Raw genomic sequence first — 57,671 nt, forward strand, 5'->3', positions numbered from 1 at the left:
GACCGCGCACCGGGCGACCACGCGCATCCAACAACCCCGTCTGACGAGCCAGCGACTCACCACCGTGATCAACACGCACGATATAACGACCGCCGCGACGTAAACCTCCGCCGGTGACCGCAGTAATCTCAGAATCATGCCCGTACAAATCAGCAATATTGTGCTGAAGGCGCAAAGCAGTTGCCTCTAAATCGACCTCAGCCTCAATCACAATGCGACCAGAAACCAAGTGAAGGCTGCTGGTAAAACGCAAAATAGTTGAAACCTCCGCCTTTCTGACAGAAGATTTCGTAGCGTCATACCGTGCCAGTTCTTCTTTAACCGATGCCGTCAGGGCCATACGGTGTGTCCTCCAACTTATATTGTGTGCATTGCTAACTTCTTAGGCGCTCATCTCAGCCCCGTAAAAACACAATTCACTATTTTATATGTTTTTACATCAAGCTGTGAATTTAACTTATTCCGCGAATAAATCGCGATAAGTAGCACCCAACTTAAGGGAGTCGTGCACAAAAGGATTATTTCTCTCGTGCACGGCAGCCCACCGAACTGTTGCGCCAAAGCTTGAAGCGGTCTTTTCAAAACTTTCACGGTCAGCTACCGCAATGGGATCAGCAATAATGGCATCCAGTTGCAAATCGGGAGCATACTTTTTGAGAACCATCAAATGATCTCTGGCGTCCAAACCGGTGGTCTCATCGCTGGCGAGCTCAAGGTTCATCACCACGCAGGTGCGGGCTGAGCTACGCTCAATAGCACGACGCGTTTGAGGTAGCAACAGATGCGGCAAAACCGAGGTGTACCAAGAGCCGGGACCTAGAATAACCCAGTCAGCAGTATCAATCGCTTCAATAGCTTCATCGCAAGCATCAGCATCGGCAGGTTCTAAACGAACGGTTTCAATATTGCCGGCCTTCGCCAACTTAGCTTGACCGGTGACAGTGGTCAGTCCCTTCCCCGGATGCTCACCCTCTCTTACTTCACCGCTAATCACCAACGGTGTGAGCGACATCGGCAAAACGCGTCCGCGAGCACCCAAAAGTGACCCGGCCCAGTCAAGACCGGCAATGGGATCACCCAACAACTCCCACAGCGACACAATGAGCAAATTGCCCAGGGCATGGTTTTCCAGAGAAAAAGTTTCTGGCGAGGTCGGATGTTTAAAACGATGTTGCATGACGCTAGCCCAGGTACGCCCCCATTCCGAATCGTCGCACAGAGCAGAAAGCGCCATGCGCAAATCACCGGGAGGAAGCACTCCCATTTCTTCACGCAATTTACCCGACGACCCGCCGTCATCAGCTACAGTGACCACAGCCGTGAGTTCGCTGGTGACGTGTTTGAGAGCAGCCAAAGACGCATACAGTCCGTGGCCGCCGCCCAAGGCGACCACTCTCAAAGGGGACGATGCGGATAGCGGAGAAACAGCGAGACGCTCACCGTGTTCAGTGATGGTCTTATCCATCATTGCTGCCTCCTTATTCACGCCTCATATCGCGATGCTGAACATTGACGCTCACCGTGCCAAGGGTACGCAGACGCTTAGCGAGCTCCTCGGTCACCGCCACGCTACGGTGTTTACCACCGGTGCAACCGATGGCAATGGTGGCGTAATGCTTGCCTTCACGGCGGTAGCCATCGAGCACAGGTTTGAGAGTTTTCACAAAGTGAGTGACAAACTCTTCAGTCCCGGGATTATCAAAAACATAATCACGGACAGCCTGATCCTGACCGGTTTGCGTGCGGAGCTCCGGCACCCAGTGAGGGTTAGGGATAAAACGCATATCAATCATCATGTTGGCATCAACCGGGGAACCGTACTTGAAACCAAAACTCGTGAGTGTAAGGTTCAGCAGCTTAGTTGCACCGAACTCGTTAAACATCTCACGCATAGCATGGGCAAGCTGATGTACGTTCTTGCCCGTAGTATCAATGACGGTATCGGCATTAGCTTTCAGATCTGAGAAAAGTTCGCGCTCCTTGGTAATACCATCGAGGATGCGTCCCTCCCCTTGAAGCGGGTGTGGGCGGCGCTGAGCCTCGTAGCGAGCAATGATGTCTTTATCAGAGGCATCCACGAACAACAACGTCAAGTCAATCTGAGGGGTGCGCAAATCTTCGATAGCGCCGGTGATGTCCTCGTACATGGCCATAGAGCGAACATCGATACCCAGCGCCAAACGCGGAATTGATTCGGGGGCGCGGGTCACCAAATCAACCAGCGGCTGCAACATCTGCGGTGGAATATTATCCACCACATACCAGCCCTCATCTTCTAAAGTGTTCGCTGCTGTGCTACGACCCGCACCAGAAATACCGGTAATCACCAGAATTTGAGGTTTGATAATTTCTTTTTGTTGCTCCATGACTGCCCTTTCGAGAGTGTTCGCCGGTGTCTTAGTCTGAATGCGCGTCTCTTATTTTACGCTCTCTTACTCAAGGACTTCTCCGGTTGTCAGGTTAATTCCTTGGGAAGGGATAGCGCGCTCAGCTGAATTTTCTTGCTCGAAATGCGCAATGATTTTTTGAGCCATTGAAGGTCCGATTCCGCTGACTTCTAAGAGCTCATCTTCGGTAGCGGCAGTGAGTTTTTTGTAGGAGCCGAAGTGCTCAATCAAAGCCTCACGTTTTGCCGGGCCGAGACCTGCTACTCCGTCTAAAGCAGACGACAGCATTGCTTTGCCGCGTTTAGAGCGGTGGAAGGTGATAGCAAAGCGGTGCGCCTCATCGCGTACTCGCTGAATCAGGTACAAGGCAGGCGAAGTACGAGGAAGGATGACGGGAAAATCCTCGTTAGGTAGCCACAGCTCTTCTAAACGCTTAGCAATACCGACCACATAAACATCGGTGATGCCAAGATCAGCAAGTGCAGCCGATGCCGCATTCACCTGAGGCTGACCGCCGTCAACCACCACGAGGTTAGGCGGGTAGGCGAACTTGGCGGGCTCTTTCTCATGTGCTCGTTCCGCGCTGACTTCGCCGCTGGTTCGCGGAGTCTGCTCACGCTCAGCCTGATCGTGCAGGTAGCGTTTAAAACGTCGGTGAATAACGTCGTACATGCTGGCAGTATCATCGCGGGCTGAGCTACCGGTAATCGAGAATTTTCTGTAATCGCTCTTTTTCGGCAGTCCGTCTTCAAAGACGACCATGGACGCCACCACGTGGGTACCCTGAACGTGCGAGATATCGTAGCACTCAATACGCATCAGCGGATCGGGCAACTCCAGGTTCTCCTGTAACTCCACCAAGGATGCGCTACGTGTAGTGAGATCCCCTGCGCGACGGCTCTTGTGCAACGTGAGCGCGTGCTTAGCGTTTTCCTCCACAGTTTGCATCAGCGCCGCTTTGTCACCGCGTTGCGAAACAGCAATAGAGACTTTGGACCCGCGGATGCCGCTGAGCCAGTCCTCGAGTTGCTCATGGTTTTGCGGTAACGCGGGAACAATAATCTGCTTAGGAATTTCATGACGCTGGTGAGCTAGTTCTTCTTCAGAATCCCCCACCGCAATGGACGCCGCCACCTCGCCGTAGACCTGTTGAATCAGCTGTTCAATCAGCGCAGCATCGTCGGTGTCATCCATTTTTTCAACGATCCAACCGCGCTGACCACGAATCCTGCCGCCGCGCACAAAGAAGACCTGTACTGCCGCCTCTAGATCATCTTGATCAAAAGCAAACAAATCAGCATCCACGGAATCGGCAAGGACAACTGCATTGCGTTCAAATGCTTTTTCGAGCGCGGCAATGTCATCGCGCAAGCGTGCTGCCTTTTCAAAATCAAACTCGGCAGCAGCGTCCTTCATTTGCACGGTCAGCTCGGCAATAAATTTGTCGGCTCCGCCCGCCATGAACTTCGCTAGATCTTGCGCCAACTTCTGGTGGTCTTCCACCGAAATATTGCCCACGCAGGGAGCGGCGCATTTGTCGATATAGCCCAGCAGGCACGGGCGGTCACTTTTTTGAGCGCGGTTAAAAACACCCGTTGTACAGGTACGCACCGGGAAGACGCGCAAAAGTGCATCCAGCGTCTCGCGAATAGCCCACGCCTGAGAATACGGGCCGAAATAGCGCACGCCTTTCTTCTTCTCACCGCGCATCACCTGAGCACGAGGAAATTTATCCTTAAGCGTCACCGCTAAATAGGGGTAGGATTTGTCATCGCGAAAAGCAATGTTAAATCGAGGCTTATACTCTTTGATCCAGGTATACTCCAGCTGCAGAGATTCGAGCTCGCTCCCCACTACCGTCCACTCCACAGACGCAGCGGTATGAACCATTGCATAAGTCTTGGGGCTCAACCCGCTGACGTGGGCGAAATATGAGTTCAGTCTGTTGCGAAGGTTCTTCGCTTTGCCAACATAAATGATGCGTCCGAACTCGTCGCGAAAACGATAAACACCCGGGTTTGTAGGAATCTCGCCGGATGCTGGGCGGTAGTCAGCGGGGTTTGCCACAAACGCTCCTTAGCTTGAATTTAGGAAGTTGCTCCACCGTCGCGCGAAGCTGAGGGGGAAACGTTATAGACGTCTTTACGGCCCTGACCTGAAAGAGCGGCGATTTCGTCCATGATTTTTGCGGTCGTTTCTTTGCGTTGTTTACCTGTCATGGTCTCCCCCGTCTTTTCAAAATAAAGGGGCTTGCCAACGCGCACTGTAAACCGCTTGGGATACACCATATTGGAATCTGGTTTTTGGAGCTTATCAGTGCCGATAAGACCTATGGGAACAACCGGTGCTCCCGTCATATGAGCCAACCAGGCCATGCCAATTTTTCCGCGGTACAGGTAACCATCGCGCGAGCGAGTGCCTTCAGGGTAGATTCCGAAGACCCTTCCATCATTCAGCACCTCAAGAGCCTTACCGAGCGCTTTCATCGACTCTTTACGATCGCTACGGTTCACCGGAATAATATCGATGGCCTCAAACATCAACTTCATCATTTTGCCGCGCACCCCAGGAGTGTTGACGTACTCGCTTTTAGCAAGAAACGCCACTCGACGGGGCATCAGCGCCGAGATAATGATGGAGTCAAGAAATGCAAGGTGATTTGAGGCTACGATGACCGGCCCATCCTCGGGAAAATTTTCTAGACCGGTGACGCGAGCACGAAAACCAGTACGCAAAATGCCGCTGACTGATTTCTGAATCATCTTGTAATATTCCACGGTGATTCCTTGAAAACTAAGAAACAAGAAAAAAAGTGGATGGCTTGTTCTATCAGATGCTGACCATCGACTTACGACTACTTACGGTTATACCTAAAAAGCACGCCTAATGCCTAGCTGGCAAAAAGCTCAGCTACACGAACCTGAAGTTGCTTCGGAGTATCGACAACATTATCAAAGTGCTCCAAGCGCTCTGCCTCATCGCCGAATCCCCAGCTCACTCCAATAGAAGGAATACCGTGCGTAGCTGCTCCTACCGCGTCGTACTGGCGATCACCAATCATCACGGCAGATACGTCTTGACCGTATTTTTCGGTCAAGGTGTTGAGAACGTACCCGATAATCCCCGGCTTATCGCTAGGCATCTCAAGGTTCTTCTGGCCGTGTTCATCGCGAGCGCCACCAACAACCTCAAAGAACTGCGCGATGTCGAACATCTCAACCACTTCCTCAGCTAAATGCAGAGGCTTCTGGGTTGCAACACCCTGGATGTAGCCCAGGGAGGCGAACTTTTCTAAAGTCTCGCGCATCCCCGGGTAAAGCTTTGACTGAGGTAATCCTTTGGTTTTATAGGCGGCGCGATAGGTTGCCACGATATCTGAAAACTTTTCGCGCGGAACATCAGTGAAATGTTCCAAGCTATAGTTCACCGGAGGGCCAACAAAGGCGTCCAGAGTTTTCTCATCAGGACGCTCGAAACCGTTTTTCACCAGAGCTTCGGCAATACCTTCGGTGATTGAACCAGCAGGGTCTAGAAGGGTTCCGTCAACGTCCCACAACACGATATTCACCATGAAACTACCCCAGAATTTCGTTGAGGAACTCACCGGTATGCGAACCAGCTACCTTTGCAACGTCTTCGGGTGTTCCCTCGGCGATAACCGTACCACCACCGGCCCCGCCTTCAGGACCCATATCAACAATCCAGTCTGCACTCTTGATAACGTCCAAGTTGTGTTCGATGGTGATGACGCTGTTGCCTTTATCGACAAGACCATGAATCACCATGAGTAGCTTGCGGATATCTTCAAAGTGCAGACCGGTAGTTGGCTCATCCAAAACGTAGATGGAACGGCCGTTACTGCGCTTTTGCAGTTCGGATGCGAGTTTGACACGCTGCGCTTCGCCACCGGATAAGGTGGTGGCGGGCTGCCCCAGGCGAATATAGCCCAGACCAACGTCCACCAGGGTGTTGAGGTGACGGGCGATGGGAGTGAAGGCGGCAAAGAACTCTGCCGCTTCTGCAACGGGCATCTCCAAAACATCGGCGATGTTCTTGCCCTTGTATTTCACTTCCAAGGTCTCACGGTTGTAACGCTTGCCGTGGCAGGTTTCGCACGGGACGTAGACATCGGGCAAGAAGTTCATCTCAATCTTAAGGGTACCGTCGCCGGCGCACGCCTCGCAGCGTCCGCCCTTCACGTTGAAAGAGAAGCGTCCAGGCTGGTAGCCGCGCACCTTAGCGTCATTGGTTTCTGCAAAGAGCTTACGCACATGGTCAAACACGCCGGTGTAAGTAGCCGGGTTTGAACGAGGGGTTCGGCCAATTGGTGACTGGTCAACGTGAATAATTTTATCCAGGTGTTCCAAGCCCTCAATAGACTTATGGCGACCGGGAACTTGCTTAGCGCCGTTCAGTTTATTAGCCAAAGCGGTGTACAAAATATCGTTCACCAGAGTTGACTTACCCGAGCCAGAAACACCGGTAACAGCTGTCAGTACACCAAGCGGGAACTTGACATCAACATTTTTCAGGTTGTTCTCGCGGGCACCAACAACCTTGACTATACGCTTCTTGTCGATATCACGACGGGTCTGAGGTATATCGATGGTGCGACGCCCCGCCATGTAATCACCGGTAATGGAACGCTCGTTATGAAGAAGATCCTTGAAAGTACCAGAGTGCACAATTTCGCCACCGTGCTCGCCAGCGCCGGGGCCAACGTCCACAATCCAATCGGCTTCTTTCATGGTGTCTTCATCGTGCTCGACAACGATGAGAGTATTGCCCATATCGCGCAGCTTGGTCAAGGTATCAATCAAGCGGCGGTTATCGCGCTGATGCAAACCGATAGACGGCTCGTCAAGAACATAAAGAACACCCACCAGACCGGAGCCAATCTGGGTAGCAAGACGAATACGCTGCGCTTCACCACCCGAAAGGGTACCTGCGGCACGAGCGAGATTCAGATAGTCCAGACCGACATCCAGCAAGAATTGCAAACGCGCATCAATTTCGCGTAACACCTGCTCAGCAATCTTCTTCTCGCGATCACTCAAATGAACCTGACGCATGAAGTCCAGAGCATCTCGCATCGGCATCTCGGTGACATCCGCAATGGACTTACCATCAATTTTGACCGCCAGGATGACGGGGTTCAGACGGGCACCGTTACACGCGGGGCATGCTACCTCACGCATGTACTGTTCGTAACGATCCTTCGACCAGTCAGATTCAGTTTCTTCATGCTTGCGCTTGATGTAGGCAAAAACGCCTTCGAAACCTGAGGTGTAGCGACGCTCGCGTCCAAAACGGTTCTTGTAGGCAACGGTGACCTTGAAATCTTTACCGTGCAGAACAGCCTTCTTCGCTTTCTTAGACAAATCCTTCCACGGGGTATTGAGGTCAAAACCAACTTCTTTGCTCAAGCCTGAGAGCAGACGAAGCCAATACTCGGTACGAGATTTACCCTGTGACCACGGTGCGATTGCGCCTTCAGCCAGTGACAAATCAGGGTTAGGGATGATCAGTTCTTCATCAACTTCAAGACGTGAGCCAATACCGTCACACTGCGAGCAGGCACCAAAAGGTGAGTTGAAGGAGAAAGCACGCGGCTCAATTTCTTCAAGCTGAATGGCGTGACCGTTGGGGCATGCCAAATTTTCACTAAAAATCTGCGTGCGGTCGTCGCTGCCTTCTTCGCGGTCCACGAAGTCCATAACGACGCGTCCGCCCGCTAAGTTAAGGGCGGTTTCTACGGAGTCTGTGAGGCGCTGCTGAATACCGTCTTTCACCACGATGCGGTCAATCACAACATCGATGGTGTGCTTGTACTGCTTTTCAAGCTTGGGAGGATCTGAAAGCTGAATCTGTTCGCCGTCGACGATGGCGCGCGAGTAACCTTCAGCGGAAAGCTCTTTGAAAAGATCAACAAACTCGCCTTTGCGAGCGCTCACGACAGGAGCCAGCACCTGCAGGCGGGTGCGTTCGGGGTACGACAGGATTTGATCGACGATTTGCTGAGGGGTCTGTTTTGAAATCTCAGCTCCACATTCGGGACAGTGTGGGTGACCGATGCGTGCCCACAGCAGACGCATGTAGTCATAAATTTCGGTAATTGTGCCTACCGTTGAGCGAGGGTTTTTAGAGGTGGATTTCTGGTCGATTGAAACCGCAGGTGAAAGACCTTCGATGAAATCCACATCGGGTTTGTCAACCTGGCCCAAGAACATACGGGCGTACGATGAGAGAGACTCTACGTAGCGTCGTTGGCCTTCAGCAAAGATGGTGTCAAAGGCGAGCGAAGATTTGCCGGACCCTGACAGCCCGGTGAAGACAACCATAGCGTCGCGGGGAATCTCAAGGTTGACGTTTTTGAGATTGTTTTCGCGAGCCCCCTGCACCAGGATTCTGGTGAGATCGTTAGGCTTATGCGCTGTTTGTGACATGGGCGTCCTACTCATCTTGTCGTGTGTTTCGAACATATATTCTATACGCCTACTTGTCTTAGTGCGAGGATTGTCAACTAATAATTGCTATGGGCTTATCTGCAAGATTTATAGATCGTGTTCTTACCTTTTGGTCTGTGTTTAGCCTAAGATTGTGGTTATGACAACAGCTCCTGCCGCAGACCTCATGATTGATAACGACGAGCTCACCATTCGAGTGGTTGCAGTCTCTGAGATGGAAAATAACGTCTACCTTATTACCTCAAAATCCAGCGGTGAGCAGGTTTTGATTGACGCCGCAGATAATTTTGATCGTATTAGAGAGTTTGTAGAATCCGCCGCTGATGAGGATTTAGACGGTGCCTCAGCACGCCTTTCGACGGTGATAACCACCCATTCACACTGGGATCATATTCGCGCTCTGCCCGCAACCGTTCAGCATTTTGAACCGCACACCGTTGCGGGCCACGATGATGTTGAGGCTATCGACGAGCAAGAGGGCGTCAGCATCGCACAGGCAGTGGTAGGCGGTGAAACTCTACGCTTTGAGGGCTTTGAACTTGAAGTCATCAGCCTGGTGGGACACACCCCTGGATCAATTACCCTAGTCTTGCGCGGTGACAGTGAGGAGGCGACTCCCACTATCCTCTTTACAGGGGACTCTCTCTTTCCTGGCGGCGTAGGTAAAACCAATTCCCCTGAGGACTTTAAGCAGCTTTTACACGATGTTCGCACCAAGATTTTTGATGCGTTTGATGACAACACCATCGTTCTTCCCGGACACGGCCAGCACACCACGCTAGGCGCTGACCGCGATAACCTCGATGAGTGGGAAGCTCGCGGCTGGTAAATAGATTTTCTGAAACATTTCAGGCGTCTTTGCACCTCGGTGCAGGACGCCTGTTTTTGGTTAACACACGCTGATGCCGAGTTCTTGGGCGAAAGTTGGTGCTAATTGTTGCAGTTGAAACTCGCTGATTTCGGCACCGCGTAGCGATGAAGCCCCGAGAACCTTGTGCATTAGTGCTCCGCTGAGATTGGCCCGGTGAAGATGTGATTGCGATACGGTGAGAGTTTCTACACTGGTATCTGCGAACTCGACGTGGCTGATTGTAGCTCCAGTGGCGTCCAACTCCCCTATCGCGCATCCTTCAATCATCAGGTGAGTGCACCGTGCTGCTCGAAGATTGAGGACATCTATTTTGCAGTCGCGAATAACCACATGTTTGATACGGGAATCTCTTAGTTCTAGGACGCCAAGGCGACTACCTTCGATGACCGCGCGCTCCCAGGATGACTCTGGTGCTTGAAGGTGGGCAACAGAGAGGTTGTGAAGCTCGCTATTTACCACCCGCGCTTTATCCCAGGAGCATCCGTCAAGCCCCACCGCAGTGAGAGAACAGCTATCGAAAGTTGCCGCGCTCTGGTCAACGCCGGACCAGTCTGCACCGGTGAATCGGGAGTGCTCGACATAGTCTTCATCGAGAGGCGTCTGCGCCAAGACTCGCGCGTTCGTTGTATCGGGAAGCCACATATCCATACACTCCACCCTAAAGCACACCGCCGGTACTTTCTGGTAAGACAGAAAGTACCGGCAGTGCTAACGCTAGGCTTCTAAAGTTCAACGCCAGGTATTACGAATAGCTCCTTAGAACAGTCCCACCATGCGACCGTCTTCATCAAAACCGATGCGCTCTGCCGCCGGTGACTTTGATAGTCCAGGCATGGTGCGCATGGTGCCGCAGATGGCATAAACGTACCCTGCACCTGCTGCAAGACGAACCTCACGCACCGGCAACGTCCAACCAGTCGGAGCGCCCTTCAGCGACGCATCCGAAGAAATGGAGAGATGAGTTTTTGCGATCACAACGGGGAGTTCACCATACCCAAGCTCTTCGTACAGCTTGAGCTGCTTGCGTGCGGCAGGCGTGACCTCAATGCCGTCTGCGCCGTAGACGTCGGTCGCTACCTTCTCGAGCTTAGTTTCCAAAGAGTCAGTGAGCTCGTAGGTAAAGTTCAGCTCGCTCACGTCATCGCAAGCCTCAGCCACAGCGTCCGCCAGCTCCATAGTGCCCTTACCGCCTTGTGCGACACCGCGGTGCACAGCGACGCGAGCGCCTGCTTCTTCAGCAATCCGGCGGATCTCTTCATGCTCTGAATTAAAATCAGTGGGGAACGCATTAATTGCAACAACCGGCTGCACGCCGAAAGAACGAACGATGTCGATGTGCTTTTGCAGGTTGGATGCGCCAGCGCGGACGTCCTCGGGGCTTTCCTTGAGCATGTCTTCGGGTAGCGGCTTGCCGGGAACAATCTTGTACAGGCCAGAGTGAGATTTGAGCGAACGAACCGTGACGACCAGAACCGCAGCATCGGGCTTGAGACCGGAGACGCGGCACTTGACGTTAAAGAAACGCTCAGCGCCCATATCAGCACCGAAACCTGCCTCGGTAATCACGTAGTCTGAGTGCTCAAGACCCACGTAATCCGCTACCACCGATGAGTTTCCGGTTGCAATATTGCCGAAGGGGCCTGCATGGATCAGAGCCGGGGTGGTTTCAAGGGTCTGAAGCAGGTTGGGATTAATGGCATCCTGCAAAATAACGGAGAGTGCGCCATCAGCTTTCAGATCGGCGGCGGTCACCGGCTGACCATCGTAGTTGAAACCAATGACGATTTTTGCCAGGCGCTCACGTAGGTTTTCAAAGCTCGTGGAAAGCGAGAGAATGACCATGATTTCTGAGGCGCTGGTGATATCAAAACCGCTCTCGCGAACAACGCCATCCACACGTTCGCCCAGGCCAATAACAATGTTGCGCAGCGAGCGATCATTGACGTCCAGAACCCGTCGCCAGGTGATAGCGCGCGGATCAATATTAAGCTCATTGCCCTGGTGCAGGTGGTTATCGATCATTGCTGCCAGCAGGTTGTGCGCTGCGGTCACGGCATGGAAATCACCGGTCAGGTGCAGGTTCAACTTTTCCATGGGGATAATCTGCGAGTAGCCACCGCCTGCTGCACCACCTTTGATGCCGAAGGTCGGCCCCATCGAGGGCTGGCGTAGAGTGAGCATAGCGTTGCGGCCGGTTGCAGCCATTCCCTGTGCCAACGAAACCGATGTTGCTGTCTTACCCTCGCCCAAGGGCGTGGGAGTTACAGCGGTGACAACAACGTACTTAGCGCCTCGCTTGCGAGCGTTTTCAGCGGTCGTGGTTTCATCGAGAACCACTTTAGCGACGTATTTGCCGTAGGGTTCCAGGCGGTCCTCATCGATGCCTGATTTTTCAGCAACCTCAACAATCGGGTGCAGGGTCGCTGCCTGAGCGATTTCAAGGTCGGAGGGAAAAGGTGCGCTCATAGCGGGCTCTTTCTCATGTGGTTATATATACAACCATCATCTTAGTAACAGCCATCACAATTGTCACCATTGCTGGCGCATCATTTCAGCGGACGCAATAGCCCAGACGTTAAGACAACGCGAACATTTGCGCCGGCGTGCCTTCTGCCTCGATTCGACCGCCTTTCAACAGCACCGCACGAGATGCCATCGAAGCGATCCTGGCATCGTGACTGATGATAATTACTGCACGATCCTTCAAAATTGCGTGCAGCGATGCACGCGCGTCCGCTGTTTCAAGCTGCGTCGTAGATTCATCGAGAATAACAGCGTGCGGGTTAGCCACAACGATGCGTGCCAGCGACAGCTGCTGAATCTGGTCTCGCGTGAGCTGGGTTGCTGAAGTTCCGAGTTCGGTGTCAAGACCGTCAGGCAAATCGTCCACCCAATCGGCGCCGACGGCATGAAGAGCCGCAAGCTGTTCTGCTTCGGTTGCGTTTTCAGCGGCTACTGTCATGTTGTCAGACAACGTACCTAAGAAAAGATGTGCTTCTTGTGTACAAATCAGCAATGCAGGACGCCCGTCTTGGGCTACCTGAGTGGGATAGAGTCCATTACCCACGGGAGAACCAGCAACAGAAACCGTACCTGAATCAGCAGTCAAAGACCCAGCGATCAGGCGTGCCAAAGTGGTTTTACCTGAGCCTGAGCGTCCAACCAGTGCGATGCTCTCCCCCGCCCGAACGTCAAGGTTAACGCCCTTGATAACTGAAGATTCCGGGGTGTAACCATACGTGAGACTCTCACAACGGATGACCACATCGTCAGTAACAGGTTCAGTGTTGACCTTGCTACTAGCAGCCTGCTCACGACGCGTTTTTTGTTGATGCGATAAATCAATCACGCCGAATACTCGTCCCATCGTCACCGACATTTCTCGCAGGCGGTCAAGCCAGTAGGTAAAAATATCGGCGTTCACGCGCATGCCAAAGAGCATGATTGATGCTGTCGCTGCATCGCCCCAGCTAGCCCAGCCCCGTTCGACGCAGATCGCACCCCAGATAATCGAAAGCAAGAGAGGCATGTACGAGTTGAATCCGTCAATCGCCCAATAGGTAGCACGAAGCGACACCAGCTTGCGGGCAATGGAATATATGGAATCAACGCGGTTTTCTTGAACCTGCAAGCGGGCGCCCTCAATACCTAGCTCACGCATGGTGCTTCCACCGCGAATATTCTCGTTTGCAACAACGGTAAAGTCAGACATTGCCTCAGCACGATAAAGGGTGAGTTTTCCAATGCGCGGCAGAAAAATAGACAGAAGAATCGCCATCAGCACAAACGTTGGAACAGCCACAAGCCCAATGAAGGGATTGACAAAGAACAAGGTTGTAGCCGTCAGAATCATATAGACCGTGATATACAAGAATTCTGGGAGTCCCTGCGCAAGAACTTGTCTAATGGAGTCGACATCGTCGGTCAGCCGCGACAACAAGTCCCCAGAACCAGCGTCCTCTACGGTTTGAGCGTCAAGTTCGAGGGCAGCCCCCACCATGTCGATACCGAGGTCTCGATTCAGGCGAACGCCCAGGCGTTGCCCTTGAAAAGTCCACGCACGGGTGAGGAGTGCGCCTACCACCACCGCCAGAGCAATCAGAAGAATAAAACCCCACGGAAAGCCGGTCAAAGTACGGGACGACGCGGCATCTACCAGCCTGCCAATTGCGATGGGAATCGCCAACGAGGTCAGTGAGCTCAACACGAAGAGCACTATCAACCAGAAAAACTGACCGGGAGTTCGCATGACGCTTGCCAGCAGCATCCGCCAGGTTTTACCGGTGGACGCGACAGGAAGAAGGTTAGCCACGGTGGTGCTCCTGTTCTATTTCGCGCTGGCTGGTCATCGGCGTCTGCTCAATTTTCTGCAAAGAACTCGTGATGGCTTCTTCGTACTGTTCAACAACGTGGTGCACGGAGTGAGCGGCAACGTTGTGATGATCCGAGCGATGCTGGGTCGCGATCCGTCGTTCAGCTTCCATGGTGGTGCTGACAACATAGATTTTCCGAATGTTCTCTAGCGGATAATCGCGTGCACATTTTTGCTCTAAATGATCAAAAATATACTTTTGGCTAGGTTCATCGACAGAGTTCAACGGCTCCGTGAGCACCAATGTTGTAGCGTCCTGCGCGAGCGCACGAGCCAGCGCCAGACGCTGACGCTGCCCGCCGGAGAGGTTTGCTCCTTCAGCGCTGATTGAAGCTTGCAGGTATTGAGCGGGGTCTTTTCCGCCAAGTCGGTAGGCGATCTCTAGTGAGTCGGTCAGCCGTAGCAGCTCGATAATATGCTGATCGTCCAACACATCGGTGCCAAGTTGTACGTGTTCTTGAAGAGTGCCGGCGAAGATCATCGGGTTGGGTTCTGAGAGCAGGACGCGTTCCCTGTCTTTTCCACCGCTACTTTGGCTTCGAAGCTGGTGGACGAGTGCCTCTGCACATTCTTGCGCCGTGAGATTCATATCGCGCGGGTTCATAAACACCACGGTCTGCGTTGAATCAGGAATTTTTACCGATGCAACTGGGGAAGCTGCGCGGTGTGTGTCTACGGGTGCGGATTCGTTATCGTGAACCAGCTGATCTACGCGTTTGAAAGCAACACGCGCGTTACGCCAGGCGAACAGTAGCATTTCAACCGACCAAATGGGGCCAGTCATGACATTAATCAGACCGGCTATAGATACTAGCTGCCCTGCTGGGATGTCGGCGAGCCATGTGCCTTCAGCAAGGGTGCCGCGAAGTGCAAAGGCAATGGCCAGGAGAGTAACGGTTCCGACGAGAAAGTTGCGGGCCGCAAAAGACCAGGTCTGCACGCGTTCTAACCTCAGCTGAGATTCGTACAGGTCTTCAGCGCTGTGGGTGTAGCGCCGCATCATGCGCGGCCCCGCGCCCAACCCCAAAATGGTACGTATAGCCGAAGCAATATCACTTGCTTTAGAGGTATTGTCTCCGACTTTGTCACGGAAAATTTCTGAGTGCTTTTCGATGACTTTTGAGATGCGGGTGAGGGCAAAAAGAGTCACGATGAGGCCCACTAGCACAATGACAGCAACCACAGGGCTGATTTTCCAGAGCTGATAGGTACCCATTGCGGCGGCACCGACTGCAGAAGATGCGAGAATCATCGGTTGCCACAGAGCGGCCATAGTGCGGCTGTCTTTATTCATGAGTGCGATGAGGTTACCGATCTCTTGCCCCGATGATTTGAAGACGAGTCGGCCAACGTACGTGCGCCAGGCTCTTTCGAGGGCAGCAACCACCGTGAAAGTAATGCCCCAGGTGAATATTTCATTGAAACAGAAGTAGAGCACAATCAGCACTGCCCATTTCATCTGAGACCAAGCGCGCTGGGTTTCGCCAGCCGTGTGAAGGTCAATGATAGTGCCAATCAGCACCGGCAGATAAGCAACCAAGAGCACTGAAATGAGATCCGTGAAAAACGGGATAATGTGAATCGCTCGCCAGCGCCACCCGGGCGGTGCAAGACGAAATTTAACCGGCGCGTCATCGGGTGCCGGTTTCTTCTTCATCATTGCCATGTGCTCTCCTGCCGCGGCATGTGCCCTATGTGGTTTACGTGAATATGTGCTGTGTGAATTTATTCTAAGCGCAGTGAGCAGTGCATGCACCAGTTGATGCACAATTCATACTCACCGAGTTCCGATGTTAGGCAGCAGATCGGTCACGCTGGATGCGTCGAGAAACTTCATCTGTTTCACTGACGATAAAAATTTTGCTCTTCTGAGCAAGCACCGGATGCTTTTTAACTCGCTTTTCAAGCTGCGTAAAGATGATTGACTGTGTTTGTGGATCAACAGCTTGCAAGGGTTCAACCAAGATTAGTACATCGGTGTGTTGTGCGTAAGCGTATGCAAGCTGAAGTTGTTCAGACAGAGCCCGCGAATCCGCATCAGGCTCAAGCCCTTGCTCAGCAAGACCAACAAGGCTGGGAAACTCGGCAGCGGCGTCCTCATCGAGGTTCCAGTTCTTACTCATCTCTGCAAGTTGCCGGTGGATATCAGCCACATTGTTGCACTTGATACCGTTGCTCTCAACGATTTTAATGTTCAGCTGCGGATGCTGGCTGACCAGATAAGCGGCAAGGCCTCGCGCATAGTCCTGAGCGTTGACTGACTCTTCGCGAGGATCTTGATATACCACCCGGTGATGGGTTTCAAACGGTACATACAGTGAGGGCTGGGGTGACTCAGTCAAAAGGGAGTTCTCTTTTCACTACGGATAACGGCTGAAAAAGGAATGTCGCAACAGAAAGTGCACGTTGTTGGGGATCTTATGATAAACCTCAAGAAACAGTGTATTACCTCCCTTCCCTTCAGCTTAATCTTGCAGGCACGCATCTAGCGACCGGTAGAATTTGAAGCATCATGAATATTCTTGAGCATCTTTCACCCAAACTCGCACAGCCGGAAAATCACTATTTCCGCGGTGATTTCGCGTCTAATCCGCTGAGTCCCGACGAAATGTATGAGGGCTTCTTAGCGTGGATTTCATCGCGCGGTATGGAACTCTACCCCGCACAGGATGAAGCTGTACTTGAACTAGCTCAGGGCAACAACGTTATTTTGGCGACCCCCACGGGCTCGGGTAAATCTACCGTGGCAGTTGCAGCGCATTACGTGGGATTAGCCACGGGTCAGCGTTCTTATTACACGGCACCTATCAAGGCGCTGGTCTCCGAAAAGTTCTTTGACCTCGTTGCAATTTTTGGCGCTGAGAATGTTGGCATGATTACCGGCGATTCATCGATCAACGCCGATGCTCCTATCATCTGTTGCACCGCCGAAATTCTAGCGAACGTGGTTCTACGCGAGGGCGAAAACGCTGATTTGTGCCAGGTGATCATGGACGAGTTTCATTTCTACTCAGACCCGCAACGCGGCTGGGCGTGGCAGGTGCCGCTCCTTGATCTGCCCCAGGCACAGTTCTTGCTCATGAGCGCAACTCTGGGTGATACCACCCGTTTTGAGCGGGAGATGACGGAGCTCACCGGCCGCACATCAACGTTGGTCACCAATGCCGAGCGTCCTATCCCCCTGCATTTTTACTATTCCAACAACACCGTACAAGAAACCGTTGAAGAGCTGGTATCTACCCGTCAAACTCCGGTGTATATTGTGCACTTTAGCCAGTTGCAAGCCATCGATGCTGCCCAGGCGCTGATGAGCGTCAACATCGCGTCCAAAGAAGATAAAGAACGCATCAACGAACTTCTGGCGGACTTCCGTTTTATGCCCGGTTTCGGCAAGACTCTCCAGCGGCTGGTGAAAAACGGCATCGGCGTCCACCACGCAGGTATGCTACCGAAATACCGCCGCCTCGTTGAGCAGTTAGCTCAAGCAGGACTGCTGAAAGTCATTTGCGGTACAGATACCTTGGGTGTGGGCATCAATGTGCCCATTCGCACCGTTCTCATTACTGCTTTATCTAAGTTCGATGGTGAACGCACCCGCCGCCTCAAGGCCCGTGAATTCCACCAAATCGCCGGACGCGCCGGTCGAGCAGGTTTTGATACCGCAGGTACCGTAGTGGTTCAGGCACCGGAGCACGACATTGAAAACGCTCGTTTAGAAGCAAAGGCTCGCGAGAAGTTTGCCGGTGATGAAAAGAAGATGGCGCAGTCCCTTCGCGGTAAGAAAAAGAAGCCGCCGCAGGGGTTTGTGGCGTGGAGCGAAAAGACTTTCGATCAGCTGGTTGAAGCATCACCAGAGCCATTGACCAGCTCTTTCGGTGTATCGCACTCCATGCTACTCAACATTTTGCAGCGCGAAGGCGACCCTTTTACCGCAGCCCGTAAGTTCTTGGAAAACAACCACGAACCGCGCATCAAGCAACGTCAACTAATGCGCAAGGCACTGGGCATCTACCGCGAACTATTAGCTGGTGGCGTGGTTGAGCGTCTAGATGAGCCAGATGAATACGGCGCTCGCGTGCGCCTCACTGTAGATCTACAAGAGAATTTCGCGCTCAACCAGCCGCTTTCACCTTTCGCGCTCGCGTCCTTCTCGTTGCTCGATACAGAGTCTGAGACCTACGCACTCGATGCGGTATCGATTATCGAAGCCACACTCGAAAAACCGCGTCAAGTTTTGATGATGCAGGAGAAGAAAGCGAAGTCTGAGGCGCTCGCCGAGTTCAAAGCTGAGGGCATGGACTACAACGAGCGCATGAACGAGCTCGATAAGATTACCTACCCTAAACCGCTTGAAGACTTGCTGGAACAGGCTTTCGAAACCTACTCGTCTTCGGCAGCGTGGGTACGCGAATTCGAGCTTTCGCCCAAGTCAGTGGTGCGCGATATGTACGAACGCGCTATGGGATTTGGTGAGTACGTGCAGTATTATTCCTTGGATCGCTCCGAAGGCATTTTGTTGCGCTACCTATCCGATGCCTATAAGGCGCTGCGTCAGACCGTTCCGGTCTCTGCTCTCAACGATGATCTAACCGACATCATCGAATGGTTGGGCGAAGTTATTAGACAGACTGACTCCTCACTGGTGGATGAGTGGGAGAAACTAGCTGCCGGTGAAGACTACCAGCCCAAGGAAGAAACCCTTGAAGAGTTGGTTGCAGAAAAAGCACCGTCAGTTACCGATAATCCTCGTGCTTTCAAGGTAATGGTGCGCAATGCTATGTTCCGTCGCGTGGAGCTTTTTGCCGATGAGCGTGACAAGATTTTGGGCAGCATGGATGAGGAATACGGTTGGGACGCTGACCGTTGGGCAGATGCCATGGACGATTATTTTGATGAGTACGATGACATCTACACCGACGCGGACGCTCGTGGCCCTCAACTACTGAGCATCGATGACGATGTGACCGAGCATCCTGGCATCTGGAAGGTTCGTCAGATTCTCTCTGACCCCGACGATAACCATGATTGGGCGTTTACCGCCGAGATTGATTTGGTTGCTTCTGATGCGGCCGGTACTCCCGTTGTTCGCATGCTCAGCGTTGGCAACTAACCGCGTCTTGATGAGTACGTGCAATTCTGAAGAATGAATGTGTCAAAAGGCTTCAGAATTGCGCGTTTTCATGGTCTACCGAAAGTTTTCACGATATGACTGAACACCAGGAGCTCAGCGCACGTAACCTGAATAATTCTGCCCGGCGCATTGTTGGGCTTGTCGCGCTCTTAAACGGTGCAGCTGCAGTTGTTGAGGCAACTATTGCAGCTTTCATCGGTTCTGTTTCGCTCTTTGCCGACTCAGCAGATTTTCTCGAAGACTTCTTGATCAATGGCCTGGTCTTTTGCGCCTTGAGCTGGTCGGTTACCAGCCGCCGGAAAGCGTCGTTCGGGTTGGCAGCACTTATTCTGATCCCGGCTATCGCAGCATTTGGTACAGCTCTTTATAAGGTGTTTTCAGCTTCAGTTCCGGAACCTACGGCTCTCACGGCAACATCCGTTGCAGCCCTTGCGGTAAATCTTCTCTGCGCGATGCTATTGTTGCGCCTTCGCTCAGGTAATACTGCCCTCACTCGTGGCGCGTGGCTTGCAGCCCGTAATGATGCCGTGGCCAACGTTCTGATGATTCTCGCGGGAATCAGCACCTTCTTCTGGTACTCCATGTGGCCCGATGTGATAACCGGGGTGCTGATGGGCATCATCAACTGCTTCGCGGCTAAAGAAGTTTATGAGCAGGCACGAGCAGAAGATCCTGAACTTGAATTCGACTAACCCACCCAAGCATCAACCAACAGACCGGCTGCACAATACACAGGAGTAGCAATGACCGCCCCGCACCTCATTAACGTTTCACTTCCGCAGCCTTCCCACAAGGTAGGCGCGTGTCACCGCATCGGAAATTTTGATCTCATCGATCACTGGTTCACGGTGCCTCTAACACACGGTCTGATTTTTGGGCACTCAGCTGAAGTTGCTCAAGACCACCCGTTAGCACAAGAAACCATCACAGTCTTTGCCCGCGAAGTCATCGATACATCACCCCAGCCCACCACCGCAGTAGAGGCACGGCCCTTCATGGTCTATCTGCAGGGCGGCCCCGGCGGCGCATCCCCGCGTCCTGCATCCGATGCCGGCTGGGTAGCAAAGCTTGCTCAAACCCACCGCGTCATTCTGCTCGATCAACGAGGCACCGGCAATTCGACACCGCTGACTGCTCAGACTCTCACCGCTCTTGGCTCTGTTGAGAGCCAAGTACAGTACGCAGAACTCTTCCGGGCAGATTCAATCATTGCCGATGCCGAAGTTGTGCGCGACTTTCTGACCGTAGACAGGGCAGATCTCCGGTGGTCCACAATGGGTCAGAGCTTTGGCGGATTCCTCACGCTGAGCTACCTCAGTTTTGCGCCGGGTTCCCTAAAAGACAGCCGTATGACGGCAGGCCTTGCACCAATTCGCGCGCACATCGATGGCGTTTACCGCTCAACTTATGCCCGTACACAGGCTCGTAACCAGGAATTCTTTGGCTGGTATCCAGAGGATGCTGCGCTAGCCAATCGCATTGCAGAGCACCTAGCGAGTAAAACCGAGAAGCTTCCCACGGGTGAACGACTCACCCCTGAACGTTTTCAGATGCTCGGTTCATATTTGGGCGGTAACGCGCGCATCCACCAACTGCACTACATTCTGCAATCTGCTTTTGCCGAAGGCCACTCGCATCTTTCAGAGCAGTTTATTCGTGATGTCGCAAGTTGCGTCAGCTTTATAGGTTCGCCGATCTACGCGCTACTTCACGAGGCGATTTACGCGGATGGTCCCGCTGTACCGGTTGGTGCGAACAAGCTTTCTCCCTCGCCCGCCCCCACTCGCTGGTCAGCGCAACGTATTTCTGCCGAACTGCCGCAGTTCGCGCCAGACGCCCATCAGCTCCTGTTCACCGGCGAGCACACTTTTGACTGGTACTTCGACCAAGATCCATCGTTGAGTCCTCTCGCAGAAGCCGCACATGCACTAGCAGAAAAGGACGACTGGGGTCGGCTCTACGATCACGAGCAGCTGGCTCGCAATGAGGTTCCGCTGGTTGCCGCCGCTTACGTTCCCGATATCTATGTCGATTTCGAGCACTCCATGAACACCGCAAACTTTGTGACCAATACCCGCGTGTGGACCTCTGCTACTCACCATCACGACGGCTTAGGCGCGGATGGTGCCATGATTTTAGGTCATCTCAAAAACTTATTGGCCGATATGCACTAACCCGCCCCCAGACGCCACTGACCAAGTAGGGTAAACTCAACAGAGTCTATTGACGGTCCGGTAACTTTTGGGGAGTTACCGGCACCGCTTTGGCGCATTCTTGCGCAACAACAATTGAGGGGAAGATTTTTGGTAACTCGCGCACAATTTTTAGGCGGTGGAGCGCTCGCTGTTCTTGCAGCGTCCATGGGCAGTACCACAGCACAGGCCGCTGACGGTTCACGCTTGCTCATTGCCACCGACGAGGGCATTTCAAACGACGGCTCCACCCCCGTCAACGGCAAAATTAATCAGCTCTCAAAGTCTTTGGCTGATAACGGTGGCGGAGCGATTGTCTTCCCTCCCGGTATTTACGCGGTTGACGATGAAGGCGTTGAAGTTCGCAACCAGGTCAGCTTTATCGGTTTGGGCGAGGCAACCCAGTTCATGCCCACCGGTACGTGGGGCGAGCTTGCCGGAGTTTTTCGCATCGGCACCGATAAAGAAAACAACTCTGACCCGGTCTACCGTTCTGGCCTGCATGATTTGAGCATCAAACCGGGCAAGGACGCCATCAAGCACGCTGAATCTATTGAAAACGTGGTTGGCGTTTTGTACAACACCAAGAACGGTGATTCGCCAGCTGACCCGGATGCCGCGCATCGAATTTCGGGGCTAACCCTGTGGGATTTGGATATGGGCATCAAGATCAAGGGCGCCGATGATCAAGGTATGACGGTGGAGCGCATCCGCGGACGTAAGTTCTTGCGGTCTGCTCTTGTGGTCGGTGAAGCTTTTAAATCAGGTGGCGCCGACAACATGTTCTCAATGATTGATTTATCATCTGCTAACCGCGCCAAGGTGGACGCTGCAACAGTTGAGCTCTACACCTCCAATACCAGCTGGTCACAGGTAAAAACCTGGTACTCCAAGCGTTCTGTAGCGTTAGACGGAGATAGCAAGGCAGGTGCTGGCTTCTACATCAAGGGCACCCGCAATACTTTCAGCCAGTGCGATGCGCAGGATAACGGCGGTCATGGCTTCCTCATTAAGTACGGCAACAATTCTTTTGTTAACTGTGTGGCTGACTCTAACGGTCACGCTGATAATTTGGAGGGCTCGGCAAAGTTGGGTGAGGCTCACGGCTTCCACGTGTCGGTTGATGCGCCGGGCACTCAGCTGATTGGTTGCCAGGCCTTCAACCGCGATGTACCGAACCCCGGTCAGGGTGTTGGATTCTGGGTTGCTGAGGGCAATAAGAACATTATTCTTTCGGGCAACGCATTCGGCAATACTAGCGAGAACAGTGTCACCAAGGGACTGGATGCGCAGAAGAACCAGGTGATTGACGGCGGCGCCAAGTAACCTCAGTTCTCCAGCGATGCGAAGATAAAACGACCCCGCTGAACAGGTGTCCGGCGTGGGTCGCTTTTTGTTAAAAATTTAAGCGCTATAACTCGTTGTGAGCACGTTGTGCTGCGCGTTTGACACTGGTAAAAGTGGCGATTAGAACAGGTAGGACGCCCGCGAGCAGGGCTAGTATGCCAGCAAGTGACGCCATATCGTCCCCATATAGATGGTAGGTGAGCAATACCGCCACGGTACCCACGATAAAAATCATCAGACCGAGACTGAGCGCGGGAACTGCCGCGCGATGACCTGCCTGCCAGGCCGCATCCGACTCCATGGTCGCCGAAGTTCTCACGCCAACCAGCCCGTTGCGCGTGAGGTTACCGGCCTTAATCATGGCAAGTAAAACTGCAAAGGTAATGGCAACTATTACAAGGGCTATAAGACTAATCATGGGTGGCTCCTGAAATAAGGATTTGAAAGACTGCTTGATGGTGTGGCTAATAGTCCTGGTTCGCTCTTCCAAGCCGTCAAGGGCCCGCTTCCCTCAAACGCCAAACCCGAGCCAGCGGTCCCTCGACGCCCTGTAAGAGCAGAAATGGATCATTGTTCTTCATCATATCGCCCCCCTACCTACACAAGAGAACAAAAATTCCCCCGCCGAAAACCCGGCGGGGGAATTTTTAGGTTATGAAACTAGTTCATATACGCCTGATGCGCGCCACGAGCGCGATCTACGAGATCCTGGTACTCTGCTTCAGACTCAATGAGTTCATCGCGGTATTTCTGCGGAACATTGCGTGACTTAGCGGTTGCCGCATCCAATTTGTCCTGAATCTTCTGACGTTCCTCAGTGGAGGCATTGTCGGGTAGGTTCAGGTACTGCTCTGAGAGTCTCTGAGTCTTCTGAATGGCTGCCAGCGCTTTGCCCTTGGGGGAAAGCAACGAGGCCAGAACGGTAATAATCAGTACGCCAACGATAACTGCCAGTGAGACACCGATTGTCACTTCAACAACGTGGACGGGCTGACCGTCGTTGATGAAAGGCAAGGTGTTCTCATGCAATGCGTGCAGAATCAGCTTGACGCCAATGAAGGCGAGGATGATTGCAAGACCCCATGAAAGGTAGATGAGGCGATCCAGCAGACCGTCAATCAAGAAGTAGAGCTGGCGCAGACCCATCAGTGAGAACGCGGTTGCGGTGAAGACAATGTATGGTTCCTGGGTCAAACCGAAGATTGCGGGGATTGAGTCCAGTGCGAAGAGGATATCGGTACCGCCGATAGCTACCATTACCAGCAGCATCGGGGTCATTACCTTTTTACCGTTTTCTACGGTGAAGAGTTTATCCCCATCGTAGTAATCGGTGGTGTGCATGAACTTCGTCGCCAGGCGAATGATGAAGTTATTAGCTTCATCCTCTTCTTCTTTATCGGTGACCTCACCTTTGAGCAGGTTACCTGCGGTGAGCAGAAGAATGATGCCGAAGATGTAGAAAACACCGCTCCAACGGTCGATAGCTGCTGCACCCAAAAGAATGAACACGGTACGCGCAATCAAAGCAAACACGATACCGAAAAGTAGAACCTTTTGCTGATCCTCACGCGGCACCTTGAAAGATGCCATGATAATCAAGAAGACAAAGAGGTTATCGACACTCAACGCCTTTTCGGTAATATAGCCGCCATAGTATTCAGCAGCGAACTGGCCGCCGTCCCACCAGAGGATAACGAGACCGAACAGGAGTGCGATACCCACGTAGATAGCAGACCAAATCGCTGCTTCTTTGATGGTGGGTTCGTGCGGTTTACGCACGTGAAAAAAGAAATCGTATGCCAACAACGCGAGAATAAACACGATGGTGACAGTCCACTGAAGCCCAGTAATATGCATGGGAGCCTTTCTTGTGGGATTGATACTACAATGACCACAAGTCTCTCCCACCACTATGTCTCAGTGGTTTGCCCCCCGGTTAGACGCCTTCGGCTAACGTGCTGACGAGAAAACAATTAGCGGGATACTCCCTTGCTCGTCACACAACTCTACAGCATTGGGTGTAAATCTAGGTTTCAGGTGGGTAAATACTACCCGTGAACCTGCGCACGTGCGTCGTAAATTTCGCCGCGTTAAGAGAATTCGGTGGATTTTCCTTCCGCCACAAGCGGTTGAAAAATCCACCGAAAAATATTTTATTCAGCTTTTATTTGCCGGATGCGGCCTGTTCATCAACGCTTGCGGCGGTAAAGCGCTTGTTGATGTGTTTGGGCTTTACGGTTTCATCCACGAGGGCGATTGCGAAGTCCTGCGTTGAGATGAAGTTGCCTGCGGGGCGGTCAAGGTCAAGCTTGATGTCACCGGTGCGGACGCCGGGGGCAATGACGGGAGCCGGTGACACCATGGTCCACTGCAGAGATGCCGGAGCTTCTTTGTACATAGCGTAGATTTCTCCGAAGAGATCTGCCTCGCTCTTGTAGATAGCGGGGAAATCGGGGGCGTTACGTAGCTCGTTGCCGTTCTCATCCAAAAGTGAGCCTGCGCCTCCCACAAAGATGAAGCGCCCTGAAGGAGCTGCTGAAATCAGCGCGCGGTGCGCTGCCTGGATTTCGCGGTTAGCCTGCTCGCTTTCGCGGGCTACAACAGAGATGATGGTTGCATCGTGTTCATCGATAACTTCTACAACGTCGTCCACGTTGGTGAAGTCGATAACCTGAGCCTGAACTCCTTCAACGGGGTTGCCCGAGCGGTTGTAGGCATCAACCTCAAGATTGCGGCTGAGAGCTTCTGCTACAGCTTCTTTACCAACGTTACCGGTTGCACCAATAATTGCGATTTTCACTGTTTTTCCTTTCGTGGTCGCATCGTCACTTCCAGAATTTATTTTACACGGAAATCTTTTGGGCGGGTGGATTTTCCGAAGAATTTACCCGCCCACAATCTTTAGGCGTGACCTACCGCCTGCATCTGTCGCAGCTCCTTTTTGAGATCTGCGATTTCGTCGCGCAGGCGTCCTGCAATCTCAAACTTCAGCTCTTCAGCCGCCTGCATCATCTGCGCGTGCATCTCTTCGATAAGATCCAGCAGTTCCTCAGCGCCTTCAGCCGCCAAACCGTCGGCGCGAACACGCTCACCGCGTGCCAACAATGCATCGGCCTCGGGTGAGGACGCTGCGGGCTCGGCGGAACCCTTCTTCTCAGATGAAACCGGTGCGGTTTTCTTACCGGCCGCCTTGCGCGTTTGAAGCAACTCGTGGGTGTCTTCAGATTCACGCGCCAGCTGATCGGTGATATCCGCAATCTTCTTGCGCAGAGGTTGCGGGTCAATTCCGTGGTCCTTGTTGTACTTCTGCTGAATCTCGCGACGACGGTTCGTCTCGTCGATAGCGGTTTGCATGGAGTCCGTGATCTTATCGGCGTACATATGCACCTGACCGGAGACGTTTCGAGCCGCACGGCCGATAGTCTGAATCAACGAGGTGGTTGAGCGCAAGAAGCCCTGCTTATCAGCGTCCAAAATTGCCACCAGTGAGACCTCAGGCAAATCAAGACCCTCACGCAAAAGGTTGATGCCGACCAGCACGTCAAAAACACCCATGCGCAACTCACGTAGGAGCTCCACGCGTCGCAGGGTATCAACGTCCGAGTGCAGGTACTGAACCTTCACGCCGTGTTCGGTGAGATACTCCGTGAGGTCCTCAGCCATACGCTTAGTCAGCGTTGTGACGAGAACACGCTCATCTCGATTAGTACGCACGCGAATCTCGTCCAGCAAATCATCAATCTGGCCTTGAGTGGGCTTGACGATAATCTCGGGATCAATCAAACCGGTGGGGCGAATAATCTGCTCAACTACCCCATCGGCCTGCGATAGCTCGTATTTGCCCGGAGTTGCCGAAAGATAGACGGTCTGACCAATACGCTCTAAAAACTCGCCCCATTTTAACGGGCGGTTGTCCATGGCAGAAGGCAGACGGAAGCCGTGCTCCACCAGGGTGCGCTTACGGCTCATATCGCCCTCATACATCGCGCCAATCTGCGGAATCGTTACGTGGGACTCATCGACGATTAGCATGAAGTCATCCGGAAAGTAGTCCAGCAAACAGTGCGGGGCACTACCGGCAGGGCGACCGTCGATGTGCCGCGAATAGTTCTCAATACCGTTGCAGTAGCCCATCTGCTCCATCATCTCGAGGTCGTACTGCGTGCGCATACGAAGACGCTGAGCTTCTAGTAGCTTATTCTGCGACTCGAGTTCCTGCAGACGTTCCTGAGTTTCTTGCTCGATGGATGCGATAGCTCGCTTCATGCGGTCAGCACCGGCAACGTAGTGCGAGGCAGGAAAAACGTACATCTCGTTTTCTTCACGAATCACGTTACCTGTCAGCGGATTCAGCGTATAAATGGCATCAATTTCATCGCCAAAGAATTCAATGCGAATCGCATGCTCTTCGTACATGGGAATAATCTCGACAGTATCGCCGCGCACACGAAAGGTACCGCGGTGAAAGTCCATATCATTGCGCACGTACTGCATCTGCACGAACTGCTTGAGCAACTCGTCGCGGTCCATCTCTTGCCCGCGTTCAAGCGTCACCATCTGGTCAACGTATTCTTCAGGAGTACCCAGACCGTAAATACATGAGACGGTAGAAACCACCACAACATCGCGTCTTGTCAGCAAAGCATTCGTTGCGGAGTGACGCAGTCGCTCAACTTCCTCGTTAATCGAAGAATCCTTCTCGATAAACGTATCGGTTTGAGGAACATAGGCTTCGGGCTGATAGTAGTCGTAGTAAGAGACAAAGTATTCAACAGCGTTGTTGGGTAACAGCTCTCGAAGTTCATTAGCCAGCTGCGCTGCCAACGTCTTGTTCTGCACCATCACCAAGGTGGGACGCTGCAGCTTTTCAATAAGCCACGCGGAGGTAGCCGACTTACCGGTACCCGTTGCGCCCATAAGCACAACATCTTTTTCACCGTTTTGGATGCGTTCAGTCAGCTCAGCAATTGCCTGCGGCTGGTCGCCTGCCGGTTTATATTCAGAAACAACTTCAAAGGGAGCAACTACACGCTTAATTTCCTTGGCAAGACTCATACGCTCCAGCTTAGTCGTGCAACCTAGCAGACTGAACCACGTATGCTGAGAGCGTTCAAGACTGAACTTTAAAAGAACTATGCCCCGCCCAAAATCTTGGGCGGGGCATAGTTCAGCTATAAAGCTCTATCCTTTAATCGATTTTCCGGTATTGGGATCAATTTTTTCTGACGGAGCTGCGTGATCACCTGACAACTCATGAGTTGCGAACTTTTCACCGGGAGCACCGGCGATAGACTTCTCTTTCGCATCATCAGCAATTTCTTCAGCAGTGACGGTGCGAATCTGACCGGTATTAGGTACCAGGCCTTCAAACTCAGGCTCGGTACCAACCTCATATTCAGGACGCATCACAACGTCATCCACCGATGAGAAGTCCTCGCGAGCGCGACGACGGTACTCCTCGATGGGCAGCACCTGCTTCCACTGACGGGTACGCATCGGAGGTAGCTCACCGGCATCCTCACGGAGCGCGCGCACAATCATCCACATTTGCAAATAGCCCAGTGCAAAGACAGGAAGACCAATCACAATAATGACGTTCTGCAAAGCCTTAAGACCGTTGTCTCCTGAAGCCAGCAGGATGATGGTACACACCAGACCGATTGCAATCGCCCAGAAAACACGCTGACGCTTAGGAGCTTCGTCTTCGTGACCATTAGCCATCGCATCCATCACCAAAGCGGCAGAGTCGATAGAGGTAACGAAGAAAAGAGTAATAACAATCAGAGCTACCGCAGCTACCAGCTGGTACGCCGGGAAGTGAGCGAGAAACTCAAAGAGAGCAGCTGGAATGTCGCCCTCATCAACCACAGTCTCAATCAGATGGCCGCCTTCTTGCTCCTGAATATGGAACGCAGACAGACCAAAGACGCCGATCCACACCATGGTGAACGCAGAAGGACCTGAAATAGCTGCAACGATAAACTGGCGAATAGTGCGGCCCTGTGAAATCTTGGCCACGAACAATCCAACAAAGGGTGCCCAGGTTACGGTCCACGCCCAGTAGAAGACAGTCCAGGTACCAATCCAACCGGTGTCGTTCAACGCATCGTTGAAGAACATCATGGCAGGAAGCTTCTGGAAGAAATAACCAGCAGATTCAATGGTGCCGGTAATGATGTAGCGCGAAGCACCTGTCATCAAGATGAAAAGCATGAGAGCGATTGCCATCAGAATATTGACGTAAGAAATCATCTTGACGCCCTTATCCATGCCGGCAACCACCGAGGTGACGCCCGCTGCAGTAATCACAGCGATGATGCCTGCCTGAATCCAACCGCCGATAGGCACACCGTACATGATGTTGATACCGGAGTTAATCTGTAGCGCACCTAAGCCGACGGAGACCGCGATACCAAAAACAGTTGAAATAATCGCGATGGAGTCAATTGCTTTGCCGATAGGTCCGTGGATGCCTTCGCCCAGCAGTGGCTGGAACACTGACGAAACTCGCGGAGGCAACTTGCGCTTGTAGGTGAAATACCCGAATGCAAGACCGGGAACAATAAGAATAATCCAGACGCCCAACCCAATATGCCAGTTAGCGATTGAGAGAGCTTCCATCATTGCCTGATGAGACTGGGGTTCCACACCCTCGTACGGCGGGTTAGCGTAGTGAGTGATGGGTTCGGCTGCGCCCCAGAACAACAGCACAGCGCCAACGCCAGCGGCAAACATCATGCCAAACCAGGCTAGACCGGAGTATTCGGGCTCGGCATCATCATCACCAATTTTGATGCGGCCAAAGCGGCTAGCCGCCATGTACAGCAAGAAAATTGCAAAGATAGCTACGCCCAGTACATAAAACCAGCCGAGATATTTAATAATGAAGTCGGACATGACGCCAAAGGCATTTCCTACAGGTGTGGGGAAAATCGCCATGGCAACCGTAAACAGAATGACAAAACCAGCCGAAATAAAGAAAATTGACGGGCTGGTTCTGAGACCTAATTTATCGTGTATCTTGTAGAGCACGTTCAGACCTGGTGGTTACTTGTTTACTCAGCAACGGCACCTAACCACCGCCGTTGCGAATCCACCCAAAAAGGGCGACGTGCCATAATAAGCAAACTTTAGCTTCTATATCCACCCTTTAGCCCTGCTCTAACGCATTAGACCTGTGGTTTTGCACTCTTTGAAGCTAGCTTTTGTATATCTGCCCAGATTTTTTCAATCTGCTCTTCTGTTTCACTGCGGCTACCGGAGTTATCGACTACCCAGGTGGCAATAGCGCGGCGTTCTGCATCTGTGACCTGCGCGCGGATGCGAGCTTGAGCGTCGGTTTCTTGCATACCTCGTTGATGCACCAAACGATGCAGTCGGACCTCTTCAGCAGTTTCCACAACGATAACGCCGTCAAAGGTTGAGGCTTGCCCGGTTTCGGTCAAAAGCGGAATGTCTTCAACAATAATTCCCGAAAAATTGTGGTCTGCGGCTGCACGCTCTGCGATTTCTTGAGAACGAGCCCTCACCGCAGGATGCACGATAGCATTGAGTTGCTGACGGGCAGCAGCATCATTGAAAACAATAGAAGCCAATGCTGCACGATTAAGCTCACCATCTTCGGTGAGCAGTTGAGGTCCAAAAGTTGAGATAACGTCTGCCAGAGTTTGCTCCCCCGGCTTCATGAGGTCGCGGGAAATCGCATCAGCGTCGATAAGAAGGGCGCCGCGATCTTTAAGAAGTTGTGCCACGAAAGACTTTCCAGAGCCTATTCCTCCCGTTAGTCCCAAACGAACCATAGCTTTTCCTTTCAATAACTACCCCGTGATTTCCATTCCATCATTGCATACGCGATTCAAACACTAGAATAGATATCGATGACTGAAGAAACGCGCGCTCATAAATACACTGTACTTTCCCACTACAGCCCTGTTGAATCTCTACTTGAGATTAAAAGAAGTGAGTTCATTGGGCACGTCAAACGCGTTGAATCTGAGGCTGAAGCTCGAGAATTTATTGAGTCTTTGCGCAAGACATATCACGATGCCCGCCACGTTTGCTCCGCATTTGTCATCGGTGCCGACCGCGACATTCAACGCTCCTCTGACGATGGAGAACCTGCTGGTACCGCGGGCATTCCCATGTTACAAGCTCTTCTTGCTAGACGAGTAGAAACCGCCAACGGTGGTGAGTCAACTGATTTATCTGATATTTGCGCTGTCGTCGTTCGATACTTTGGCGGCATTAAGTTAGGTGCCGGCGGCCTCGTCAGGGCGTACACGGATGCTGTTGTTCAGGTGCTGGATGAGGCTGAACTTGTCCCCCGCCGCCGCCTTCGTCTGGGCGAGATCGCGGTGAGTCACGCAGATGCTGGACGCTTTGAAAATGACCTGCGCGCACAGGGGTTTACGGTGCTGAACACCGACTATTTGCCGGATCAAGCTGTGGTACGTATTGGCGTCATAGATGAGGACGATGCTAAACAGTACACCACAGAACAGGTGGCAGCTTTAACCGCTGGATCAGCATCCATTCAGTGGACAACCACTCAGTGGGTCTAAGTTTCTCAACTAAAATTTCGGTCGATGACTAGCACCCGGGCAAAACTTGCAGCATCCACCTACCGAAAAAGCCCCGCTCTCGTAAATGAGAGCGGGGCTTTTTAGCTAAAAGCCAGAGCTACTAACCGTTATGGATTAGTTGCCGGTCAGCTTCTTGCGCAGTTCAGCAAGTGCCTCGTCTGATGCGAGGGTACCTGACTCAGCAGCGTTATCGTCTGATGAGTATGAGGTGGGTGCTGCTTCTGCAGGAGCTGATGATGTTGCAGGTGCTGAAGCTGCTGCTTCTGCGTCTGCTTCGATTGCCTTTGCAACCTGTACCTTGTGAGCTTCCCAGCGTGCCTGAGCGTCTGCGTACTGCTGCTCCCAAGTTGCGCGCTGTGCTTCGTAGCCTTCGAGCCATTCGTTGGTTTCGGGGTCGAAGCCCTCGGGGTACTTGTAGTTGCCTTCTTCGTCGTACTCTGCTGCCATGCCGTACAGAGCGGGATCGAATTCGGTTGACTCGGGGTCAACGCCTTCGTTTGCCTGCTTGAGTGACAGTGAGATGCGGCGGCGGTCAAGATCGATGTCGATAACCTTCACGAAGAGCTCGTCGCCTACTGAGACAACCTGCTCTGCGAGATCCACGTGGCGAACTGCGAGTTCTGAGATGTGGACGAGACCTTCGATGCCGTCTTCTACGCGTACGAACGCACCAAAGGGAACCAGCTTGGTAACCTTACCGGGTACAACCTGACCCAGTGCGTGGGTGCGTGCGAATGCCTGCCAAGGATCTTCCTGAGTTGCCTTGAGTGACAGTGATACGCGCTCACGGCCCAGGTCAACTTCGAGAACCTCTACGGTTACTTCCTGGCCAACTTCAACAACCTCTGAAGGGTGGTCGATGTGCTTCCAGGACAGTTCTGATACGTGTACCAGACCGTCTACGCCGCCAAGGTCCACAAATGCACCGAAGTTGACGATTGAGGATACAACGCCTGAGCGAACCTGGCCCTTTTCGAGCTGGTTGAGGAAGGTTGAGCGAACCTCTGACTGGGTCTGCTCAAGCCATGCACGGCGTGAAAGAACAACGTTGTTGCGGTTCTTGTCGAGCTCGATGATCTTAGCTTCGATTTCCTGGCCGATGTAGGGTGCGAGATCGCGTACACGGCGCATTTCAACGAGTGATGCGGGAAGGAAGCCGCGAAGACCGATGTCGAGGATGAGGCCGCCCTTGACAACCTCGATGACGGTACCGGTAACAACACCGTCGTTTTCCTTGATTTGCTCGATGTCGCCCCATGCGCGCTCGTACTGTGCGCGCTTCTTGGAGAGAATCAGGCGACCTTCTTTGTCTTCCTTGGTCAAGACAAGAGCCTCAACTTCGTCACCAACGGAAACAACTTCGTCGGGGTCGACGTCGTGCTTGATGGAGAGTTCACGTGAGGGAATAACGCCTTCGGTCTTGTAACCGATGTCGAGCAGAACCTCGTCGTGGTCTACCTTGACAACTTCACCTGAGACGAGGTCGCCGTCGTTGAAGTACTTGATGGTTGCGTCGACTGCTGCGAGGAACTCTTCTTCAGTTCCGATGTCGTTGATTGCAACCTGAGGAGTGTTGGTGCTCATTGAGTAAAGGGCTCCAATATGGATAGTTAATGGTTAGTCGATACAGCCGGTTCGTTCCCCCGTATTTTCTGGCGCACGCTTGTGAAGCGTTTGCAGTCCATAACGGGTTTGTTCGCCGAGTGGTTCACTCTGTACCGAGATTTATTCGGACAATGTGCGGGCAAAATACACGCACCTCTTAATACTAGGGGCGGGCTTTGCATCAGGTCAACGGTCTGTACGGGTGTTTTTGCCGTGTTGTAGCGCGGATGCGTGATTTGTGGCTCTTTAACCTGCACTCGGGTGTGTCTCATCACTTAAATTGGAGTGAGGAGCAGTCGCAAACATCGCCTGCCAGGATCCCAAAGACTCAGCGGGTAGGCACACGTTTTCAGTTGACGAACCATAGCTGGTAAGCCCGCGGGCTTCGTAGTTGGCAAGAGCGTAAGGTCCATCCAGCGTGCAGGTATGAACCCACACGCGTCCTATGCTTGGCAGAGGGTGACGTTCAGCCAATGTCCACGCATTAACAATCATCTGCTGCAAAAAGATCTTTCCCAGCCCCTTGCCCTGAGCAAATTCCATGAGCCCAAAGTAAAGAATTTCGGTTTCAGCTGAAATTCGGCCGCTGCTTGACTCAATATGCGCGGCAAGCTGGCAGTAACCGGCGGGAGTCCCATCTACAGTGAGTAGCCATATTTCGCTCCCCACTTCATCAAGTTCCTCTTGCCATTTCTCGCGGTCCCACCCTAGACGTTCATACCAATACCAAGGCCCGCCTACTGTCGCATAGAGCCATCGGGCAAGTTCGGGTGATGCGTGAGCAGCGCGTTCAATCTTTACCCCTGCTGGCAGTGAAGAAGGAACTTGAGCTTCATCTCGCTCCAGCATCTGCAGATAGGTAATAGTGACTTCGGTTGCCTGCATTCTCTCACAATCTTTCGCTCTCAAGACAACTAAGACGAAAGCGCCGCCTCATGGTGTAATCCGTGAGGCGACGCTTGCAGCAAAGATTAGTGGCCAGCTGCGTGCCACGAATTACCGGTACCGGCCTGAACATCCATGGGCACGAGAAGCTCAACTGCGCCACTCATCTCCTGCTCAAGAATTTCGCGAGCGCGTTCCTCTTCGCCGGGAGCTACTTCGAGAATCAGTTCGTCATGAATCTGAAGAAGTATGCGGGTTTTGAGTTTTTCGCTTTCCAGCCGTTCATGAACATTGATCATTGCAATTTTCATGATGTCTGCTGCGGTGCCCTGAATAGGTGCGTTGAGTGCGGCACGTTCGGCAGCCTCACGGCGCTGACGGTTTGAGCTTCCCAAATCTGCAAGGACGCGTCGGCGTCCAAACATGGTTTCGGTATAGCCGGCCTTGTTGGCGTGTTTGACGGTATTGCGTAAGAATCGCCCGACTTTACCGAAGCGCTGGAAGTAGTTGACGGTCAGCTTAGATGCTTCTTCAACGCTGACGCCAAGTTGCTTGGAAAGACCAAATTTAGTCAGACCGTACGCAAGACCGTACGACATTGCTTTGACCTTGGCACGCATCTCGCTCGTGACGTCTTCTGGCTCAACGCCGAAGACCTGCGAACCCACAAATCGGTGAAGATCTTCACCGTCGCGGTAGGCCTGAATCAGTTTTTCATCCTGCGACAGGTGCACCATGATGCGCATTTCAATCTGCGAGTAATCAGCAGTCAGTAGCGAAACATACTCGGTGCCGTCCACAGGTTTGGGATCGACCACGAAGGCCGCGCGAATTTTTCGACCTTCTTCGGTACGAATCGGAATGTTCTGCAGGTTGGGTTCAATAGACGAAAGGCGACCAGTTGACGTTGCGTTTTGCTGGAAGGTGGTGTGCACGCGTCCGTCTGCTGCTGTGGCCTTGCCCAGGCCTTCAACGGTTTGTTTGAGCTTGGTGTAATCGCGGTAAGTGCCCAGCGCCTGCAAGAATTGTGCGCCGTCAGAATCAGGGTTGATTCGGGTAAGCAAATCAGCCATTGATTCAGCGTCTGTTGAGTAGCCGCTCTTGAGCTTACGGGTGGTTGGCAACTCCAGTTCTTCAAAGAGAACGGCCTGCAACTGCTTGGGTGATCCCAAATTAACTTCGTGACCAATGATGGAGTAGGCAGTTTCGGTTGCCTGTTTGATATGCGAATCGTAGTGAGACTTCAGGTCAGCCAACGCATCGGCATCCAGTGCAATACCGGCCAGTTCCATCTGCGCAAGGACGCGCGCTACGGGTAGCTCCATCGTTTCCAGGAGGGCTAGCTGCTCTTGATTCTCAAGCTCTTGGTGAAGAGCGTAAGAGAGCTCTTGAATATAACGTGTCACAAGTGCGGTGTATTCAAGGTTAATGACCGGTTCTGTAGCGAATAGGTCACCTTGCACTGCTGTCTCTGCAGAAGGTTCTGCGGGGAAAGCATCGCGCAAATACTGCTCGCTCAAATCTTCCATCATGGCGGTAAAGGTGCGACGGCGGGCAGTGGGAATATAGCCCAAGACGTACGAAGACAGCATCGGGTCTTCTAGAACCCCGGCAAGCTCAAATCCTCGCGCATGAAAGTTTTTGTACTGCTGCTTGACATCAAAGACGGTCTTGGCTGATGAGGGATCCGACAACCATTCCCCCACCACCTTTTCAGTGTCAGGCTGAATATCAACAAGGTCAATCCATGCTGAACCGCTACCGGCACCGAGCATCATACCCAGCAGCTGCTTCTCCCGCGCGTTACCGGCCTCTGGAGCGTCTGTATCAGCAACAGGGAAAACGGTAATGGCATCTTCTAATCGGGTGGGCACAGCGGTGGCACGCTCAACACTTTCAATAGCTGAGGATGCTACCTCCAACCACGCGGTGAATTCGGCAGCAGTTTCGATGCTCTGCGTTTGGCCCATTGTCATATCAACTTGGGCAGCCGCCTCAGCCTCGCGATCAGCGAACGTTTCAGATACACGTTTACGAATAGTATTGAATTCAAGCTCGTCGAAGAGTGCGTTGAGTTCATCATGATTAGGACCGTAATCGTCCATATCGTCCAGAGTTATCGGCAACTCGAGGTCATCGACCAGGCGGTTAAGCTTGCGGTTACGCAATACGGCATCGACGTTTTCACGCAGAGCCTCGCCCTTTTTGCCCTTGATTTTGTCTTGGTTTTCAAGGACGCCCGCCAGATCGCCGTACTCGTTTAACCACTTAGCGGCAAAGCCGGGACCAACACCGGGAACGCCAGGCAAGTTATCAGCTTGCTCGCCAGTAAGTGCAGCTAAATCGGGATACAGGTGCGGCGGTACCTTATACTTCTCTTCAATCTCAGCCGGACCCATCCGTCTAATACCCTTGGACGGGCCAGAAGTTACGGGATACAGCAAAGTTACGCCATCCCCCACCAGCTGGAAGGAATCGCGGTCGCCAGAAATAATCAAAACTTCAAAACCGGCGTCCTTACCGCGGGCGGTCATCGTTGCAACAATATCGTCCGCCTCATACGACTCCACCGTTACCCACGGAATGTTAAGAGCGTGCAACAAACGCTTAATCAGATCAATTTGACCGGCAAATTCTGCGGGGGTTTCAGCGCGGCCGCCTTTGTATTCTTGATACTGTTCGGTGCGGAAGGTGGGACCGGACAAATCGAACGCCACCACGATATGAGTAGGTTTCTCCGCACGAATCTGCCCCAGCAAAGTATTCGTAAAACTGTAAACAGCGTTGGTGTGTTGGCCGGATGCGGTTACAAAGTTCTCCGGTGGCACACCGTAAAACGAGCGGAACGCAAGTGAATGCCCGTCAATCAGAAGCAGGCGTCCAGCAGGATCTTGAGTCTTAGAGTCAGCAGTTGTCATCACTCCTCCATCCTACCGGGCATTGCTAGCACGGTCATCCTTCATGCATTAGGCGGTCACCGCTTCACTGCGCCGGGGTGTTACTGCCCCAGGAGCTTACTTAATCGTCTTAGAATAGGCTCAGATTTTTCGAGAGGACACAACAATGAACGCACTACCTAACTCCCCTGCATCTGACGCTACAAACTTCACCTACGGCGGGCTGATTGAAAAATTAGGTATCGAGTTTTCAGAAATTTCAGCTGAACGCGCAGTGGCAACGATGCCGGTGGTCGGCAATACTCAGCCCTATGGCTTACTGCACGGTGGGGCGTCAGCCGCTCTCGCAGAATCTCTGGGCTCTATGGCTGCTAATGCCTATGCACCGGAAGGTCAGGCGGCGTCCGGCGTTGATTTAAATATCACCCACCTGCGCCCCACCTTCAGCGGAATAGTTACCGGCATCTGCACAGCTGTCAGGTTGGGTAAAACGATGTGCGTGCACACCGTTGAAATTTTCGATGCCAACAAAAAAATGGTGGCAACTGCCCGCATTACGAACGCGATTGTGAACGTTCCAAGCCGGCCCTAGCCACCTTTTATGGTGCGTTTTTTCACATAATGACAGGTGAGTGCTCCCTCAGCCCCGTATCACTACTAGGATTGATTCTTCACATATTCCATTTTTAAAAAACCAGTGAGGTAATCCCTGTGAAGAAAATCCCATTGCTAGTGTGGATTATCCTAGCAATCATCACCGGTGTCCTCTTGGGCTCTTTCACTCCCGGAGCCATTGAGACACTCAACAGCGTGACAGGATGGTCGCTCCCCACCGATCTCGTTGTTCAGCTTTTCGTCTCGTTCTCTACGATATTCAGCGCTTTCCTCAGCTTTGCGATTCCGCTGATTATTATTGGATTTATCGTCCCGGGCATTGGTTCTCTCGCAAAAGGCGCGGGAAAACTCTTGGGAACCACCGTCGGTCTTGCGTATTTCTCCAGCGTCTGCGCAGGCTTTTTGGCTCTGCTCACCGCGTTGCTGGTGTACCCAGTTATCCTCAAGGGACAGCGCTTGACAGCTTTTGAAAACCCCGAAGAATCCCTCTCCGCAGGCTACTTGGAGTTCACGTTAGACCCGATTATGCCTGTGATGAGCGCGCTCATTCTTTCCTTCATCCTCGGTTTAGGTCTGACTGCTCTGCCCACCAAAAACTTGCTGGGCATCTTTCAGGACTTTCAAATTATTGTTGAGAAGCTCCTCAAAACAGTAATCATTCCCCTTCTGCCCATTCATATCATCGGCATTTTCGCCAATATGACGCTGGCAGGAGAGGTCGCTATGATTCTCTCCGTTTTCGGCAAGGTCTTCATCATGGTGCTCCTGTTGCATTGGGCTACCCTGTTGATTCAGTACACCGTTTCGGGTGTGGCATCTGGCCGCAATCCTTTTACCATGCTCAAGACCATGCTTCCTGCCTACTTCACCGCATTGGGCACTCAGTCATCTGCCGCAACCATTCCGGTCACAGTACAGTCCGCTAAAAAGGTCGGCATTAAAAATCGCATCGTAGATTTTGCGGTCCCCTTGTGCGCAAACATTCACCTCTCGGGCTCCATGATCACCATTACTTCCTGTGCAGTCGCCGTTATCTTTATGACAAACGGTGATCTCTCGTTCGGCAAGATGGTGCCTGTCATCCTCCTGTTGGGCGTCATGATGGTGGCAGCTCCCGGCGTTCCCGGCGGTGGCGTGATGAGTGCTATTGGTCTACTTCAGTCCATGCTGGGATTCGATGAATCTATGGTTGCTCTGATGATTGCGCTGTACCTTGCTCAAGATTCTTTCGGCACCGCCACTAACGTCACCGGCGATGCGACGATTGCTGCACTCATCGAACGCGTTAGTAAAATTCTCAAAATTGATGTTGATGAGCCAGCTCCTCAACACAGAGACTCAGCATCTACAGCCGTCTCTGCATAAGGCAAGGTAAGCGGCGTCCTGACTACACTAGAAGATAGTTAGGACGCTGGTTGTTGTAGTACTACGTGTAAAGGCAACTCGAAGCCCACCAGCGAAGTCACTAATAGAGAAAGACGTCATGAATAAAGTTTTGATAGGGCGCATTGCCCTGGTACTTACTATATTGTTCGCTGTTACCGCGCTTTCTCAGGGCGGCTGGTGGTGGGCGTGCGTGGCTGTAGCCACCGCTGTAACACTATGGGCGACAGCTAAACCCCAAGACAACGGGTAAGGCTCCCGTCCTCTGGCTGCTTTTACAGCTATAAGCCCAGCCCGGGCGACCTCGAAAAAATATCGCCCGCATCCTGAATCTTGGATGCGGGCGATAATTTTTAACTCTTATGAAACCTGAGCGACGATGGTCTCTGCGACCTCTCGCATGGACAGTCGACGGTCCATTGACGTTTTTTGAATCCACCGGAAAGCTTCAGGCTCTGTGAGTCCCATCTTGGTAATCAGTAGTGACTTTGCGCGGTCAACAACCTTGCGCGTCTCAAACTGTTCCTTAATCGAAGAAACTTCGCTCTGCAGGGCTTTAATCTGCTCGTAGCGGCTGATAGCTACCTCGATAGCCGGGATAAGATCATTCGGTGTAAACGGCTTCACCACGTACGCCATAGCGCCAGCTTCTGTCGCACGATCAACCAGCTCTTTCTGGCTGAAAGCAGTGAGCAAAACGACGGGAGCGAGTTGCTCCTTGGAAATCAGCTCAGCTGCTGAAATACCGTCCATCACCGGCATTTTAACGTCCATCAGCACAAGATCTGGGCGGTGTTCACGCGCCAGCTCAACTGCGCGTTCGCCGTTATCAGCTTCTGCAACGACAGTAAATCCCTGGTCTTTAAGGATTTCCACAATGTCCAGTCGAATCAGCGCTTCATCTTCTGCTACGACTACGGTGCGCTGTTGCGGCTCAGCTTCCAGGTTCTCTTGAGTTGTCTTCTCTGACATCACTCACACTCCTGACAAGTAAAAGTCTTATTTGGTTTTATACCAACACTATTTTATTTTGACACGCTAACCCGCTCATCAGGGGGAATTTCAGCTGTTTGTTCAGGGTAAGTTCAGACACCGTCTCAGGCTTTTTCGTCTCGATTTCACTTTTGAGAAAAACGTGTGTACAGTAGTGGATGCACGTTGTGTAGGAGCCCAAGTGGCGGAATTGGCAGACGCGCTGCACTCAAAATGCAGTATGGAAACATGTGTGGGTTCGAGTCCCACCTTGGGCACAACTAACCCGGTCAGATTGAAGAATCTGACCGGGTTTTTCTTTATCCTCATCCCGGTGATGACGTACTTTCTCCTCGCTCTCCGTTGAGAGTTATTGGCGAGAGAAAATACGCAATCCCGGTAGATGCATCGACTAGCAGTTCTACTAGCTGGTGAGCTTAATGGGTTGTTCAGGAATTTCAACCAGAGGATGCGGCGCAAACTTTTCGCGGAGCTTACGCAAGGTCAAAGCGTGCTCTGAGAGTTTCTTGTCTTCTGCTGTCACCGGAACAAACTGGCGCGCGTTCAGGGGAACACCGTCCAGATCAACAGCGATGTAGGTGAAGGACGCGTGAATCGCCAGCGGCAACTTTTCTTGGGGTTTGCGGGGATCGCCCGCGCGTAAATGCACCATGCCGCTCATCGAACGCGCATCCGTACGAACCAGACGGGTGTTTACCTCAACCAAATCGCCAATATGAATGGGCTGGTAAAAACGGATGCCTCCGATGTAAACAGCGACCGTTCGCTCGCTGGAGAACGACATAGTCACGTTTGTTGCCGCCTCGTCGATCCACTCCATAGCGGTGCCGCTGTGAACGTTACCGCCCCAATTGACATCGGTGGGTTTAGCGAGAAAACGGTGGGTGATTTCTGGAGCTGTGGAATCCCTGGTGTAGGTTTGTCGAAGCATCTCCGCTTCAATTTCTTTGCGAAGCTCAATACGAGAGAGTGCCGCCTGCTCCACGCGCTTTTCTTCAGCGGTCTCAGGTTCAAACGGGGTAACGGGCGTTGGCTTGTGATCCTCCCCCTATCGCCGCAAAAATAACCGGACAATCACACGCCAGCGTGAAGATGCCTTCGCGGGGGTCTGCTGAGTACACCTCGTTGACAATATGCATGGTAGAACGTCCGGTGTAAACGATGCGAGAACGCACCTCTACGATATGGCCGGACGGGATAGGACCCGTGAAATGGATGTGGCCAACGTAGGCAGTCACGCAGTAAGTTTTAGCCCAGCCAGCCGCACAAGCGTATGCGTCCTTGTCAATCCACTCCAGCACGCGTCCGCCGTGCACGCCCATGGCACCTGCCATCAGAACATCGGTGGGTGCAGCTAAAAATCTCAGGGTTACCGAGGGTTGCGGCTCAATAGTCTCTGTGCTCATGGCGCTCTTTCAGCTCAGGGTCTTTAGAGTGGTCCGCTTTCAAGTAGCATACCCTCACAGCGAGCCTTAAAATTTCACACAGCGTTTCAGAGTCCTTCAAAGACATATAAAAAGCCCGCCGCTTCCCCACGATGAGAGGGAAAGCGGCGGGCGATCTATCACGAGTTTCTCAAGTTTTACTCGTGGAAAGGACCAACCTTATCGCGCTGCTGGGGCAATACCGCACCAGCATCGTCAAGGTCACCCACACGGTGAACCTTAACCAAGTTGGTTGAGCCTGAGTGTCCGGGAGGTGATCCGGCAGTGATAACTACCAGATCGTTGACCTCAGCACGGTTGGTATCAAGCAGGTGACGATCCACAAACGCGGTGACTTCGTCGGTGTTCTTAGCGCCCGGTGCGTCAGCTGCCTGTACACCCCACAGTAGGCTCATGAATGCACGAACCTCGGGATTAGGCGAGTAAGCAACCACAGGCTTCGACGGACGCAGACGAGCCAAACGGCGAGCGGTATCGCCTGATTCGGTGAAAGCAACAATGTGATCAACGTTGAGCTGATCTGCAATGTTGACAGCTGCGCGGGTGATTGCACCACCACGGGTCTTAGGTGAGGTGCCCAGCTCAGGAACGCGCAAGAGACCGCCCTCTTCGGTGGAGCGGATGATGCGTGCCATGGTCTGAATGGTGATGATGGGGTACTTACCCACTGAGGTTTCACCGGAGAGCATGACAGCGTCTGCACCATCGAGAATTGCGTTTGCGCAGTCAGATGCTTCTGCACGGGTAGGAGTCGGGTTCTGAATCATGGTCTCAAGAACCTGGGTAGCCACGATGACAGGCTTAGCCCAGCGACGAGCCATCTCGATAGCGCGCTTCTGCACCAGCGGAACTTCTTCAAGCGGGAACTCAACACCGAGGTCGCCACGAGCGACCATGATGCCATCGAACTTATCAACGATATCCTGCAGGTTATCAACTGCCTGAGGCTTCTCTATCTTAGCGATAACGGGACGGCGAACGCCTTCTTCGTCCATAATCTCATGGACGCGGGTGATGTCGTCACCAGAGCGAACGAAGGAAAGAGCAATCAGGTCAACACCAAGACGCAGTGCGAAGCGAAGGTCGTTTTCATCCTTTTCAGAAAGCGCGGGAATTGAAACTGCAACACCGGGCAGGTTGAGGCCCTTATTGTTGGAGACAGGGCCACCAACAATAACCTTGGTGGTTACGGTGCGGTCGTCAACAGAAACAGCTTCAAGGCGAATCTTACCATCATCAACCAGCAAAGTATCGCCGGGCTTTACGTCGCCGGGAAGACCTTTAAAAGTGGTACCAACGATTTCTTTGGTGCCGGGAACATCGTCAATGGTGATCTTGAAAGTATCACCGGGCTCAAGAATTTCTGAGCCGTTTTCGAAGGTTGCAAGACGAATCTTAGGACCTTGAAGATCAGCAAGGATTGCAACGTCCTTACCAAGCTTTTCGCTCTGCTCACGGATTGTCTTGTAAGAGTTCTCGTGAACCGAGTGGTCGCCGTGGCTCATGTTAAGGCGTGATACGTTCATGCCTGCTTCAAGAGCTTCTGCGATCTTCTCGGGTGCCGAGATTGCAGGACCAATGGTTACAACAATTTTTGCGCGTCTCATGTATTCAACCTTAGTAAGTTTGGATGTTCTACAACAGAGTCAAAGAGGTAATCAGGGGATGTTCCGCATTGGGGAAAACAGAAAAATCCCACAAAATCACATACAGTCAATAATGACCCAACATTGTTACTACCATTATATGAGGATTTGGGGAGGTAAAGCGAGAGCATTCGCAACTTTTTTACGCGTAATTCGCAAAAAATCCCACAAAACCAACATTTTTTACAACATTACAAGTAGCTTCCCTTGAGGTGCTATTTCTGCCTAAGCTACTTCACAACAATACAATTACGTTGTGACCTACCTTTTTACCGAAAAATGAGGAATCAAATGGCTAACTCATCGACACTTATCATCTACGGCTCAACTTACGGATATACCGAACGCTATACCGAGTGGACCAAAGAGCAGCTAGAAGCCGAAGGGTACTCAGTTGTAACCGCGCCCATCACCGAAGTAACCGATGAGCAAATCGAAGCAGCACAAACCGTTGTCATCGGCGCATCCTACTACGGCGGGCTCTTCCTCACCGGCGCACCCTCACTGCGCAAAAAGGCAGAACTTCTCAAGAACAAGAACCTGGTGTTCTTCACCGTCTCTTTCAACGGCACCGTAGCGAACAACGGCAAGATGCTTGACGGCAAGGTCCTCAAGAGCTTCACCGAAGACCTCGCATCCGGTAAGCCCACCTTCCACCTGCGCGGCGGCATCAACCACGATGTTCTCTCAGCAACCCACAAAACTGTTCTGCAGGGTGTGCGCATGGCAATGAAGATGAAGCCGAACAAGAACGAAGCTAATCAGCAGATTTTGGATAGCTACGCCACTCATTCAGCTGACTTTATGGACCGAGCAAACGTTGAGCCTATCGTCGCGGCGGTCAAAGCATACGACGCATAAGGCTATCCCACGCAAACCCACATTGTAAGAAATCCCCGGTGAATATGTTCATCACATATTCACCGGGGATTTCTTATCGGTAATAGGACGGTACCCTAGACAGCCAAATCAATCGAGTGATCGAACGGACCAACAGGCTCAGGCATCTGAGTTGAGCCGGTGAGGTAACGCTCCACCGCCGCCGCGCACGCGCGTCCCTCAGCAATAGCCCAAACCACCAGTGACTGACCGCGTCCAGCGTCACCCACCGAGAACACAGAGGGAACGTTTGTCATGTACTGCTCATCGCGAGCCACATTGGTGCGCGCATCCAGCTCCGCACCCAGCTGTTGCGTAATAGAGTCATCCTCTTGACCGGTAAAGCCCAAAGCAAGGAAGACAAGATCTGCAGGAATAACGTGCTCAGTACCGGCCTTAGGCACACGACGCCCATCCTCAAGGTACTCGGTTTCAGCTACCTTTAACCCGGTCAGCTTACCGTTCTCCCCCACAAATTCAACGGTTGACGCTAAGTACTTGCGCTCACCGCCCTCTTCGTGAGATGAAGACACCTCAAAAATCTTGGGGTACATGGGCCACGGCTCATGATCAGCTCGTTCAAGGCCGGGCTTAACACCAATAGCTAACGTAGTTACCGACTGAGCGCCCTGGCGCAATGCTGTACCGATGCAGTCAGAACCGGTATCGCCGCCACCAAGAACAATCACGTTCTTACCTTTGGCATCAATGGACGCAGCATACAGGTCACCGGCAACTACACGGTTAGACTCGCTCAAGTACGGCATCGCAAAATGGATGCCCTCCAGCTCACGCCCCGGAATATTCAGGTCGCGAGGCTTAGTAGAACCGGTAGCTACAACAACGGCGTCATAACGCTTCTTCAGGTTGTCCCAGCTAATGTCCTTACCAATTTCAACGCCGGTGCGGAAGCGGGTGCCTTCTTCTTCCATAACGCGAAGACGACGGTCCACTACGTCCTTCTCTAGCTTGAAGTCAGGAATACCGTAGCGAAGCAGACCACCAATACGGTCATCACGCTCAAAAACCGCCACAGTGAAACCATTTTGAGTCAACTGCTGAGCAGCCGCCAAACCAGCAGGGCCTGAGCCCACCACAGCAACCGTCTTATCAAGCATTCGAGCAGGCATAATCGGCTTCACAAGGTCATTCTCAAACGCTGCCTCGCCAATCGAGTACTCAATCTGCTTAATGGTCACTGCCGGCTGGTTAATACCCAGCACACAGGACGATTCACAGGGAGCCGGGCACACGCGTCCGGTAAATTCCGGAAAATTATTGGTTGCGTGCATACGCTCCACTGCCTGAGCCGTCTGACCACGCCAGGTCAAATCATTCCACTCGGGGATGAGATTTCCCAGCGGGCAGCCGACATGGCAGAACGGCACACCGCAGTCCATACAGCGCGATGCCTGATTCTTCAAAGTAGCGCTATCCTGCTCTACTTGAACTTCTTTCCAATCCAAAATACGCACCGGAACCGGACGCTTAGGACGGTCAACACGTTCAGTTACCTTCAAAAAACCGCGGGGATCAGCCACGTGCGGTCACCTCCAAAATCTGGTTCCAAACCTCAGATGAGTCAGGATCAGTGCCGTTCGCCTCTGCTTCGGCACGGATAAGCTGGACAGCTGCGAAATCTCGCGGCGTCACCTTTGTCAGCCGCGCCGCAGTATTCTCGAAATCTTCCAATAGCTGGTGCGCGCGGGCAGAACCGGTCTCTTTAAGATGAAGCTCCAGAAGCTCTGAAACTTCGGCTCTATCGTCAGCATCAAGTGGCAAGAACGTCAGTTCGCCACTTTCGCGGGACTGCTTATTGACCTTATGCTCATCAAGATCAAGCACAAACACGTAGCCACCGGACATACCGGCGCCAAAGTTACGGCCGGTCTCACCCAAGATCAGCGCGCGTCCACCGGTCATGTATTCACACCCGTGATCGCCAATGCCTTCGACTACAGCAGTCGCACCCGAGTTACGTACCAAGAAACGCTCACCCACGATGCCGCGGAAGAACATCTCACCGCTCGTGGCACCGTAGCCAATAACGTTACCGGCAACCACGTTATCCTCAGCAACCAAGGCTGAATCGTCAGTTGGACGTACTACTAGGCGTCCGCCTGACAAGCCCTTGCCCGCGTAGTCGTTAGCGTCCCCAGCAAGTCGCAAGGTCACGCCCTGAGGCAAGAAGGCACCCAGTGACTGGCCAGCTTGACCTGACAAGGAAACATCAATGGTGTCATGGTCCAAGAACTCAATACCAAAAGTCTTGGTAACGGTGTGACCCAACATCGTGCCCACTGCACGATCCGTGTTGACTACTGAAGCGGCAATAGACACCGGGCGGCGGTTCTCCAAGGCATCCTGAGCCTCAGCAATGAGCTGATTATCAAGGTGCTCTGAGAGCTCATGATCTTGCTCGCGCATATGACGAACATTCTTATCGGGGAAATCTACCACGGTTGAGCGCAAAATCCCCGAAAGATCCAGACCATCCGCCTTCCAGTGGTCAATAGCTTCTGTCGCATCCAGAACCTCGGCATGGCCAACAGCCTCATCCAGGGTACGGAAGCCCAGCTGCGCCAGATACTCGCGGACTTCCTCAGCAATAAATTCGAAGAAGTTAACCACGTGCTCAGCCTTACCGGTAAAGCGCTCGCGCAACTTGGGGTTCTGGGTTGCAACACCCACCGGGCAGGTGTCCAAGTGGCACTTGCGCATCATGATGCAGCCCTCGACAACTAGCGGCGCGGTTGCAAAACCGTATTCTTCAGCACCGAGCAAAGCCGCAATGATGACGTCACGGCCGGTCTTCAGCTGACCATCCGCCTGCACAACCACGCGGTCGCGCAGACCGTTGATCATCAAAGTCTGCTGAGCTTCAGCCAAACCGAGCTCCCACGGCGCACCGGCGTGCTTAAGAGAGTTCAGCGGAGCAGCACCGGTGCCACCGTCGTGACCGGAGACAAGAACAACATCTGCCTTTGCCTTAGTTACACCTGCGGCAACGGTGCCGATACCGATTTCAGAGACCAGCTTGACGTGGACGCGAGCGCTCGGGTTGGAGCGCTTGAGATCGTAAATCAGCTGAGCCAGATCCTCAATCGAGTAGATATCGTGATGCGGCGGCGGTGAAATCAGCGAGACGCCGGGAGTCGAGTGACGGGTGCGAGCAACCCAGGGGTATACCTTAGTTGCCATGAGCTGACCGCCTTCGCCGGGCTTAGCACCCTGCGCCATCTTAATCTGAATGTCATCAGCGTTGGTGAGGTACAAAGACGTAACGCCAAATCGACCCGATGCTACCTGTTTGATAGCGCTTCGACGTTCAGGATCCAGCAAGCGGTCGATGTCTTCGCCGCCCTCACCGGTATTGGATTTTGCGCCCAGCTTGTTCATAGCGATAGCTAAGGTCTCGTGTGCTTCTTTGGAAATTGAGCCATAAGACATAGCACCGGTTGAAAAACGCTTGACGATTTCTGAGACCGGCTCAACCTCATCGATAGAAATGGGCTGGCGATCTTCGGTGAATTTGAGAAGACCGCGCAAGGTCATCAAGTCTTTCGACTGATCATCTACTAACTTGGTGTAGGACTTGAAGATGTCATAGCGACGGGTCTTCGTGGAATGCTGAAGACGGAAGATAGTGGCAGGGTTGAAGAGGTGGGGTGCACCATCTCGACGCCAGTCATATTCACCACCGGTTTCGAGCTCGCGGTGGGGTACGCCGATGCCGTCTTGCGGGTAAGCGCTGTCGTGGCGGGTGCGTACTTCCTCTGCGATGACGTCCAGTCCAACACCGTCCATCTGGGAGTGAGTGCCGGTAAAGAACTCGTCGATGAGGGCACGGGAAAGTCCGAGCGCTTCGAAGGTCTGCGCGCCGCAGTAGGAGCGCACGGTTGAGATGCCCATCTTGGACATAATTTTCTGCAGACCCTTGCCCAGTGCCTTGATGAGGTTGTAGACAGCTTCCTGTTCGGTAACGCCGGTGATTTCACCTTCGCGAACCAGCTGTTCTACCGATTCCATCGCCAGGTAGGGGTTGATAGCGGATGCACCATAACCAATGAGCGTTGCAATATGGTGCACTTCGCGAACGTCGCCGGCTTCCACGATGAGCGAAGCCTTGGTTCGAGTCGCGCTTCGCAGCAAGTGGTGGTGTACCGCGCTGGTCAGCAACAATGACGGGATCGGTGCCCACTGGGGATTAGAGTTACGGTCGGAGAGAATAATGTGGTGAACACCGCGATTGACTGCGGCAGATACCTTCTCGCAGATTTCGCGGATGCGCGCTCGCAGGGCTTCTTCTCCCCCGTTGGGGTCATACAAACCACGCACTTTGAGGGAGGTGTCCATGCCATCTTCGTCTTGCAAGTGCGCGATTTTATCGAGCTCATCGTTGTTGATGACGGGAAAGTCTAGAGCCACGAGAGATGTACGAACCTGCCCCTTACGCAAGAGGTTGCCCTCGGGGCCAATGGTGGTACGCAATGAGGTCACGAGTTCTTCGCGGATAGAGTCCAACGGCGGGTTAGTGACCTGAGCGAATGACTGAATGAAGTAGTCAAAGAGCAGACGGTGACGCTTAGCAAGTACAGCAATCGGGGTATCTGTGCCCATTGCGTAGATAGGCTCAGCACCGGTTTTCGCCATGGGACCGAGAATCTTGGTGAGTTCTTCGGTGGTGTAACCGAAGGTTTGCTGGCGCTTGCGAATTGAGACGCGTGAGGGACGAATGTGCTCACGTTCTGGCAGGTCAGACAGGTTGACGATAGTGTCTTCTGCCCATTTCTTCCAAGGGTTTGAGCGCGCGACGTCCTGCTTTACCTCTTCATCGGGCACAATGCGCTGGTTAGCGGTATCGACAAAGAACATCTTGCCGGGCGATACGCGGCCCTTTTCAACGATCTTTGACTCGGGCATATCTACCACGCCTACTTCAGACGCGAGAATCACCAGACCGTCGTCGGTTACCCAGTAGCGTCCGGGGCGTAGACCGTTGCGGTCAAGTACTGAACCCACGCTATCACCATCGGTGAAGGCAACAGCTGCGGGACCGTCCCAGGGCTCCATCAAGGTGGAGTTATAGCGGTAGAAATCTCGGCGCTCATCATCCATGGTTTCGTGATTTTCCCATGCCTCGGGAATCATCATCATCATGGTCTGAGCGGCAGAGCGACCAGAGAGCATTAGTAACTCTGCAACCTCATCGAAAGACTGCGAGTCGGATGCGCCGACGCTGCAAATCGGGAAGAGCTCCTCGGGATTGCGGCCAAGCACAGGTGACTTGAGCTGGGACTGACGTGCGCGCATCCAGTTGCGGTTGCCCTTGACCGTATTGATCTCACCGTTGTGCGCGATCGTGCGGAAGGGCTGAGCGAGCGGCCACGACGGGAAGGTGTTGGTTGAAAAGCGCGAGTGAACGATTGCGAGCTTGGTCTTGAATCGCTCGTCCTGAAGGTCAGGGTAGAAGGGCTCTAGCTGCGCAGTCGTGAGCATGCCCTTGTAGACGATGGTGCGTGAGGACAGGGAAGGGAAGTAAACGCCCAGTTTATGCTGAGAACGCTTGCGAACGCGGAAAGCCTTCTGATCGAGCTGACGACGCTCCGCATCAACCGTTAAATCAATGACGGGAATGTGTCCGGTAAAGGGTTCACTCACGCGGTCAGAGACCTCAGGCAATGCCTCGGCCAAGAAAACCTGTGAGAAATAGGGCATAACAGCTCGTGCCGAGGCACCAACAATATCGGGCTTAACCGGCACATCGCGCCAGCCCAGTACACGCAAGCCTTCTGCCTGCGCGATTTCTTCGATAGAAGACTTCAGTTCATCAGCGTTCACGCCGTGGGTGGGTAGATAGGCGGTGCCCACCGCGTACTTACCCAAATCAGGCAAGTCAAAATCTACTTCAGCGCGAAAGAATTCATCGGGAATCTGCACCAAAATACCTGCGCCGTCACCGGTGCCCTCATCAGCGCCAACAGCACCGCGGTGCTCCAAACGACGCAAAGCAATCAGAGCATGATCCACGATGTCGTGACCGGCAGTTCCACGCAATGTGGCAATCATTGCAAGGCCACACGCATCTTTCTCCATGTCAGGGCTGTAGAGACCTTGAGAATCTGGAATATCAGCAAAGGTCTTAAAGGGAGACGGTGCGTGCTGTGCACCGAGCATGGTGTTGTCAGTCATGCGAAAGGCTCGTTTCTCTCGACAATTCAAAGAAGAGCTTGATGCGAATATCAAACTCTCTAGATTTCTTGTGAGATCTCGTCTCATACGCGCTCCCTACCTAAAGCAGGTACGCATGGTCGCAAGACGGTGTCTTATCGAGCACTTAGCTTCCCAGCTAGGTGAGGTTGCGCTATTGCAACGTGTGGGGGCTTCGTTTCCAACTAACGGGGTGGTTAGCCGGTGCGAAATCCGTGGTGTGTGATGCCTTGGTTGCCTACCCACATGAAGTTACCGGGGCTGTTTTCCCGGCGAGTAGTACTATTTTGCACGAGCTACGTTACAGCGGGGTAAAAAATTACGCGCGTGTCTTATATTTTGGGAATTATGACGGCACTAAGTGAGACATCATTTTTCAGTGTTCGCTGCGTCAGCGGAACAGCTTAAAACACGAAGGGAGCCGTGAATTCTCTCATGAATTCACGGCTCCCCCGCCCACCGGCAGTCTTATTTTTCGGTGTTAAAAATCGGGCCAACGTTACGAGAACGCTTCAGCTCGAAGAAACCCGGGTAGGACGCCAAAGCTACAGCAGCATCGAAAACCTTACCTGCTTCTTCTCCCTGCGGCGCAGGCGAGAAAACAGGACCGAAGAAAGCAGTTCCATTGAACGCTACAACCGGTACGCCTACATCGTCGCCTACGAGCTTCTGTGCATCCTTGATGGATTCCTCCAGCTTGGCATCGTACTGATCATTCTCACCGTATTCAGCAAGTTCAGCAGGCAAATCAACGTTCTTCAACGCAATTGCAATCGCGTCTTTATGATCATTGCTCTTATTGTCATTGTGGTGAATCTCTTCACCAATAGCAGTGTAGAACTCCCCCAGCTTCTCAGGATGCTTGTCAGCAACAGCCATTGCTACGCGGGCAGGAGCCCATGACTCATCCATGTGCTTCTGGTAGCTTTTGGGAAGGTCACGGCCCTTGTTCAAAAGAGGGAGCGAGAAGGGGCGCCAGTTCACCTCGATATCACGGATTTTCTCAACATCGAGAATCCAGCGTGAAGTCATCCAGCACCAGGGGCAGATGGGGTCAAACCAGAAATCTACAGTATTCTTTTCAGCCATTGCATCTCCTTTTGATAAGTGTGAAGCGGGTTCACACGATCACTAAAAACTATCTAAAGGAACGCTCTCCCCCACGCTTTTATTCCTGATTCATAAGGCTAAGCACTTTTCAGTTGCTTACGCTCGGTAATCAGGGTTGCTTCTTTCACTCCACGCACGGTGTCAGCATCTATAACAATCGCGGTTACGTCATCGCGGCTAGGGACATCAAACATCACGGGCTGCAACAGGTTTTCCATGATTGAGCGTAGTCCTCGCGCACCGGTATCACGCTCAATGGCAAGTCGAGCAATCTCAGAAATCGCGTCCTTCTCAAAAATTAGCTCAACATTGTCAATCGCAAACATGCGCTTGTACTGCTTAATCAAAGCATTCTTTGGCTCAACCAGTACCCGCTCAAGATCTAACTGGGTCAGTTTCTCCAGCGAAGTGACAACGGGTAAACGTCCGATAAATTCAGGAATGAGACCAAATTTCAGCAAGTCTTCAGGCAACAGTTGCGTGAGAATATCGGCACTTTGAGATGCTTGCTCGATTGAGGCGCCAAAGCCGATGCCTTTGCGGCCTACACGAGCACCGACGATTTCTTCAATACCGGCAAATGCACCTGCCGCAATGAACAAAATTTTAGAGGTGTCAATATGTAAAAACTCAGACTGAGGATGCTTGCGCCCGCCCTGCGGAGGAACAGCTGCAACTGTGCCCTCCAGAATTTTGAGCAAAGCCTGCTGAACGCCTTCACCAGAAACATCGCGAGTAATTGAAGGATTCTCTGCTTTACGGGAAATCTTGTCGATTTCATCTATATAAATGATGCCGTTTTCTGCTTTTTTCACATCACCATCAGCGGCTTGGATCAGCTTAAGCAGGATATTCTCAACGTCTTCACCGACGTAACCTGCTTCGGTGAGAGAGGTAGCATCGGCTACGGCAAAAGGTACGTTGAGTTTTTTCGCGAGGGTTTGAGCAAGATAGGTTTTGCCAGATCCCGTAGGACCAACCAGCAAAATGTTTGACTTGGCGAGCTCAACGTCCTCACCATCAGTGGCCATGAGCGTCGCGGCATCAACGATGGGATTAGTAGCTGCTTTGATGCGCTTATAGTGATTGTAGACAGCAACAGATAGTGCGCGTTTCGACGCTTCTTGGCCAATCACAAAGCTTTGCAGGTGATCAAAAATCTCGCGGGGCTTAGGTAGTTCATCAAGAACGGGTGCTGTATTTTCTTCCAGCTCCTCCAGCAAAATTTCGTTGCACAATTCAATGCACTCATCGCAAATATAGATATTTGGACCAGCGATGAGCTTTCTTACCTGTTTCTGATTTTTGCCACAGAAGTTGCACTTCAGCAGATCCGCGCTATCACCGATTCGCGCCATGGATTCCACCTTTCGTTCGCACGCTAAGCCTGTTAATAGGCTACCCGCATTAATAGTCAGACCCAATTCATTGAGCGGTCTAACCGATTTGTTGCATCTATTACGCAACCTTGTAAAACGTTGGCGCACAGCATGAAGGCGACGCATCTTCAAGGATGCGTCGCCCTCACGGTTCAGTATCGTAGCTTAGCTGTAGTCATCTGCCTTGTTGATGACAGGCTGCTTAGCCTTACGTGATTCAAGAACCTGGTCAACCAGACCGTATTCAAGAGCCTGCTGAGCAGTCATAATCTTGTCACGCTCGATATCGTTATCGATCTCTTCTGCAGTCTTGCCTGAGTGCAGTGCAAGAGTCTGAGCGGTCCACTCACGCATACGCATTACCTCGTTAGCATGGATTTCGATATCCGATGCCTGACCCCCCTGCTGACCACCGAGTGCCGGCTGGTGGATCAGGACGCGTGCATTCGGCAGCGCCAGACGCTTACCGGGGGTGCCTGCTGCGAGCAAAGTTGCAGCCGCAGATGCTGCCTGACCCAAGCAAACAGTCTGAATCTCGGGGCGAATGTACTGCATGGTGTCGTAAATTGCAGTCATCGCGGTGAATGAACCACCGGGTGAGTTAATGTACAGGGTAATGTCGCGGTCGGGATCCTGAGATTCCAGAACCAACAACTGAGCCATAATGTCGTCAGCTGATGCGTCATCAACCTGAGTGCCCAAGAAGATAATGCGATCTTCAAACAGTTTTGCGTAGGGATCCTGACGCTTGTAACCGTAAGGAGTGCGCTCTTCAAAGCTAGGCAGCACATAGCGGTCAGTCGGCATATCCGCGGGAGCTGATGAGTAAGGATTAAAAATCATGAATAAAATCTTTCGCTAGTGAACGTTCGAACCGTTATTACTTTTCTTCGGTTGACGCGCTCTGCGGGTCACGTGAAGTCATGATGTGGTCGAAGAAACCGTATTCGAGGCCTTCTTCAGCGGTGAACCAGTTGTCGCGGTCATTGTCGCGCAAAATGGTTTCGAGGCTCTGACCGGTGCGATCAGCAGTAATCTGGCTCAAACGCTTCTTCATATCCAAAATGAGTTCAGCCTGAGTACGAATATCAGATGCGGTACCGCCGATACCACCGGAGGGCTGGTGCATGAGGATGCGGGCGTTGGGGGTAGCGTAACGCTTGCCCGGTGCGCCAGCAGTCAACAGGAACTGGCCCATTGATGCTGCCATGCCGGTCACGACAGTTACTACGTCGTTGGGAATCAACTGCATGGTGTCGTAAATCGCCATGCCCGCAGTCACTGATCCACCGGGTGAGTTGATGTACAGGTAGATATCCGCATCGGGGTCTTCAGCGGAGAGAAGGAGCATCTGTGAGCAGATGCGGTTAGCGTTAGTATCGCGAACCTCTGAACCCAGCCAAATGATGCGCTCTTTGAGCAGACGGTTGTAGACGTAATCGTCCTGGCTACCCATGGGTGTTTCCATAGCGGGTGCAGTTGAGGTGTTTGACGCCTTTGTCGGCAAGAAATTGGACATTAATCCGTACCTCTCTTGTAGGTGAATTTGCGCCTTTCTTTGCGGCCACTTACTGCCAAAAGAACGCGCAAATATTCTTCATTGCTTAGTACATTAGTGCACGAGGCACGCTCGCGTCAGGTCAAATAACGATAGTTCGCTGTTGGCTCAGATTCCTTGCCGACGGCTGAATGAGATCAGCGCGTTTGCGCGCTAGTGATAACACGCAATAGCTCCATCTGGGCCGTCAATCACTGTGATAGGCGTATTGAATATCTCGGTGAGCAACTCATCGTGCATAACGTTCTCGACAGTATCAAGTACGGCGATTTTTCCGTCTTTCACAGCGCAGATGTAATCAGCGTACCGAGCTGCAAAATTGATATCGTGCAATACCACAACAATCGTTCGTCCAAGTGCTGTTGCTGCTTCCTTCAGGTGCTTCATCATCTGAACGGAGTGCGCAATGTCTAGGTTATTAAGCGGCTCATCTAGCAAAACATAATCTGTTTCTTGGGCAAGCACCATAGCTACATAAGCACGCTGACGCTGGCCACCTGAGAGTTGATCTAGGTAACGGTTTTCCAGCTCCCCCAAATTCAAAAAATCGATATAGCGGGAAATGATGGTTTCATCCTCTGCGGTGAGTCTTCCCTTCGAATAAGGAAAACGCCCAAAACCTACGAGCTGACGCACCGTCAGCTTAGTTACGAAGTGGTTTTCCTGACGCAGGATAGAAACAATTTTTGCTAAATCCTCAGATTTAGTGGATGCAACATCAAAGTTGGCGATGTGAATGGCACCCTCATCGATATCGAGCAGACGCCCGATCATGGTCAGCAGAGTCGATTTACCCGCTCCGTTAGGTCCCACCAGAGCCGTAATACCGCCAGCCGGGATCTGAAGATTAACCGGACCAATCGAAACATCTGACCCGTAGCGCTTGGCTACATTGTCTAACCTAATCACAGGCGTCCCTTCTTCAAAATCATCATCAAAAACACGATGCCGCCCACTAACTCAATCACGATGCTGACAACCCCCTGAGCATAGAAAACGTGTTGCATCAGGAAGTAGGCCACCGTCAAAACCATGTAAGCAATCAGCGCTGCCATGGGCATAATGTATCGGTGATCGAAAGTATCTGCCCACTGATAAGCCAATACCGCCACTAAAAAGCCCAGAAAAGTCATCGGACCCACGAGAGCGGTTGACACAGCCATCAGCACAGCAACCAGCACCAGCACTATTAAGGAATGGCGACGATGGTTCACACCGAGGTTCTGTGAGACTTCACGGCCTAAGCCCAAAACATTCAGGTTGCGAGAATTCAGGTAGATAAGCGCGGTGGACGCTACAACCAGCGGAATAGCGATGGGGTAATATTCGGCTTCAGCGTTATTAACCGACCCAAAGAGTCTGGCCGTCAAAATATCAAACTCACTGGGGGTCAGCATCCTTTGCATAAAAGTTGATACAGACCCCAGTCCGCCGCCAACAATGATGCCTATCAGCAACATGGCATGCATATTCGCATTCTTGCCGGTTAGCAACCATGAATACAAAGCTAGTGACAGCAAAATCATGAGAACAAGCTGGATAATAAACATCTCAAGATTTCGTGATGCAATCAGACCAGAAGCACCAAAGAAATAAATAGTCGCGGTATGTATGGCCGTATAGAGCGACTGAAAGCCCATAATCGAGGGGGTAATGATGCGATTGTTCGTTACCGTCTGAAAAGCGACTGTTGCTACCGCCTGACTCACTGCAACGATTCCCATTGCAGTCACCGCAGACGTCCTGCGCTGAGCTACAATCCAAAACCGTTCAGAGCCAAACGGCATAGGGTTTTTATAGGCAAGTAAACCCAAGGTTGCAAGAGCGCTTAACAGCAGTAGGATCGCCATAATAATCCAGTATGATCGACGCGAGGAACGCGAAACGAAAGCACCAGAAACACGATCAGACGAGATAGCTGCAGGTGTATTAGCAACAGGCGAGTGCTGATGGGTCAAGAAATTAGCGGACATTCTGACGCTGCCTCACAATCAGAGTAATGAACACCAGTGCCCCGATAATGCCGAGAACAACCGATACGGGCATTTCGAACGGGGAAATAATGGTTCGTGCCAACAAGTCGCATACGGTGACGATAGCGATGCCCGTCAGGCAAACCCACGGCAGATTTGAGCGCAAATCATCACCGCGAAACATACTTACGATATTCGGAACAATCAGCCCCACAAAGGGCAAAAATCCCACTACTACAGTCACAACACCCGTGGCGATAGCAATGAGGGCAGTGCCGATAAGCATCAGACGTTGGTAATTGAGACCAACGTTGGTAGCGATTTCTTCACCCAACCCGGCAACAGTCAGCCGGTCAGCGTAGAAAAATACGGCAAATACTACCAGTAAAACAATCCACAGAACTTCATACTGGCCAACGATGACAGAGGTAAAGCTACCAGCAAACCAAACCCCCAAATTCTGCAAAAGGTCAGTCTGCAGTGCGAAAAAAGTAGACAGAGAACTCACTACCGCGCCGAGCATGATACCCACAATCGGAACAATGAGAGATGAACGCAGCGAAACTTTTCGCAAGAAAGCAAAAAAGACCATCGCACCGATAAAAGAAAATAAAACCGCGGATGACATCTTAAGCAAAATACTGGAGTTAGGCGCAATCCACAGAATAAAAAGCAAGCCTAGGCCGGCCCACTCGGTAGTGCCTGTTGTCGATGGCTCAACAAACTTATTTTGTGTCAATAGCTGCATAACAAGACCGGACATCGCCATAGCAGCACCGGCTAAGATGAGCGCAATGGTGCGAGGAACTCGAGTTTGAGCGAACATCTGAGCACCATCATCAGCACTCAAAATACTGTACTCTCCCGTGAACATCGAGATCGTCAGAAGTCCAAGGACGGCAACTATACCTATCAGAAGCTTGGCGTCGAATAACTTTTTACGAGTGTGGGATTTTCTCGTTACTGTGTGTGTCACTGTGCTTACCTCTTATGCGCGTCAAGGAGCTTCACCTCGTGCGGCGTGAAGCTCCTTGACGCAACATCTCAAGCTAGAGATTGATTATTTAGCTTTTTCGAATTCGTCTGCCATTGAATTCAATGTTTCGGTGTATGTAATGATGTTTTCGTTGGTGTAGGTATCACCGGGCGCGAACACTAAATGGTTGTCCTTGAAAGCTGAAACGTTCTGCAAAGCAGCGTTATCTTTAAGAACCTGTTCAGCAGGAGTAGCATCAGACTTCACCGCAGCATCACGGTCAAGCACCAGAACCCAGTCGGGGTTGGATTCTGCAATAGCCTCAACGCTAATGTCATCGCCTTGGTGGTCGTCAGAAGCATTTTCAACTTCTAACGCCGGCTTCATGCCAATCCATTCAAAAATCGGGCCAAAGAAACGTCCCTTTTCGGGAGCGACATAACCAATTTCACCGCCGGAGACATTGACAGCCATCACGGTCTGCTCGGAATCGTATGCCTCTTTTGCACGCGCCTTTGCCTTGTCAAAATCATCGACGAGCTTCTGCGCCTCGTCCTGCTTCTCAAAGACCTCGCCCAAAGCCAGCGTCTGACGCTTCAGTTCCTCATCCACTGGTTCACCATCGCGAGGTTCAAACTCAAGCAAGGTTGCATCGGGGTTTAGTTTTTTAATGTCTTCGTAGTATTGGGAGAAACGTTGCCCATTGATAATAAGATCCGGATTAACAGCGGCCATTGCCTCAAGATCCGGTTCTTTATGGTTGCCGAT

At 52.3% G+C, this 57,671-nt stretch carries 45 protein-coding genes and 1 tRNA gene (2 of these 46 only partly in view); 11 read left to right on the forward strand and 35 right to left on the reverse strand.

Annotation, left to right across the window (positions count from 1 at the left end):
* The 7 genes from whiA to uvrA all read right to left on the reverse strand — a co-directional run.
* Window positions 1–340 carry the beginning of a DNA-binding protein WhiA gene (gene whiA, locus HF984_RS01940; protein ID WP_168614001.1) on the reverse strand. It extends 629 nt beyond the left edge of the window, so only the first 340 of its 969 coding nucleotides appear in the window; the start codon lies at window positions 338–340; its stop codon lies beyond the left edge, outside the window.
* Between the two features lie 117 nt (window positions 341–457).
* Window positions 458–1,468: a gluconeogenesis factor YvcK family protein gene (locus HF984_RS01945; RefSeq protein WP_168614002.1), complete on the reverse strand. Its 1,011-nt coding sequence runs from the start codon at window positions 1,466–1,468 to the stop codon at window positions 458–460.
* 10 nt (window positions 1,469–1,478) lie between these two features.
* On the reverse strand, window positions 1,479–2,366 hold the full coding sequence (rapZ, locus tag HF984_RS01950) for an RNase adapter RapZ (RefSeq protein ID WP_168614003.1): 888 nt from the start codon (window positions 2,364–2,366) through the stop codon (window positions 1,479–1,481).
* A gap of 66 nt (window positions 2,367–2,432) precedes the next feature.
* Complete coding sequence (uvrC, locus tag HF984_RS01955) at window positions 2,433–4,454, reverse strand: excinuclease ABC subunit UvrC (RefSeq protein ID WP_168614004.1); 2,022 nt, start codon at window positions 4,452–4,454, stop codon at window positions 2,433–2,435.
* Window positions 4,455–4,474: 20 nt separating this feature from the next.
* Entirely contained in the window at window positions 4,475–5,149 is a 675-nt protein-coding gene (locus tag HF984_RS01960) for a lysophospholipid acyltransferase family protein (RefSeq protein ID WP_168614066.1), read from the reverse strand.
* A 128-nt stretch (window positions 5,150–5,277) separates the two neighbouring features.
* Window positions 5,278–5,958 (reverse strand): HAD hydrolase-like protein, encoded by a 681-nt coding sequence (locus HF984_RS01965; protein WP_168614005.1) that lies wholly within the window; start codon window positions 5,956–5,958, stop codon window positions 5,278–5,280.
* A 4-nt stretch (window positions 5,959–5,962) separates the two neighbouring features.
* The gene (gene uvrA / locus HF984_RS01970; RefSeq protein WP_168614067.1) at window positions 5,963–8,848 is read right to left on the reverse strand and encodes an excinuclease ABC subunit UvrA; all 2,886 of its coding nucleotides are present in this window, start codon (window positions 8,846–8,848) and stop codon (window positions 5,963–5,965) included.
* 145 nt (window positions 8,849–8,993) lie between these two features.
* Between uvrA and HF984_RS01975 the strand changes: the two genes are divergently transcribed.
* Complete coding sequence (locus HF984_RS01975; protein WP_168614006.1) at window positions 8,994–9,683, forward strand: MBL fold metallo-hydrolase; 690 nt, start codon at window positions 8,994–8,996, stop codon at window positions 9,681–9,683.
* 60 nt (window positions 9,684–9,743) lie between these two features.
* Here the strand turns inward: HF984_RS01975 and HF984_RS01980 are convergent, their stop codons facing one another.
* The 5 genes from HF984_RS01980 to HF984_RS02000 all read right to left on the reverse strand — a co-directional run bounded on the left by HF984_RS01980 (window position 9,744) and on the right by HF984_RS02000 (window position 16,439).
* On the reverse strand, window positions 9,744–10,373 hold the full coding sequence (locus HF984_RS01980) for a pentapeptide repeat-containing protein (RefSeq protein WP_168614007.1): 630 nt from the start codon (window positions 10,371–10,373) through the stop codon (window positions 9,744–9,746).
* A gap of 108 nt (window positions 10,374–10,481) precedes the next feature.
* Window positions 10,482–12,191 (reverse strand): formate--tetrahydrofolate ligase, encoded by a 1,710-nt coding sequence (locus HF984_RS01985; RefSeq protein WP_168614008.1) that lies wholly within the window; start codon window positions 12,189–12,191, stop codon window positions 10,482–10,484.
* A gap of 109 nt (window positions 12,192–12,300) precedes the next feature.
* Entirely contained in the window at window positions 12,301–14,037 is a 1,737-nt protein-coding gene (locus HF984_RS01990) for an ABC transporter transmembrane domain-containing protein (RefSeq protein WP_168614009.1), read from the reverse strand.
* Window positions 14,030–15,757: an ABC transporter ATP-binding protein gene (locus tag HF984_RS01995; protein WP_168614010.1), complete on the reverse strand. Its 1,728-nt coding sequence runs from the start codon at window positions 15,755–15,757 to the stop codon at window positions 14,030–14,032. Before HF984_RS01995 ends, HF984_RS01990 begins: the two co-directional genes overlap by 8 nt.
* Window positions 15,758–15,890: 133 nt before the next feature.
* Window positions 15,891–16,439: a P-loop NTPase family protein gene (locus HF984_RS02000; RefSeq protein WP_168614011.1), complete on the reverse strand. Its 549-nt coding sequence runs from the start codon at window positions 16,437–16,439 to the stop codon at window positions 15,891–15,893.
* Window positions 16,440–16,609: 170 nt separating this feature from the next.
* Between HF984_RS02000 and HF984_RS02005 the strand changes: the two genes are divergently transcribed.
* The 4 genes from HF984_RS02005 (at window position 16,610) to HF984_RS02020 (ending at window position 22,746) form a co-directional block, all read left to right on the forward strand.
* Window positions 16,610–19,207, forward strand: a complete 2,598-nt coding sequence (locus HF984_RS02005) for a DEAD/DEAH box helicase (RefSeq protein ID WP_168614012.1) — start codon at window positions 16,610–16,612, stop codon at window positions 19,205–19,207.
* A 95-nt stretch (window positions 19,208–19,302) separates the two neighbouring features.
* Window positions 19,303–19,920, forward strand: coding sequence for a cation transporter (locus tag HF984_RS02010; protein ID WP_168614013.1), 618 nt, complete (start codon window positions 19,303–19,305; stop codon window positions 19,918–19,920).
* A 51-nt stretch (window positions 19,921–19,971) separates the two neighbouring features.
* Entirely contained in the window at window positions 19,972–21,402 is a 1,431-nt protein-coding gene (locus HF984_RS02015; protein WP_168614014.1) for an alpha/beta fold hydrolase, read from the forward strand.
* A gap of 129 nt (window positions 21,403–21,531) precedes the next feature.
* A complete protein-coding gene (locus HF984_RS02020; RefSeq protein ID WP_168614015.1) occupies window positions 21,532–22,746 on the forward strand; it encodes a right-handed parallel beta-helix repeat-containing protein in 1,215 nt (404 codons plus the stop codon).
* A gap of 85 nt (window positions 22,747–22,831) precedes the next feature.
* Here the strand turns inward: HF984_RS02020 and HF984_RS02025 are convergent, their stop codons facing one another.
* From HF984_RS02025 to coaE, 6 genes are all read right to left on the reverse strand, one after another.
* Window positions 22,832–23,185, reverse strand: coding sequence for an SdpI family protein (locus HF984_RS02025; protein ID WP_168614016.1), 354 nt, complete (start codon window positions 23,183–23,185; stop codon window positions 22,832–22,834).
* 242 nt (window positions 23,186–23,427) lie between these two features.
* Window positions 23,428–24,624 carry a TerC family protein gene (locus tag HF984_RS02030; protein WP_168614017.1) on the reverse strand — a complete coding sequence of 399 codons (1,197 nt, stop codon included), beginning with the start codon at window positions 24,622–24,624 and terminating at the stop codon, window positions 23,428–23,430.
* Between the two features lie 307 nt (window positions 24,625–24,931).
* The gene (locus tag HF984_RS02035; protein ID WP_168614018.1) at window positions 24,932–25,567 is read right to left on the reverse strand and encodes an NAD(P)H-binding protein; all 636 of its coding nucleotides are present in this window, start codon (window positions 25,565–25,567) and stop codon (window positions 24,932–24,934) included.
* 101 nt (window positions 25,568–25,668) lie between these two features.
* Window positions 25,669–27,822, reverse strand: coding sequence for an excinuclease ABC subunit UvrB (gene uvrB, locus HF984_RS02040; RefSeq protein ID WP_168614019.1), 2,154 nt, complete (start codon window positions 27,820–27,822; stop codon window positions 25,669–25,671).
* A gap of 126 nt (window positions 27,823–27,948) precedes the next feature.
* Entirely contained in the window at window positions 27,949–29,799 is a 1,851-nt protein-coding gene (locus tag HF984_RS02045; protein WP_168614020.1) for a BCCT family transporter, read from the reverse strand.
* A gap of 137 nt (window positions 29,800–29,936) precedes the next feature.
* A complete protein-coding gene (coaE, locus tag HF984_RS02050; RefSeq protein WP_168614021.1) occupies window positions 29,937–30,566 on the reverse strand; it encodes a dephospho-CoA kinase in 630 nt (209 codons plus the stop codon).
* 78 nt (window positions 30,567–30,644) lie between these two features.
* On the opposite strand from coaE, the gene HF984_RS02055 reads away from it, so the two are divergent.
* Entirely contained in the window at window positions 30,645–31,328 is a 684-nt protein-coding gene (locus tag HF984_RS02055; RefSeq protein ID WP_168614022.1) for an IMPACT family protein, read from the forward strand.
* Window positions 31,329–31,463: 135 nt separating this feature from the next.
* Here HF984_RS02055 and rpsA read toward each other — a convergent pair whose 3' ends face one another.
* The 3 genes from rpsA to polA all read right to left on the reverse strand — a co-directional run bounded on the left by rpsA (window position 31,464) and on the right by polA (window position 36,757).
* Window positions 31,464–32,933, reverse strand: coding sequence for a 30S ribosomal protein S1 (rpsA, locus tag HF984_RS02060; RefSeq protein ID WP_168614023.1), 1,470 nt, complete (start codon window positions 32,931–32,933; stop codon window positions 31,464–31,466).
* A gap of 267 nt (window positions 32,934–33,200) precedes the next feature.
* Window positions 33,201–33,839, reverse strand: coding sequence for a GNAT family N-acetyltransferase (locus HF984_RS02065; RefSeq protein ID WP_168614024.1), 639 nt, complete (start codon window positions 33,837–33,839; stop codon window positions 33,201–33,203).
* An 86-nt stretch (window positions 33,840–33,925) separates the two neighbouring features.
* Window positions 33,926–36,757 carry a DNA polymerase I gene (polA, locus tag HF984_RS02070; RefSeq protein ID WP_168614025.1) on the reverse strand — a complete coding sequence of 944 codons (2,832 nt, stop codon included), beginning with the start codon at window positions 36,755–36,757 and terminating at the stop codon, window positions 33,926–33,928.
* A gap of 145 nt (window positions 36,758–36,902) precedes the next feature.
* Here polA and HF984_RS02075 point away from each other — a divergent pair, with 145 nt between their 5' ends.
* From HF984_RS02075 to HF984_RS02085, 3 genes are all read left to right on the forward strand, one after another.
* Window positions 36,903–37,328 carry a PaaI family thioesterase gene (locus HF984_RS02075; protein ID WP_168614026.1) on the forward strand — a complete coding sequence of 142 codons (426 nt, stop codon included), beginning with the start codon at window positions 36,903–36,905 and terminating at the stop codon, window positions 37,326–37,328.
* A gap of 119 nt (window positions 37,329–37,447) precedes the next feature.
* Window positions 37,448–38,716 carry a cation:dicarboxylate symporter family transporter gene (locus HF984_RS02080; RefSeq protein ID WP_168614027.1) on the forward strand — a complete coding sequence of 423 codons (1,269 nt, stop codon included), beginning with the start codon at window positions 37,448–37,450 and terminating at the stop codon, window positions 38,714–38,716.
* Between the two features lie 118 nt (window positions 38,717–38,834).
* The gene (locus tag HF984_RS02085; RefSeq protein ID WP_168614028.1) at window positions 38,835–38,987 is read left to right on the forward strand and encodes a hypothetical protein; all 153 of its coding nucleotides are present in this window, start codon (window positions 38,835–38,837) and stop codon (window positions 38,985–38,987) included.
* Between the two features lie 107 nt (window positions 38,988–39,094).
* Here HF984_RS02085 and HF984_RS02090 read toward each other — a convergent pair whose 3' ends face one another.
* Window positions 39,095–39,706 (reverse strand): ANTAR domain-containing response regulator, encoded by a 612-nt coding sequence (locus tag HF984_RS02090; protein WP_168614029.1) that lies wholly within the window; start codon window positions 39,704–39,706, stop codon window positions 39,095–39,097.
* Window positions 39,707–39,902: 196 nt separating this feature from the next.
* Between HF984_RS02090 and HF984_RS02095 the strand changes: the two genes are divergently transcribed.
* Window positions 39,903–39,984 (forward strand) — tRNA-Leu (locus tag HF984_RS02095).
* Window positions 39,985–40,130: 146 nt separating this feature from the next.
* On the opposite strand, the gene HF984_RS11805 is transcribed toward HF984_RS02095, so the two are convergent.
* The 3 genes from HF984_RS11805 to pyk all read right to left on the reverse strand — a co-directional run bounded on the left by HF984_RS11805 (window position 40,131) and on the right by pyk (window position 42,779).
* Window positions 40,131–40,712: an acyl-CoA thioesterase gene (locus HF984_RS11805; RefSeq protein ID WP_343947498.1), complete on the reverse strand. Its 582-nt coding sequence runs from the start codon at window positions 40,710–40,712 to the stop codon at window positions 40,131–40,133.
* A 25-nt stretch (window positions 40,713–40,737) separates the two neighbouring features.
* Window positions 40,738–41,133, reverse strand: coding sequence for an acyl-CoA thioesterase (locus HF984_RS11810; protein ID WP_343947500.1), 396 nt, complete (start codon window positions 41,131–41,133; stop codon window positions 40,738–40,740).
* 176 nt (window positions 41,134–41,309) lie between these two features.
* A complete protein-coding gene (pyk, locus tag HF984_RS02105; RefSeq protein ID WP_168614030.1) occupies window positions 41,310–42,779 on the reverse strand; it encodes a pyruvate kinase in 1,470 nt (489 codons plus the stop codon).
* Between the two features lie 330 nt (window positions 42,780–43,109).
* Here pyk and HF984_RS02110 point away from each other — a divergent pair, with 330 nt between their 5' ends.
* Complete coding sequence (locus HF984_RS02110; protein WP_168614031.1) at window positions 43,110–43,679, forward strand: flavodoxin domain-containing protein; 570 nt, start codon at window positions 43,110–43,112, stop codon at window positions 43,677–43,679.
* A gap of 95 nt (window positions 43,680–43,774) precedes the next feature.
* Here HF984_RS02110 and HF984_RS02115 read toward each other — a convergent pair whose 3' ends face one another.
* The 10 genes from HF984_RS02115 to HF984_RS02160 all read right to left on the reverse strand — a co-directional run.
* Window positions 43,775–45,238 (reverse strand): glutamate synthase subunit beta, encoded by a 1,464-nt coding sequence (locus HF984_RS02115; protein ID WP_168614032.1) that lies wholly within the window; start codon window positions 45,236–45,238, stop codon window positions 43,775–43,777.
* The gene (gltB, locus tag HF984_RS02120) at window positions 45,231–49,889 is read right to left on the reverse strand and encodes a glutamate synthase large subunit (RefSeq protein ID WP_168614033.1); all 4,659 of its coding nucleotides are present in this window, start codon (window positions 49,887–49,889) and stop codon (window positions 45,231–45,233) included. The genes HF984_RS02115 and gltB overlap by 8 nt, the downstream gene beginning before the upstream one ends.
* A 486-nt stretch (window positions 49,890–50,375) precedes the next feature.
* Window positions 50,376–50,996 (reverse strand): DsbA family protein, encoded by a 621-nt coding sequence (locus tag HF984_RS02125; protein WP_168614034.1) that lies wholly within the window; start codon window positions 50,994–50,996, stop codon window positions 50,376–50,378.
* Between the two features lie 98 nt (window positions 50,997–51,094).
* Window positions 51,095–52,375 carry an ATP-dependent Clp protease ATP-binding subunit ClpX gene (clpX, locus tag HF984_RS02130; RefSeq protein WP_168614035.1) on the reverse strand — a complete coding sequence of 427 codons (1,281 nt, stop codon included), beginning with the start codon at window positions 52,373–52,375 and terminating at the stop codon, window positions 51,095–51,097.
* Window positions 52,376–52,561: 186 nt separating this feature from the next.
* Window positions 52,562–53,239 (reverse strand): ATP-dependent Clp protease proteolytic subunit, encoded by a 678-nt coding sequence (locus HF984_RS02135; protein WP_168614036.1) that lies wholly within the window; start codon window positions 53,237–53,239, stop codon window positions 52,562–52,564.
* A gap of 37 nt (window positions 53,240–53,276) precedes the next feature.
* Window positions 53,277–53,915: an ATP-dependent Clp protease proteolytic subunit gene (locus tag HF984_RS02140; protein WP_168614037.1), complete on the reverse strand. Its 639-nt coding sequence runs from the start codon at window positions 53,913–53,915 to the stop codon at window positions 53,277–53,279.
* 192 nt (window positions 53,916–54,107) lie between these two features.
* On the reverse strand, window positions 54,108–54,863 hold the full coding sequence (locus HF984_RS02145) for an iron ABC transporter ATP-binding protein (protein ID WP_168614038.1): 756 nt from the start codon (window positions 54,861–54,863) through the stop codon (window positions 54,108–54,110).
* Window positions 54,860–55,927, reverse strand: coding sequence for an iron chelate uptake ABC transporter family permease subunit (locus tag HF984_RS02150; protein ID WP_168614039.1), 1,068 nt, complete (start codon window positions 55,925–55,927; stop codon window positions 54,860–54,862). The genes HF984_RS02145 and HF984_RS02150 overlap by 4 nt, the downstream gene beginning before the upstream one ends.
* Window positions 55,917–56,753 (reverse strand): ABC transporter permease, encoded by an 837-nt coding sequence (locus HF984_RS02155; protein ID WP_375546042.1) that lies wholly within the window; start codon window positions 56,751–56,753, stop codon window positions 55,917–55,919. Before HF984_RS02155 ends, HF984_RS02150 begins: the two co-directional genes overlap by 11 nt.
* Before the next feature lie 234 nt (window positions 56,754–56,987).
* A protein-coding gene (locus HF984_RS02160) for a siderophore ABC transporter substrate-binding protein (RefSeq protein ID WP_311241481.1) crosses the window boundary here: on the reverse strand, window positions 56,988–57,671 show its 3' portion. The gene runs 312 nt beyond the window's last position; 684 of the gene's 996 nt are visible here — the last part of the coding sequence; the start codon falls outside the window, past its right edge; it ends in the stop codon at window positions 56,988–56,990.

The sequence above is a fragment of the Rothia terrae genome (assembly GCF_012396615.1).
GTDB lineage: Bacteria > Actinomycetota > Actinomycetes > Actinomycetales > Micrococcaceae > Rothia > Rothia terrae.

Bases quoted from the DNA above. Each gene is read 5' to 3' on its own strand.
- HF984_RS01945 (WP_168614002.1), bottom strand. From the start codon at position 1,468: ATGATGGATAAGACCATCACTGAACACGGTGAGCGTCTCGCTGTTTCT.
- rapZ (WP_168614003.1), bottom strand. From the start codon at position 2,366: ATGGAGCAACAAAAAGAAATTATCAAACCTCAAATTCTGGTGATTACC.
- HF984_RS01960 (WP_168614066.1), bottom strand. From the start codon at position 5,149: ATGATTCAGAAATCAGTCAGCGGCATTTTGCGTACTGGTTTTCGTGCT.
- HF984_RS01965 (WP_168614005.1), bottom strand. From the start codon at position 5,958: ATGGTGAATATCGTGTTGTGGGACGTTGACGGAACCCTTCTAGACCCT.
- uvrA (WP_168614067.1), bottom strand. From the start codon at position 8,848: ATGAGTAGGACGCCCATGTCACAAACAGCGCATAAGCCTAACGATCTC.
- HF984_RS01975 (WP_168614006.1), top strand. From the start codon at position 8,994: ATGACAACAGCTCCTGCCGCAGACCTCATGATTGATAACGACGAGCTC.
- HF984_RS01980 (WP_168614007.1), bottom strand. From the start codon at position 10,373: ATGGATATGTGGCTTCCCGATACAACGAACGCGCGAGTCTTGGCGCAG.
- HF984_RS01985 (WP_168614008.1), bottom strand. From the start codon at position 12,191: ATGAGCGCACCTTTTCCCTCCGACCTTGAAATCGCTCAGGCAGCGACC.
- HF984_RS01995 (WP_168614010.1), bottom strand. From the start codon at position 15,757: ATGATGAAGAAGAAACCGGCACCCGATGACGCGCCGGTTAAATTTCGT.
- HF984_RS02005 (WP_168614012.1), top strand. From the start codon at position 16,610: ATGAATATTCTTGAGCATCTTTCACCCAAACTCGCACAGCCGGAAAAT.
- HF984_RS02010 (WP_168614013.1), top strand. From the start codon at position 19,303: ATGACTGAACACCAGGAGCTCAGCGCACGTAACCTGAATAATTCTGCC.
- HF984_RS02015 (WP_168614014.1), top strand. From the start codon at position 19,972: ATGACCGCCCCGCACCTCATTAACGTTTCACTTCCGCAGCCTTCCCAC.
- HF984_RS02025 (WP_168614016.1), bottom strand. From the start codon at position 23,185: ATGATTAGTCTTATAGCCCTTGTAATAGTTGCCATTACCTTTGCAGTT.
- HF984_RS02030 (WP_168614017.1), bottom strand. From the start codon at position 24,624: ATGCATATTACTGGGCTTCAGTGGACTGTCACCATCGTGTTTATTCTC.
- uvrB (WP_168614019.1), bottom strand. From the start codon at position 27,822: ATGAGTCTTGCCAAGGAAATTAAGCGTGTAGTTGCTCCCTTTGAAGTT.
- coaE (WP_168614021.1), bottom strand. From the start codon at position 30,566: ATGGTTCGTTTGGGACTAACGGGAGGAATAGGCTCTGGAAAGTCTTTC.
- HF984_RS02055 (WP_168614022.1), top strand. From the start codon at position 30,645: ATGACTGAAGAAACGCGCGCTCATAAATACACTGTACTTTCCCACTAC.
- rpsA (WP_168614023.1), bottom strand. From the start codon at position 32,933: ATGAGCACCAACACTCCTCAGGTTGCAATCAACGACATCGGAACTGAA.
- HF984_RS02065 (WP_168614024.1), bottom strand. From the start codon at position 33,839: ATGCAGGCAACCGAAGTCACTATTACCTATCTGCAGATGCTGGAGCGA.
- polA (WP_168614025.1), bottom strand. From the start codon at position 36,757: ATGACAACTGCTGACTCTAAGACTCAAGATCCTGCTGGACGCCTGCTT.
- HF984_RS02075 (WP_168614026.1), top strand. From the start codon at position 36,903: ATGAACGCACTACCTAACTCCCCTGCATCTGACGCTACAAACTTCACC.
- HF984_RS02085 (WP_168614028.1), top strand. From the start codon at position 38,835: ATGAATAAAGTTTTGATAGGGCGCATTGCCCTGGTACTTACTATATTG.
- HF984_RS02090 (WP_168614029.1), bottom strand. From the start codon at position 39,706: ATGTCAGAGAAGACAACTCAAGAGAACCTGGAAGCTGAGCCGCAACAG.
- HF984_RS11810 (WP_343947500.1), bottom strand. From the start codon at position 41,133: ATGAGCACAGAGACTATTGAGCCGCAACCCTCGGTAACCCTGAGATTT.
- pyk (WP_168614030.1), bottom strand. From the start codon at position 42,779: ATGAGACGCGCAAAAATTGTTGTAACCATTGGTCCTGCAATCTCGGCA.
- HF984_RS02110 (WP_168614031.1), top strand. From the start codon at position 43,110: ATGGCTAACTCATCGACACTTATCATCTACGGCTCAACTTACGGATAT.
- gltB (WP_168614033.1), bottom strand. From the start codon at position 49,889: ATGACTGACAACACCATGCTCGGTGCACAGCACGCACCGTCTCCCTTT.
- HF984_RS02125 (WP_168614034.1), bottom strand. From the start codon at position 50,996: ATGGCTGAAAAGAATACTGTAGATTTCTGGTTTGACCCCATCTGCCCC.
- clpX (WP_168614035.1), bottom strand. From the start codon at position 52,375: ATGGCGCGAATCGGTGATAGCGCGGATCTGCTGAAGTGCAACTTCTGT.
- HF984_RS02135 (WP_168614036.1), bottom strand. From the start codon at position 53,239: ATGATTTTTAATCCTTACTCATCAGCTCCCGCGGATATGCCGACTGAC.
- HF984_RS02140 (WP_168614037.1), bottom strand. From the start codon at position 53,915: ATGTCCAATTTCTTGCCGACAAAGGCGTCAAACACCTCAACTGCACCC.
- HF984_RS02150 (WP_168614039.1), bottom strand. From the start codon at position 55,927: ATGTCCGCTAATTTCTTGACCCATCAGCACTCGCCTGTTGCTAATACA.
- HF984_RS02155 (WP_375546042.1), bottom strand. From the start codon at position 56,753: ATGTTCGCTCAAACTCGAGTTCCTCGCACCATTGCGCTCATCTTAGCC.